This window comes from Algoriphagus ratkowskyi (genome assembly GCF_002150505.1).
Taxonomy (GTDB): domain Bacteria; phylum Bacteroidota; class Bacteroidia; order Cytophagales; family Cyclobacteriaceae; genus Algoriphagus; species Algoriphagus ratkowskyi.
In genome coordinates this window covers 57,672-102,635 of sequence record NZ_MSSV01000018.1, presented here as the reverse complement: position 1 = coordinate 102,635, position 44,964 = coordinate 57,672, and the positions used below count along the sequence as shown (strand labels likewise).

Below are 44,964 nucleotides of genomic sequence, written 5' to 3'. Positions count from 1 at the left end.
TCAATTCAGGACAAGTCAAGTGATACAAATCCCCCTTGCCCCCTTTGAAAAGGGGGAGTCGCGTCAGTTGAACTTCAACCATTTTCGCAAAGTGTTTACAGGAAATCATATGAGTACTAAATCTGACGACTGAGACTGAACTCTGATCAATTAGACTGACCCCGATCGCTATCGGGACCGATCACTAAAACCTAATTCGCTTCCTCGATCTTTACTTTCACTTTTTTCACCCGCTCGTTCTTCAATTTTGGCATCAGCTTTTGCACCAGATTACTTTTCACGGCTACATAGGAAGCAAAATCCATGATAGTAATCAATCCGATTTCTGCGCTTGTTAATTCGCCTTTTTTGGTCAGCATCCCTACAATATCTCCCTTACTCACTTTATCTTTTTTGCCTGCACTCACATAGAGGCAAGTCCATTCCTGAGGAACTGGTGGAACTAGCTTTTCGCCTACCTTAATTTCCTCGATAAATTCTTCCACATAATCTGGTCTTGACTCATCGTTTGCCAAAATCATATAAGACTGCCCTTCGGCATGCATCCTGGCTGTCCTACCATTTCTATGAATAAAAGCATCTTCCTTTGGAGGCAATTGGTAATGAACAATATGCTTGATCTCTGGAATATCCAAACCGCGTGAAGCTAGATCTGTAGCGATCAACAAATTGGTGACCTTGCTTCGGAATCTGATCAGGTTTTTCTCCCGATCTATTTGCTCCAAACCTCCATGAAGCACAGAGTGGAAATAATTATAGTCATTGAGTAAAATGCTCAGTCGATCGACAGCATCCCGGTGATTACAGAAAACGATACAGGATTCGTCCTGAAACCCTGCCACCAAACGCATCAGCATTTCTCCTTTTTCCTTACTAGAACTATGGACCACTTTAAGTTCCAACTTGGACTCGACCACATCTTTCAGAAAATTAACCGTGCGATGATCTATAAATGGTAGAAAATCAGGCAATCTTTTCAATACAGTCGCCGAGGTAAGCAAGTGTCTTTGCTGACCATCTAGCGCTCCAAAAATCACTTTCAACTGCTCATGAAATCCCATTTGAAGAGACTTGTCAAATTCATCCAATACGACCGTGTGGATAGTTTTTGGGTCAAAAGAACCTCTACCTATATGGTCAGCCAATCTTCCTGGCGTACCGATGATCACGGCTGGTGCTTCACCCAAACTATTTGATTCCAATTTGGAAGAGTGACCTCCGTAAACTGTACTCACTCTGAAGGGAGTTTTCATGCCTTTGAAAACCTGCTCTATCTGTATAGCCAATTCTCTGGAAGGCACAATAATCAGCGCCTGCACTTCACGTACATTTTCCTTGAGGGAATTTAAAAGTGGAATCAGAAAGGCTACAGTTTTACCTGAGCCCGTTGGTGATAAAAGTACGAGATGGGGATTTTTGGCTGCTCTGGAGATGAATTCGGTCTGCATTTCGTTGAGGCTATCAATCGAAAGGCTTTTAAGATACTGGGCGGTGGATTCTGTTTGTTTTTCTGACACCCGCAAAAGTACCAATTTACTGCGAGCTAAGTAGCCAAAATCATTGCTTAGCCCTAAACTTCCTTGCCTTTCACCACCAAAAACCAATCTCCTTCCAGCGCCAAATACCCATAGTCGTAGCAATAATGATAGATATTACCCTTTTTGGTTTCGTAGAGATGCGTGAAATACTTCAACTGAAACCCATCACGAAGCAAACGCTCTCGGGTGGTTTTCGCCATTTCCTCACCCGGGGGAATGATTTCTTCCAGGATATTCCTGTTCTTTTTCAGGCTGTGATTGACCCTTCGGATGTAATTGGTCGATAGTGCATTTTGCTGATTGTTAAAACTATTGCGGCATTGATCATCGCAGAATTTCTTGTCGATTCTGCCTTGAATCACATTCCCACAATTCAAACAGTGTTTTTTCTCTAGTGCCATATGCTAAAAAGTTTGATCTAATTTAACCGATTAGTTTGAAAAATAATCAATCAAACTAACCGGTTACAATTTTTCAATCTTCTCATCTCTGAAACTCCAGCGTATTCAGATTGAAGGTACCCCAGATCGAAATAGACTCATCCGTCACATACACGAAGTAGATATCCCCAAAGTAATCTGTGGCCGGAATAGTCATGGAAACATTAAACCATCCTTCTTGTGGACCTGATTTAGGTCTGGAATCCTTCGTTAGGATACCTGACTCTGCCAGCAACTTACCATCAGGAGATCCTGCTCTTACCTGAAGTTTACCCACAGTATTTCCAGGCATGATAGAAAGCGTGATATTCTTGATCTGATTGAGGTCAATATCTCTAAATAAAAGCCAGGATTCCGATGCAGTGAATTGCACATAGTACTCATCTACCGGATTTGCTCGCGCTACATTCTCAATGCCATCTGCACTGTAGGCAGAAACTGTGGTATTCCTCAATTTCAGCTGACTCGTGGTCTTGATCGCAGAAATGCCATTGGCTCCTTTATCTTCATAAGAAGCTTGAACCATATAAAAACCTTCTGGGTTTTCCGTGTTTTCAATCTGGTAATTCCCTGAAGCTGCTAATCCTGATACAGCATTTGGGTTGGCGATGCTCAGCACAAAATCAACCATCTGCCCTACTCTTTTCTCATCTAAGTGTGTATGTCCGGGCATGATTTGCTCACCCCAAACGCCCGAGCCACCATTCCTGACTTTATCGATCAGGTAGGATTTCGCATTCTTGTCCTTCTTGTATTTTTCAGAAACCGAAGTATAATCAGGCCCCACAGATTCATTGCTGATTCCATGACAAGCCTTACAACCCGCTTCATTGATGTAAGTCTCCCCTATGCTCAGCACCTCTTCCTGATGTCCCATCTCTATCAGATCGTACCCACCTTCCAGATAGTCTATTGTCACATTGACCTGAGCTGGATCGATCTCTCCATCTTCTTTATCGCTTGCAGTCACAGCATAGTTGTTCGCTTCCTTACCGAAATAGAAACTTCGATTTCCTTCCCATGCTATAGAAACGGACGGCGCTTCATTACCCACTTTTACTTCCAAAAATGACGTTGCTGCCTCACCTTGCAGGTCAGTGGCTGTCAATTTCACTTTATATACACCCGGTTTGTCAAAGGAATGCGATGGATTTTCTTCGGTAGAAGTCGCTCCATTTTCTCCAAATTCCCATAGAAAACTAACCTGATCATCTGTATCTAGATCTTGTGTTCCTGCTGAAGAGAAATTCACCGTCAAGGGTGCAGCACCCACTGTTTTGTCAGCTGAGAGTTTCACTTCAGGTTTTCTATTTCCTTCGGAAAAAACGATTCTATACAAACCAGAATCATCGTTATTAGCACGCCAAAATGTGCCATATTCCAATACATACAGCGAACCATCTTTCCCAAACTGCATATCCATCGGCTTCTCAAAATGAGTTTCCGGCATAAAGCGCTCCATTGTATCGTACTCAAAATTCTCCGTCAGACTAACCGTAAAAATCCAGTTTCGCATCCAGTCGTAGATAAACAACTTCTCATTGTAATAGCCTGGAAATCTAACTTCGGAAGCATCGTAGTCCTCTCTATAATAAACCTGCCCCGCCATGGAGTTTCTCCCGCCCTGACCGAGCATAGGAAACTCTTCCGACTCAGCATAAGGGTAGTAGATCAAAGCAGGTTTGGCTGCCGGCAGATCCTCCATCCCGGTATTATTGGGAGAAGTGTTCTTTATAGCATTTGGATCAAACTGAAACAAGCTTTCTCCGGTAGCAAAATCATATTTCCAATAGGCATTATTATTCCCTACAAAATATGGCCAGCCATAGTATCCAGGTCCTGTCGCCACGTTGATTTCATCGTAGCCTCTTGGACCACGACCTTCTTTATCCTCCGAACCATCTGGCCCCACTTCACCCCAATACAAATTGCCGTTATGACTGTCTATTGAATACCTAAATGGGTTTCGATTTCCTTTTACATAGATTTCAGGACGGGTTTTCGGCGTGCCTACTGGAAATAAATTTCCTTCAGGAATAGAATATCCACCTTCTGGATTTGGTTTGATACGAAGAATCGATCCACGCAAATCATTGGTATTACCCGAACTTCTCTGCGCATCCACATTTTTAGGTTGATCCTGACGCTCATCGATTGGATTGAAATTACTCGATTCAAAAGGCGTAGAATCATCACCTATTCCCAAGTACAAATTTCCCTGAGCATCAAATTCCAATGCACCAGCAGAATGACAACATCCACGAAATAGATCCACATCCAGGATTTTCACTTCAGAGGCTAGGTCTAGCTTATTGTCAACAAAATCAAATCTTGAAATCCTATTTTTGATAGGCTCAGAAGCTGGAGCGTAATAGAGATACAACCAGTTATTTTTCGAAAAATCCGGATCCTTAGCCATTCCCATCAGGCCATCTTCCCGCTCAGGAAACACATCCACCTCTCCAACAACGATTGTCTTTCCTGATTCTTCCTGATAAAGTTTCAGCAGACCATGTCGCTCGATGATCAGAACATCTCCATTGTCCAAAACCTCGATCTCCATAGGCTCATTGAAATTCCCCGCAAGAGGGATTTTCGTGAATCTCGATTCATCAGGTTTTTCGGTAGCAAAGAGGTCTTCCTGCTTGTTCTCACAACTCCAAAAACTCAAACTACAAACTGCAAATACTAGCAGGTACTTTCTCATAGGGCTCACTAAATTTCATTCAAGCCCTGAAGGTAAAGAAATCTGAAAAACACTAGCCAAGAATATGATCAAAGGTCATGATTGTGGTTGTAGGCTGGATAGCTGAAGCTTATGGAAGAGAGAGAGAGAGAGAGAGAGAGAGTGAAGTTCACATCATGAGATTGATTCGTATCTCCTATCTCTATTCTCTCTATCTCTCGTCTCTTTATCTCTAGTCTCTTTATCTCTATTCTCTCTATCTCTAGTCTCTTTATCTCTCGTCTCTTATCTTTATTCGCTCTTCAAGGCCTTCACAGGATTCGCCCGTATGCTCTTATAAGTCTGAAAGAAAATCGTAGCCAAGGCCAATCCGAAGCAAGCCACAATTGCCATCACAATCACCCAAATTTCAATCCCTGTCTTATATGCAAAATCCTCCAACCAGCGCTGCATAAACACCGTCGCGAGCGGCACAGCGATCAGCATGGATATCAGAATCAATTTGAAATAGGAAGCTGAAAGCATCATAAATATCTCAGGCATGGTAGCCCCGAAGACCTTCCGGATTCCAATTTCCTTGTTTCTTAACTCCGTAGTGTAAGCCGTCAAACCAAATAAACCCAGACAGGCAATCAAAATCGAAATCCCTGTCAAGACCTGAAGCAGGTTTGCCATTTTCATCTCAGACTCATACACTCTACCGAAATCCTCATCCAAGAAGCTGTAATTCATCGGAACTCTAGGTTCAAATTTCTTCCAAGCCACATTCAGCTCATCCACTCCTGCTTCGATATTTCCACCTTGGATTTTCACCGAAATGTAATCCCGAAGGAAGTAATCGTTCATGTATTCAATCACCAGCGGTTTGATCTCATTTCGAAAGGATTCAAAATTAAAATCTTCAACCAAACCTATCACTTCCAGTGTAGCCTCGTCATTTTCACCGGCATTTTTGATGATCAACTGCCCAACTGCATCACCCGAAATCCCGAGCTGCTTAGCTGCAGTCTCATTCATGACCACTTTGTTTTGATCTGCACCTGATGTCTCTCCAAAGTTTCGCCCCTCCAGCAGTTTAAATTGATAGGTATCCAAATAGGAAGCGTCGCCTTCATACCAATTCATCCCTTGTTCGAGTTCACTGGTCGGAAGCTTAAAAGAGCGCATCTGAAATTGCCCAGACATGGGAATTCCGGTGGAAAAGCTCAGGGATTGTACATTGGTGCTGTATGCAAAATGACCTTTGAAGTCTTCACGCTGAGAGTTTTGAATTTCACCGTCATTATGGATTATCACTAACTGATCCCGTTCGAAACCCGGATCTGAATTTTGGATAAAGCTCATCTGCCGCTGAACAAGCAAGGTGCAGATGATCAAAGTAAGTGAAGTAGCAAACTGGAAGACTACCAATCCATTCCTGAAACTATGGCTGTTTTTCCCTACAGATAATTGCCTTGTAATGATCTGAAGTGGCTTGAAGGAGGAAAGGTAAAAAGCTGGGTAGAATCCCGAAAGTAGCGTAAGAATAATGATCAATGCTGGAAACATCCACAAAATCATGCTGTTTTGCAAGAGGTCAAACTGTAGATTTTTACCAGTTAGCTGATTGAAAAGCCCATTGGAAAGCGACACTACCAATAGAGAAAGTACCACGCTAATCAAAACAAGGATCAATGCCTCGACAAGAAACTGGTAAACTAACTGGGATTTTTGCGATCCCATCACTTTCCGCACGCCTACCTCCATGGAGCGAAGCCCAGCTTTGGCGGTAGCCAAATTCATAAAATTGATACAAGCCAAGAGCAGCACGAATTCCGCAACGAGTGAAAAAATATAGATGTAACTCTGGTAGCCGTTTGCCTCATGCTCCCGAAGCAAGTGTGAGTTCAGATGAATATCCTGCACAGGCATGACTTGCAGATTGTAATCCGAATTCTCATCCTCGCCATCCATCGTAGGGATAGCATAAGCCGCGACCATCTGATCCAACTTTTCAGTGACTACCTGCTGTTTTTCCTTAGGGAATTTCGCATAGGTATGAAGAATAGACCAAGACCAGTTTTCGGAGTCAAAAATCTCTGCATTCATCCCAGGCTCATAGACCAGCATATCAAAATGAAAATGCGATTGAGCTGGAATATCCTCTACCACTCCAGCGATCTGCTTAGGATCAGGGTTATTGCTCCCCATGAAAATGGTCTTGCCGATCATCTCATAAGGAGAGACATCACCAAAGTACTTATGCCCCAAGCTTTCCGTGATAACCACATTACGAGCATCTGCAAGAGCCTTATCCTTATTTCCCGCGAGCAAATTGAGATCAAAAACGGCAAAGAAATTTGGCTCGGCATAGAACACATGTTCCTCTCGGAAGACCTGATCTTTATTATTCCCAGAACCAGGTTGAATCGTGAAATCATTCCATTTCAGCACCCGCGTGACAGCTTCCACTTTAGGAATATCCGCTTGAATCCTCGGACCGAGTGAAGGTGGCGCAGTTGCATAACTCGCCGTGCTGTAATCTCCCCAGTGCGAAGTAATCCTAAAAACCGATTCGGAATCTGGATAGAAGCGATCGTAATTCACCTCATCCTGTATAAAAATCATAATCATCAAAAACCCGGAAATCCCCATCGTCAGCCCCAGCACATTGAGAACTGTGTAGAGTCTGTTTTTCTTCAAAACTCTCCAGCCGATTTTAAGGTAGTTTTTCCACATTTTTTTCTAGACTTATATGATTCTTACTAATTTCTGAACTTCTACATTCATCATTCGACGTTCTACATTCATTATTATTTGTAGTTCGCCACCTTCCTATTTTAAGGTTTGCTTCATTGAACGATCGAAGCAATCTGATCGTGATATTAAGAAACAGCATAAGTCAATCCTTCGACTGTTTCAATGACGCAATGATCACACAATTACGTCCTATACAATCCCACTTTTATGCCATCCAAAAACCCTCGGAACGGGTGTACCAGATAGGAAAAACACTTTTAATAAAAAATCTATCGAACAATTTTGTTCGCTTGCGGTCGATAATGATTGAGAATTAGAAAAATACGAAGATTGATTTTCTGGTTTTTGGTAACTTGTTTCGGTTTGGTCTGTGTCCCCCAGACCAAGTGAAGAACAAAAAACTAACCACCCAATCTTCGCATCACAACTGCATCAATTATTTCGAAAAGCTGCTTGGGGTGACGAGTTCGCCAACTCATATCATCTAGCTTACCTCCCATGACCAAGTATCGGTCTATACCAAACCTGCTCATTTCAGACAAGACATGATCACGCAAGTTTAGCATGACAATCCAGCCGTCTTCTAATTCATCTTGCCATTCGTCGTAGTAATCATCAGCTTCCAGATCGCCGTGGAAGTTGAGCACATTCTCACAAATCAGAATGTATTTGTTGATGCCCTCTTCTATCATCAATTCAATGATATTTCTCTTCAAAGTCATTATATCATTGTTCAGCAGGTCATTCCACTCACCCATCAATTCGATTACAGCAAAACCATGCTGATAGTCTGCATAGATTACTTTCAGAAAAAGCGTCTCCGATTCCATGCTATCCCACTGCGGGTGAATCAGAAAATTGTAGATGGAATCCGTAAAATGAACTTCACTGTTTTGATATTCAAAAAACGGAGATTGAGGATCTTCTGCAGCGATGTAAAGATTTCTCCAGTTAAAGTATGGCTCAAGCGTATGCATGGTTGTTAAACAGATCTGACTTAGGCAAAGTTGCAGTGGGTATATACCATTTGCACCCCATGATCTGTGTTTATAACCGTGGTCTGTAAGAACAGCTCGAGATGGAGCACTTCCAATCCCGTCATTGCGAAGGGCATCATGACACCAAATTCATCCCTATCCACCTCGCTCTGAAGCAATCTCATCAAGATTTCAAAAATCAGATTGCTTCTCTGCCTGTGGAGGATCTCAATTAAATCAGAAAGTATTCATCCAAAGCGTGAGTACTTAGATGATAGTCTTAAAGAAGGTCATGGGATTGTAACGGGGGATTTCTTAGGAAACGGCACCGTTCAAATCGTGGCTGGATGCCGAACGCCAAATGAAGCGGGAGATATAGGAATCAAACTATACGAGCTCATAAACGAGAACTACACCGAATTCAAAGCCCATTGGATCGATCAAAACGGCATGGCAACCGAATGTCAGACTGCTGCCGATCTCAATGGATAACCTGAAGGCATTAGGAATTAAAAAAACTGCTTTTCGTTTTCAGGGTAAATGATATCTTTAGGAATCAATTTTTATCAATTACCCGAAGATGCCTCTTTTTCAAAGTTCCGTTCTCAAAAAATACAGTTCTGCTCAAGATCAATCCTTGATCACCACTGCCTACGACGCTTATAAAACTTATTTCTATAACCCACTGATTCAGGAAAATATCCGAAACTCTAAAGAAGAGCAGTTTCAGGAAGGGTTTCTGAGGGAAATGTTTGTGAATATTCTGGGCTATACGATCAACCCCAATCCGGAATACAACCTGACCACGGAGCTAAAGAATATAAAGGATGCCAAGAAAACCGATGGGGCAATCTTAAAAGATGGAAAGGCCTTGGCGGTGATCGAACTGAAAGGAACGGATACCAAAGACCTAGACAAGATTAGGGATCAGGCATTTAATTATAAAAACAACCAGCCTGAATGTGTTTTTGTGATTACCAGCAACTTTGAAAAACTGCGATTCTACATCCACAATGCGGTCGATCATGAGGAATTCCACCTATTTACCCTAAGTCGTGAGCGCTTCGAACTTCTCTGGCTCCTATTGGAAAAGGAAAATCTGCTCAATAGAATTCCTGAGAAGATCAAAACCGAATCCCTACTTGTAGAGGAGCAGGTCACCAAGAAACTCTACTCAGATTACTCCTCCTTCAAGCAGGATCTTTGGCAGGATATGGTTATCAAAAATCCTGAGGTGGACGAATTGCTGCTCTATAAGAAAAGCCAGAAGCTGCTGGATCGCTTTCTCTTTATCTTCTTTGCGGAGGACAAAGGACTGCTCCCACCAAATAGCATCTCCGAGATTGCCAAGCAGTGGGAGAAGCTAGCCGAACTGGACGAGTACCGTCCGCTCTATGATCGCTTCAAAAAGTACTTCGGCTACATGAACAGCGGCAGGGCCATCCCTGGAAAAGCCGAAATCCATGCGTATAATGGAGGTTTATTTGCGCCAGACCCTTTGCTGGATGGCTTGCTGATAGACGATCAACTGCTCAAAAAACACACCATCAAGCTCTCTGAGTATGATTTCGATACCGAGGTAGATACCAATATCCTCGGGCATATCTTCGAGCATAGCTTAAATGATATAGAGAATGTCCGTGCCCATCTTGCGGGAGAGCAAGTGGACAAATCCAAAACCAAGCGCAAGAAAGACGGGGTGTTTTACACTCCCAAATACATCACCAAGTACATCGTGGACAATACCGTGGGCAAGCTCTGCGCGGAAAAGAAAGCCGAGGTCAAGCTGGTCGATGAGGAATTCGGAGAAGGGAAAAAGTCTAAGAAGAAACGTGCCGACCTGAAAGATAAACTCGACAGCTACCGCAACTGGCTACTCGAAATAACCATCTGTGATCCTGCCTGTGGATCGGGGGCATTCCTCAACCAAGCGCTGGAGTTTCTCATGGCCGAGCATCGTTACCTGGACGAACTCGAATCCCTGCTTTTCGGTACGCCTATGGTGCTACCCAATGTGGAAAACCACATTCTGGAGCGCAATATCTTCGGAGTAGATATCAACGAGGAATCCGTGGAGATCGCCCGACTTTCCCTATGGCTACGCACTGCCAAGAAAGGCAGAAAACTCAGCAGCCTAAGTTCTAATATCAAAGTAGGAAACAGCCTGATCGATGATCCCGAAGTAGCAGGTGACTTGGCATTCCACTGGGAAGCTGAATTCCCTCAGGTATTTACCAAAGGAGGTTTTGATGCGGTGATTGGGAATCCGCCTTATGTTAATATTAATACATTACCTGATATTCATGATTATTTGAAAATCAAATACTCGGAAATCCATACTGGTTATAATGATTTAATGTACTATTTTATATACAAAGGAATAGATATTATTAATGATTCAGGGACTTATGGTGTAATTACTTCCAATTATTTTTTAGGGAATGATTATGCAGATAAACTTCGTCTATTCTTGAATAAGCATTTAGAAATTATAGTGAATTTTGAAAAAGAGCTGGTTTTTGAAGATGCTAATGTTCATACTACATTAGTTTTTGCTAAGAAAATTACAAAGACTGAATTTATGCAGTTTTACACATATAATGATAATGAGTCATTGAAGTTGGTTGATCTAGTAAATGGATATACATTTTGTGAATTAGAGAGAGTAAACCAATCAAACAAGTGGGTAATTGCAAATAGTGTAAATCAGATAATAATTAATAAAATACATATAGACTCAAAGTTTCTAGGTGATATTTGCGAGATAGAAAAGGGATCCACTTCAGGCAAAAATAGTGTTTTCACAATAGATTATGAATATGCAGAAATGGCTCATTTTGAAAATGAACTTTTACGCAAAAATGTAAAAAATGGTGACATAAACAGGTATTCTTTTGTTGAACGAGGAAACTACCTAATATATACTGATAACAATACAGAGTTGGAAAACTTTCCAAATATCAATTTCTATTTGAATCAATTTAAAGATGAATTATCTTCTCGTAATGAGGCTGCTAAGGGAATTTATTCATGGTTTAGGCTTGAAAGACCAAGAGATAAAGCTCTCTTTGATTCTCATGAAAAATTAATAGTACCTTACAGAGCGGTAAATAATCGGTTTGCCTATGATAATCAACAATTTTTTAATGACGGAGGTGACATACGTATTTTGGTTCTAAAAGCAAATGTAGAATTCTCAATGAAATATTTGTTAGCGTTATTAAATTCTAAATTACTGGATTGGTTTTATGGGTTTATAGGAAAATCAAAAGGTGCTTCTCGTGAATATTTCAACAAACCTCTTTCAGAAATACCAATAAAGATTGTATCTGCAAATCAACAAGGAAATATAATTGAATTGGTAGATTCAATAATGGATGTTATTGATCAGAAACAAAAGGGTGAATCATCATTTATTAACCTAATTCAATCCAAATTCTCGATAGAAAAACCATCTACCAAACTACAGCACTGGCCGGACTTGGATTTCAAGGGATTCTTGGGAGAGCTGAAGAAAGCCAAGGTGAAGTTGAGTCTAGGCGAAGAAGCCGAATGGATGGCTTACTTCACCGAACAAAAACAAAAAGCCCTCGCTCTCCAATCCGAAATCAACCGCATCGATGCAGAAATCGATCAATTGGTGTATGAGTTATATGGATTGACAGAGGAGGAGATTAGGATTGTAGAAGGGGGTGAAGGATGAAAAAGCTAAAACAATATTTTTGGGATAATATTATCGCCGTATTAAGTTGGCTAGGAATTGGTCTAATTCTAATAGTTATTTTCTTACCCTGCATTTTACCAGCAGGAAAAGAATTTGAAGCTATTATAGGAGTATTAATTTTTTATTTTGGAATTTTGTATAATATTTTAACCTATAAAATCTCTGCTGATAAATTCTCAAAAGAATTGTTCAATGAGTTTAATAAAAGGTTTGATGATATGAATGAGAATTTAAATAGAATCGTGAAAGGGGAATACTTTTATTTCGCTCATAAGCTTTTTTCATTAGAGGATGTAATTATTGATTATATGAATCTTTGTGCTGAGGAATGCTATTGGTATAAAAAAGGTAGGGTTGATAATGTAGTGTGGGAGTCTTGGAAAAAAGGCATGATTCACTATTTAAAAGACCCTGCTTTTAAAGCTGTTGTAGATGATCAAAGAAAAGAGAAAGATTCGTATTATGGATTATACGAGGAGCTGGGTTTATGAAAAATAAAATTATAATTATTTTATCTATATTGATTGGGTTTGTTTTAGTTTATTTTCTGTTTACGGATAGGTTTAATTTATATATAATTGATAAAAGTGTAGAAAATTATGTTGAAGACAGGTTATTTATTAAGAGTTTAGATGTAAAAGACTTAGAGATTATTTCGGTTAGTAGTGCAAGGTGGAGAGAAAGTAAGCTCGATACTTTTGAGATGGGTAGAACATTGAAACTAATTGAATTGAATGAAGAAAAGTTGAAATTTTATCAAAAAGAATATTTTAAACTTTTTTACGAAAAAGGAAATCAAGAAAACATCACTATTTATAATAATAGGATTGATAATGCAAGGGTCGAAATTTTAAAGCTTGAAGAAGAACTGAATAGGATAAAGGCAATTGATCGATCGGTAATTAATAAACTTCAGTACGTTCAGTATTACCGGATCAAATTCAGCATAATTAATATTAATATCAATTTTCTAGATACCAATTATTTTTTAGTAGATGAAAATAAATTTTTAATTCTTGATACTGATTTTATAGATGATCTTGATAATATTATTCCTAGCGGTTATTGAAAAGGAAGACCACTCCGTGGTAGTGCGTATGAATCTAGAACCCCAAGGATTTCCAAACCTTATTTCACCAATCCAAGTAAAACTAATATGAAGAATTTAGTAATACTTTTTTTCGCGATGTTAAGTTCTGGATTGTATGCTCAGTCGATAATTATAAATCCAGATGGAACTCACTCTGTGGTTATTGATCATGGCGTTCACAAAGTAATTGTCAATCCTAATGGGACCCACTCCGTGGCCGTGAGTTCGGGCATCAGCAATATCATAGTAAATCCCGATGGTACTCACTCACAGATTATGGGTGAGGGTACCTCAAAAATCATAGTAAATCCTAACGAACCCCATTCCACAGTAACCACACAAGGTGATTCCCAGAGAGTGCTAATTCATCCAAATTCAGGATTCCAACCCTTTTTCTTCAAAAAGCAGGGGGACAAAATGATCATCCTTCCTAACGGATCAATTCTTCATTTCAAGAAAATGAAGAAAAAGAGGAAGCATAAAATTTAATGTGTAATCGGATTGGGTAAACAATATCGGTCATGCCTAGGGCATTTTGTGAATCATTTATTTACCATTTACCAGCCATTGAAATGGCTGGTTATAACATCGATCATGCCTACGGTATTATCCCTGAAATATTCCTCCCCACAGTCTTGCTGCTACAGCATTTTACCACATTTATTCCTTTTCAGTCCCAATAGGGACGGCCCATCTTATTGCCAGAGGTTTTAACCTCTGGAATTATCAATTACAATATGAAATGGCAAAGTCCCAGAGGGAGGACCGATAATAGTTCAACTCCATAAATAATTCAATACAAAATATTAAGCCTATGAATGGATTGATATTAGGCAATATCGGTCATGCCTAGGGCATTTTGTGAATAATTTATCTGCCGTTTACCAGCCATTGAAATGGCTGGCTATAATATGAACCATGCCTACGGCATTTTGAAAATTCCTCACTCTTCTTTACCAGCCATTAATGGTTCGACTTAGCTCACCAACCATGACTGGCTAAAACATCGATCATGCCTAAGGCATTATCCCTAAATTATTCCTCCCCGTATTCTTGCTGCTACAGCATTTTACTACATTTATTCCTTTTCAGTCCCAATAGGGACGGCCCATCTTATTGCCAGAGGTTTTAACCTCTGGAATTATCAATTACAATATGAAATGGCAAAGTCCCAGAGGGAGGACCGATAATAGTTCAACTCCATAAATAATTCAATACAAAATATTAAGCCTATGAATGGATTGATATTAGGCAATATCGGTCATGCCTATGGCATTTTGTGAATCATTTATTTACCATTTACCAGCCATTAAAATGGCTGGCTATAATATGAACCATGCCTACGGCATTTTGAAAATTCTTCACTCTTCTTTATCAGCCATTAATGGTTCGACTTAGCTCACCAACCATGGCTGGCTAAAACATCGATTATGCCTACGGCATTATCCCTGTATTATTCCTCCCCGCATTCTTGCTACTACAGCATTTTGCTACATGTATTCCTTTTCAGTCCCAATAGGGACGGCCCATCTTATTGCCAGAGGTTTTAACCTCTGGAATTATCAATTACAATATGAAATGGCAAAGTCCCAGAGGGACGATTTTCAGCTTAAAGTCATTCCAAGAGTGAGATGGAGAAAAGCTGGGAAAAAAGATCTCAAACTGATTATTATCCGTCCAGTAGCTTATAGACCGACGAAAAATTCCCGACTACTCTATAGAGAACCTGCATACCTAATCTGTACCGATCCAGATATGGACTTGGCTGTTCTGCTGCAGGCATATCTCTGGAGATGGGAGATAGAAGTCAATTTCAAAGATGAAAAAACCATTATGGGATGTGGTCAGGCTCAAGTAAGGACTAAAGAAGCCTGCACCAAAGCTCCAGCCTTTGTAGCTGCGACCTATTCATTGCTTATGCTGGCTTCTCAAATTGCCAAAAGTCAGGTCCTGCCAAGACCCAAATGGTACAAAATGAAAAAATCGGTTCGTGTGACTACAGGAGAAATCTTAAATTAGTTCAGGGTTATAAACTGGGCATACAACTCAAAAATCAATTTCTCCGACTTCGTGAATATCCAGAAAAAATTACAAAGCCTTATACAATCAGATAATCCTACGCTCGCTGCTTTGTTTCATGCTAGAAATTAGCCAACCTTCAGTGGGTGGAGTTGCAAACTCCACCCAGGCCAAAGCCAAACTACACTCGGTTGGGGAGGCTTGTTTTGTAAACGAGGTTTCGCATCGGGCAATCTTGCTTATAACTTTTTGTCCTTATACCACTTCAAAATTGAGCATCATTCCGTCGTCTTCGTGTTCCAGGTTATGGCAATGCACGACGAATTTTCCTTTTTGCTCAAATTTCATGATTACCTGGACTTTTTCCTTGGGCGCTAGGAGAACAGTGTCTTTCCACCCTTTTTCCTGCGGCAAAATTGTATTTCTACCACCTGTGCGCGCCACTACCTGAAACTGCACACCATGGACGTGCATAGGATGGGCTTCGTCGCCGGTAGAATTATCAAATTCCCAAATCTCGGTTGCCCCGAAACTCACCGATTGATCAATACGAGCGGCGTCAAACACCTTCCCGTTGATTTTGTGCATGCCTGCTTTACTGTGTCCCATGGACATGGTAAGTTTAAAAGGTCTCGTCTGACTTGCGCCTGAAAGCTTCGTAAATGGGATCAGAGAAGCAGGTAACATAAAATCTTCATTTTCACTGCGATTCACATCAAAGCTCATGATTTTGTAGGTCTGTTTCCCTTGGGCGTCACCCATGCCGGAAAATTCCTCATTCATGAGATATACCATTTTACCTACTGCTACATCAGAAAAATCAATTAAAATGTCAGCCCGTTCGCCCGAACCAAGCATCAGGGTCTTTACTCGTTCAGGCTGAGGCAGTATGCCGCCATCGGATCCGATCACATAAAAATCTGCGCCGTTGCTTAAGGCTAAGTTGTAAATTCTGGCGGTAGAACCGTTGAGGACCCTAAAACGATAAAATCGGGTACCGACCTCAAGGAATGGCTTGTGAGTTCCATTTACCAATATGGTATCGCCCATGAAACCCGTCATAACTTCAGTCATTGCTGGGTTATACTTAATTGTGCCATTTGCATTGAGGCGCTTGTCCTGGATGATCAGGGGGATCTCATGAACACCACTGGGCAGATTAAGCGCTTTTTCTTCGTCACTTTCTATGATAAACAAACCTGCCAGTCCTTCGGTGACTTGCTTGCCCGTAAGGCCATGCAGGTGTGGATGGTACCAATTGGTCCCGGCCTGTTGGTTTACCGCAAACTGAAAATTAAATGACTTATTGGGCATGACCATGTGGTCAGGGTGGCCGTCCATGGCGGCAGGGATTACGAGGCCGTGCCAATGGATATTGGTGTGTTCTGTCAGTTCGTTGGTGAAGTTGAGGTTTACGTTTTGGTTTTTTTGTACCCTGATCGTAGGGCCTAAAAGGCCGCCTCCGTATCCCAATACTGCTACTTCACCGGCAGCTGCCAAAGTATCCCTACCAACCTGTGCACTTAGCGACGAAGTTGCGTTGATGGTTACGGGGATTTTTAATGCTGTTTTAAATTCGCCATCCTTTATGGTCGGTGCTTCTCCATTCATGCCGTGGTCCATGCAGGAGGTGAGTAGGCTTGGTCCGGCGGCAAAGGCAACCGTTCCTAAGCCCATTCTTTTTAGAAATTCGTTTCTATTCATACCTTATACTAATACAGGATTAATTTATTTTTTCCACAGTACTCCCACCAGTCATCATCTTTGATCCGTAGTATGAATATGTAGGCAAGATGTCTTCTTTTTAGTTATCCTTTCCTATCAGCGACAATCAGGAAGATTAGCATACGCATTCTTAAGGGGCAAGTTGAGTTCGAATTGTAAATTCTGAAAGATAGTTGAGCAATATGCATTTGACCATCAGGTGAGCGATTTACACTAAGGTGGGGGAACAGGAATTCCACTCAAACCATCGCTGCGAAGTTTTATCCTATTTTCGTTTTCTCCATTTCCAAAATTTTGGTTTAAGTAATTTAGGATCTACAGATTCAATTCCTTTATTTCTCAAAATCATTTCAATCAGTTCGGAAGTCTGATCAAATTACATCGCCAGATCTTTGATTGAAACACCTCTTAAATATCGTTCCTGAATTTTATGTTTCATTTCAAGAAAGTAAAGCAATAGAGGAAGCATAAAATTAATGTGTAATCGGTTTGGGTAAACAAATATGAACCGTGCCTATTGCTTTTTAAAATTCCTTACTCTTCTTTATCAGCCATTGAAATAGCTGGCTAAAAAATCGATCATGCCTAGGGCATTATTAGCGAACTTGCCCCACCCTACAGGCTGGCTGCTCACTAGATTTGTCCACTGGACAAATCTTTAACGCTCGCCCCTCAGAGGAACGGCCGATATTAGTTCAACATTATAAATATTCATTGCCTAGTAGCATTTATTGGATTGCAAACCATACAATCAACACAGCCTCCCGCCCAGTAACAGCACACCTAAGCAAGTATATCAAGTCACACATCTGAGTGTGTTCTACCATACCAAGACCAATAGTAAATCAATCTATAAACAGGATAAAAACAATTAACGATTGCTCTTGCACTGTTTATAGTATAGTAAAACTCAAATTTTTAATAAATTTTTCTTGTACTATTTAACTCAACAATCTATATTAATCTGTAAATCAACTAGTAAGCATATGGCACGGGTCACTAACTCAATCCACGAAGGGCTATCAGGTAGTGTGGGAGATTTGGTTTTTTACAAAGTCGGAGGAGTAACTTATACACGCAGGAAGCCCGGCAAGCAAAGCAAAACGACCAAAGCAAAAACATCGGTGATCAAGCGCCGCTCCCAATCGGTGAGTACCCAAGCGCATAAATTCCTAAAAAACATCACGCATATCTTACGCTTTGGCTATCAAAACCACGAGAATGGTGCTAGCAGACCATACCATGCGGCGGTATCTTATACGATGAAAAACTCCTTCAAATTTGAGGGAACATCAAAAGTGCTGGATATCAGCTTAGTGAAAGTCAGTCGAGGAAGTCTTCTGGGACCTCAAGACCCTAAAGCAGAGCGGGTACCTGAAGGAATAAAATTCATTTGGACGGACAATTCCTTACAGGCAGCAGCAAAGCCCACAGACAATGTGTTTGTCTTCCTGCTTTCCGCCGAAGAAACTGATACTGGCTCAAAATGAGAGTTTCTTGGAAATACACGTGAAAAGGGAATCCATACCCTCTTGCTATTAAATAAGGACTCAAAATGGCATGCCTGAATTGCCTTCAGTCAGGAAAACCATTGGACTAAAAAGCGAGATTTATCGGATTCCATGTATTTAGGAATGGTGTAGAAAAAAACGAGGGTAAATTTTAAATCTACTGGCGTTATTACCATAATATACAACACAAACAATAACCGTGATGTAAGATTTTACACCCTATTGCTTTCACGAGTGAGAATAATACCTTTAAATTATTGACATTTTTTAGATTAATAACCATTTAAAAATGATAAATCTGTGAAAAAATTTCTACTCATTATTCTTTATGTAATTGCCATTATTCTGATCGTATGTTCTATACTTTCTCTATTTAGAAACGCGGAAATTCGATATTTAAAAATGCTTGATTTTCCAAGAATCCAACTATTCATTCTATCACTATTAACCCTGCTACTTTTTATTAGTTTAAATAAAAAGTGGCATTTACACAGTTATCTGTTAATTGTCGGACTGTCAATTGGAATAATTATTAACAGCACTTTTCTAATCAATTATACTACACTTGTTTCTGTAGAAGTGCCCACGGTGAAGGATTTGAAAGGGTCTGAAGACCAATTCAGCCTCTTATTGTCCAATGTAAAAATGTTCAATCGACAAGAACAGCCAATACTTGAATTGATTAACCTCAAAAAACCAGATTTGATCTTGGTCATGGAAGTAGATAAATGGTGGGATGAAAAACTGAAAGTTTTATCAAAAGAATATCCCTTTTCCCAACGTACCCCCAACCAAGTTGCGTACGGTATGGTTTTGTACAGCAAATTACCTTTAAAAGAGGTAGAAGTTGATTACTTAACTAATGAAAAAGTTCCCTCCTTTAAAAGTACTATTGTTCTTGCCAACGGCAAGAATATTACATTTCATTCTATCCATCCTGTTCCACCTACACACTTTAAGAATTTGCCAGATAATAAAGGTCAGGAAGAAAATGCCTTAAAAAAATTAGGAAAGAAAATTAAAGATCGAGAATTCCCGACCATTGTGGCCGGAGATTTAAATGATGTAATTTGGTCTTATACCGATGACCTCACAGAAACTGAGAATATTTTATTTGATGTAAGGGTTGGTAGGGGTTTCTATAACAGTTATAACGCTAATAGCTTACTTATGAGATGGCCTTTAGACCACATTTTAGTAACAAAAGAATTTCGATTGAAGAAATTGGAGCGCCTTCCAAAAATAGGGTCTGACCATTTTCCGATGTATGTCGAATTGGTGCTTTAAGGAGTCAGAGAAGATAAAAACCTAAATACAAAATAATAATCGCGAGAAATATTTTTGTAATGATTTACTCTCGAACAAATACTATAAGCACAGGCTAGGGCAATTTAGGAATTATTTAAACTGCTAGAATCTCCCACATATCTCAGTCTTATCTAAATAAGAAATTGTTTTTGCGCTATGCTTCCAACGCTTATCAGAAATACTCAAAGGAAAGTTATTTGATGAAATATTCTAGCGAAAGCTATCGCGTCTGTTAATTTCCTATTGTTTCAATTTTGCCGAATTACAGGTAATGCAAAAACTTTAAATTTTATCATACTCCTCTGTAGCGTATTTTTGTTTGGCTTCGTTTATTGGATACAAACTTTTTATAACACTAAACCCGAGCTATATGAAATCCTTCAACTCCTACCTCTCGCTCTTTTTCTTGTTGTCGGTTTTGGTATTTTCTTCCTGCCAGGACGAAGTCAATTCCTCCTACACTTATCGCACGATGATGCCAATTTACCTGGAGATGAGCGACGTAAGAGCAAGGATAATCAGCATTGAGCCAGCTCAGCCTTTGGACAATCCTGGCAAAATCTATATCTATGGTGACTATCTTTTTATCAACGAACCTACCAAAGGAATTCATATTTTAAATAATGAAAACCCAGCCAGCCCAAAGAACTTAAGCTTCATACCAATTCCAGGAAACGTGGATCTGGCAGTTAATGGAAACATACTTTACGCAGATAATTACGTGGACCTTCTCGCATTTGACATCAGCAACATTGACAAAATTCATCTAGTCAAACGAGTGGAAGATGTTTTTAAGCATCTGTATACGCATGCCACTGGAGAGATTATAACCTTCCGTGACACCGTAATCACAACCGAAAGTCCTACTTGGGGATTTGAGGATGGTGGTGGATGGCTTATGAATTCCAGCATAAGCTTCTCAGCAAATTACTCAGCCGCCGCTCAAAGCTATGGCACCGGTGGATCCATGGCTAGGTTCACCCTCTCAAATCAACATCTATATGCGGTAGACCAATCTACCATGCGTGTCTTTAATGTAGAGAATCCGAGTGATCCTACTTTTGTAAAACCAATTGACTTGGGCTGGGGAATCGAAACTATTTTCCCATTTGAGGACAAGCTATTTATTGGATCCAATACAGGAATGCACATCTATGATGCGAGTACACCGAACTCCCCTACTCGAATGTCAGTGTATTCACATTTACAAGCATGCGACCCAGTGGTGGTAAATTCTGACTATGCATTTGTAACGCTAAGGAATGGCTCTTCTTGCTGGAATGGAGCTAATCAGCTTCAGGTCATCGACATCAAAAATCTCTTTCAGCCAACGCTCAAAAAATCATATCCTATGTTGAATCCACATGGTTTGGGCTTAGCCGGAGACTTCATTTATATCACCGAAGGTATTCATGGACTGAAAAGTTTCAACGTCTCTGATGTGATGAATATTGATCAAAACCAACTTGAATTTTTGACCAGTGAAAAGTCAGTTGACCTAATCCCTGGCCCAAAATCTCTGATTGTAATCGGCCCTGATGGGGTGTGCCAATTCGATTATAGCAACCCCGCCAAACTGAAAAAACTTAGCTGTATTCAAGTTAAAAACCCAGTGAAATTTTATTGATAGGATGATAGCTCAAAAAACTAAACTCCTGCTACTCGGCTTTTTGCTCTGCTCTTCCATAGCTATGGCTCAGGAGAAAAAGTATTTCGGTCAAGCCGAAGTCGGATTTCTATATGGACGAGGCGAGGAGGACTGGGACGGAAATCATGTAAAGAGATTTGATGTGACTTTCATGACTTTCAATGGAGTGCACATTACCAAAAATCATGTCCTCGGATTTTCCACCGGACTGGATCAATATGAAGATATTTCCATCATCCCAATAGCGCTGGGATGGAGAGCTTTTCTTGGAAAAGATGACAAGCCAAAACTTTTTGGAGCATTGGACCTTGGAGGTGGATCCGCTGTGTTAGAGGAAAATTACAGCGACGAATGGAGTAGGAGCTGGTATGAAGGTGGGCTTTTAATCAGTCCATCGGCGGGGTTTAGCTTTCCCGCCAAAAAAGGAAAAACTGCCCTTTCTCTCAGTATTGCATACAAAAGACAGGCTGTCACTTATTTTCAAGGAACATTATCGCAACCTGGTTCTCAGTCAATAACCTCAGATTTGCTCCCCCCAGGATTTAATTCGATGAACGAAAAAAACTACCTATACCGTAGCTTTGTCTGCAGAGTAGGCTTGATGTTTTAGATTTCACCTCCCACAAATCTCTTTGTAAGGACAATACTCGCACTTCTTCACATCTTCCGTTTGATCAAAAGGTATTTCAGGGTTATAGATTTCACCGATCAATTCAGAAAGCCCTCCTTCAAAAAACTCTGCAAACTCTCGATAATCTTGGATTTCTTCCTTCTCCATCATTAGGAAAGGATTGAAGTTAGGGTCATAGATCTCCTTGATATTGAAAATCCCTGGCTTTAAAGCTTTACTCATTGAAGGGTTTTCTGCTTGGAAAAGCTTAGCATAAAGCATGGTTTGCATAGCTGCCTTATTCCGTTTTTTATCATCTCTATCAAAAAACGACTCGATAGTTGTCACTTTCTTATTGTCTTTTCCAGTTTTATAATCTATCAATCGGATCACACCATCTTTTTCGTCCACGCGGTCTATGAATCCTCCCAGCGCTATATTCTGCAAACCTTCCTGGGTATTCACTGGAATTCCTGCTAAATATTTTCGCTCTAAATTCAGCACCTTGAAATCACCATTTGCCTGATCGTATTTCAAAATCGCTTTGATGTACTTGATCATGATTGCCCGCGCTATCTGCAATTGACCGCTGAGTGTAAGTTTTTCTATAGATTCAGCTTGATAAAAATCCACGATTGCACTATCTACAGCCGTTGGAATACTAACTTTCAACCGCTCAATTGTATGTGTATCGATTAATCGAGATGGCTTTCCCTCGTCGGGCTTATAAAGTAGTTCAATTGCTTTATGCAACATGGATCCAAATGTAGAAGCATCTATTTCAGTTACTACTTCCTCCTTTTCCTTCAATCCTGCCACATAGCGAAAGTAAAATCTAAGCCTGCAATCCAAATACGAATTCAACGCAGAAGCTGAAAAAGAAATCTGCCTATCTGGGTCAGAATTCGTGAAAATGTAACGTTTCAGACTAGTCAAAATCTCTGGAGTTTTCTGAATTGTAATGGCCTTGCCGGGAGTCAAGTCAACAGGAACCAAGACTGCCGCAGGTGGCTCTACTCCTATCTCAACTTGCATCTGTTGTATAAATCGGCTCATTTCTCCTGCTTTTCCCTGATCAGAAGCGGTGGTGTAAATCAAGTGAACTTCCTCGGCTTGATGTAGCAATCGGTAGAAAGTATAAGCATAAATCGCATCGTTTTGCTCCTGCACTGGAAGGCTGAAGGCTCTTCTAAGGTTGAATGGAATCATAGAATTGATCCCACCTCCAGGAGGAAAACTCCCCTCGTTCACATCGCAAATAATTACTCTGCGAAAGTCCAAATTTCTGGATTCTAGTACACCCATGATTTGCAGCCCTTCAAGCGGTTCTCCTTCAAAAGGCAACTTGATCTCTCTGAAAAGCTGTCGAAAAAGCTTGAGGTAGAAATCTGCCCGTACATTTCCTGGAGCATTCTTTTCAAACACATCCCGAATTCTAGTCAATTGCTTGAAAGCCTGAAAAAGATAACTTCGCTGAACAGCATCATTTTCCAGACTTTGAGCTAGAAATTGCATCAATTCACCCAAATACGCGAATAACTCAGCTGATTCTACTTTTCTAAAAATCAACCTGAACAGCTCACCGCCTTTCGCCAACTCTTCTGCATTTACCTCTACGAGGTTTTTACCCTTTATGTCTTTAAGTATATCCTTCACAAATGCTTCATCAACTTCCTTCAAATAGGAAAATGAAAGCAAGTCTGTGATAGGTTTATGATAAAAAAATACGCCTTCCTCTTTGACTCTCAAGTACCGTTGCAAATCCAAAACCGCATCCAAAAATGAAAATATAGGCGCATTTCGGATGGGATAACCCATGGTTACATTCAACTTTTGAATCGACTCTGGGAGCGAATGCAAAACAGGAAAAAGCAATTGCTCGTCGGGAAGAATGATCACCGTCTCCTCCAGTCGTTCATTGCTAGGAATAGACGCTGCTATCTTCGATACGAGGTTCGCCTGATTGATTTTAAGCGGAATCGAATACGTTTTGATAAGTGCGGCTTTATCTCGAATTCTATTTGGAATGGCTTCAGAGAACGTTGGCCCAAGCACTGGATCTTTTCTGTAATCTCTGAAAAACAATCCTGCTTCCTGCCGCTTGTCATCTAGGTAATAGGCATCGAGATCCCAATAGATTTTAGCCCCAAATTCTTTAACATAATGCTTGATGAGCATTTCTTCAGCCAAGGTAAAAGCATTGAATCCAAGAAAATAGACCCGTTTTTTAGGTTTCTGAATCTCGTTTAATTTCTCTGCAACAGCTCTATAAATTCTACCAGAATAGCTCATTCCGGTAGTTGTTAGATTGGCTTGGAATTGAATGTAAAGCTGTTCCAAAATTTGCCAGAATTTCAAAAACTTGGCTCGTTCTACATCCGATTGTTTTTTAAAGGATTTCCAAAATCTAGAAATCAAATCCACTTGTTCATCTGATAGAAAGCTCAGATCTGTCTCATATTCCTTTATGTCTGCAAGATTGCTATATACCCATTTGGCATCTGCCAGAAACTGATCCAGATCATTGAAGTCCTTCAAGATCAATTCTCCCCAGAAATAAAATCTATCAAAATCTTCTGGTTCAGGCTGTAATGTTTTATAAACCTGATACAATTCAAATATCAAACTCAGATCATCTGTTGGTCTTTCACCAGCATGATTGTAGAACACCTCCTCTATCGTTTTGATCTCAGGCATCCAAGATGGAGAATCGATTAATGTCCCTAAATGTTGAGTAAAAAATAGCCCTGCACGCCTATTAGGCAGAACTATGATCATATCTTTGAGCGACTGACCAGAGTTCAATAGGTCTAGCGCTGTATTTTTTAAAAAGCTATTCATTGATTTCAAAAATTTCTGTGGGTTCTAGATAACAAAGGAAACCTTGCGTAGGAAGTTGGGTCAGATTTTTCACTAAAGCCATATATTCTCTCACTTGGGCTTGATGCTTGGAAGCTTTTTCTCCTGTCTTAAAATCAATCACCATAGCCAAATTCTCTCCTACCAAAATTCGGTCAGGACGCTTTTGCTTTCCTCCTGGAAGCAATATCCCCTGCTCGGACAAGGCTTGATAATCTGCTGCATACCAAGTTTTAAACTGTGGCAATTCAAATAACTCGATAAGCTGAGTAGTTATTACTTGCTGCGTTTCTTGATCAATTCTGCCATCGAATACAAAGGATTGTAGGATTTCCAAAGCCATTTCAAGTGAGCGGGCTTGCTCCAGAATTTCGTGAATTAAGACACCCAACATTCGCTGTTCCCGAGCATGAATACCTGTTTCTGAGAAATCCCAAGCATATTCTCTGGTTTGCAACTTCTCCCTCCAGTCGGTAGATTCCCAGCTCAATTCGATCGGTGCAGTAGTCAAGACCTCCTTTTTCACCGCTGATTCGGGCCACTCTCCCCAGTCAAACACCATTTTTTCCGCATCCCACTTATCTGTAGATGAATGCGTAGGCAAAGCAAACCCCTGAGCAAATAAGCTGTAAAGTATATTGCCTGATTGCTTCAGATTGATTATTCCTTTTGAAGTTTGGGTAAAATCAGCAAAACCATACAAAACTTCTTCCGCCCGAGTGAAAGCCACATAAAGCATATTCAAGGTATCCAAATAAGCCAATCTCACCTCATCTCCATAGATCCCTACAAACTCAGAATCAGCTAATGCAGATTGATGGGTCAAAGGCAGGACAGTTTTGAGTGCTTCGGAAATGGCATATTCGCTCCAAATAACCGGTGCTTGTTGTCCGCCTGCCACGATCTTCCAATCTAAATACGGCATAATCACTGCCTTGTATTGCAAGCCTTTAGCCTTGTGAATGGTCAATATCCGCATAGCATTATGATTTTCAGGAATCTTCACCGTTCGCTTAAATTGATTTAATTCCCACCAATCCAGGAATCCCTGCAAATCAGCCCGGTTCTTTTTCACAAAGTCAAAAGCAGCCTCTTTCACCCCAGACACATACGCCAAATCCACTTTGCGCTCATATACATCCAGAAACTTGATTATCTCCTCCACTTGCTCCATCAACGGTAATTGAAGCCAAGGATTGAGATGGTCAATTAGGTATTTCTGCTTGTCTCTAAGCTCGGTTGGAAGTGAGTTTTTCTCAAAAAGCTCATGGCTGTATTCCACCTCATGGATCAAAGCATAATAGAACCAAAATGTCTTAAGCGGAACAAGATCTGCTGGATTCCCCAAGTATTGTAGCAAAGCAATCACCGCTTTCACTGCGGCCGATTTACCAAGAAAAAGGGAATCTTCAGAAAGTACATCAAAGCGATAGCCACTATCTGGATTTTCCTGCGCATAGCTCATCATTCGATCAGCTATGTCCGCACCCTGTTGATTCTTCCTCACCAGAAAAGCTATATCTCTCGGCTCATATCCTTTATCCTGAAGCTCCATTATGAGTGGAATCAGTTTGTCCAAAACCGAATTACTTTCTTCCTCTTCCTCATCTTCCTCACTTGTTTCAAAAGAATTTCTAGCTGGCTTCTGGGTAAACTCTAAATGAATTTTCCCTTGAAATTCTAGTGCCAATTTCTTCTCAGGCACTTCTTGATTTACTCCAGCAAAAGCATCAGAAAGCAGATTGAAAGAGTCCACTTTAAATTCAGAATTTATTCCCTCCTGCATTAATTCTGGAAGGGCTTCGAAAAGAGAATTGTTGAAAGAAACTACCTTAGGTAAGCTTCTGTAGTTAACAGATAAGTTTTTGATATCCTGATAGTTTTCATTTATCTGCTCTTGTACTTCATTAAGTAGTAATTCAAGCCTTCCTCCCCGCCATCGATAGATAGATTGCTTCACGTCTCCGACCAGCAAATTGGTGTTCATCGTGCCAAGTGAGTTCAGCAAAAGAGGTTTGAAACTTGACCACTGAAACTCGGAAGTATCCTGAAATTCATCGATCAAAAAGTTGCGGTATTGATTCCCGATTTTCTCATAAATAAATGGAGCTTCATTACCAGCGACTATTCCTTTGAGGAAGTCATTTACATCTGAGATCATCAAAATACTTTCCTCGTCCTTGAGTTCTCGGAGCTCGTGGAGTAAATTCCTGAATACGCCAAAAGCATTGAGATTACGGCTTAAAGCCATCAATGTATTCCATTGAGTGAGTAAAGCTGGAAGCTTAAAAATCAATTCAATCAGTCCTGATTCAGCTGCAGATCTGATCTCATCCTTTCTCTTACTAGTTCCTGAATACCACTTATCAGCATCAGGAAGCTCACGCTTCATCACATCAGTTAATGCTGGAATTGGAGATTTCTCATCTCCCAACTGATCAAATCGCTTCGCAAAAGAGCTACCACTACCCTTGAAGTCCGTCCATTCTAATCCATAACCTACCCTAATCTCATTAGCTTTGGTCTTGATCTCCAGAGCCGCAGCAATCAGCTCATCTTTTTTACCTTTAATTACTTTTCTGAAATCGCCTAAAAATCCCTCCTGAGCGATAGTTGATTCGAAAAGAGCCTGATGAGCTTTGAATTTTTCCTGAAAAATCTCTCTTCCAAGTCCGCTCAAGGCAGATCGAATGTCCCAGCTCTTTCCTTCCTCTATTCGCTCTTCTGCATACTCAGTAAGCCATTTTTTCAAGTTATCATCCGTGGCGACCTGCTCAACTACTCGATCTACCAACCTATTCAGGACGGCAGTTTGATCAAGTTCCAGCTCAAATTTTGCCTGCAAATCCATCTCCTTGGCAAAGGATCGAATCACCCGTTGAAAGAAAGAGTCAATCGTACTCACCGCAAAATAGCCGTAACCATGCAGGATATCGAGCAGGGTTTCCCTAGCCGCATTTTGTAATCCTTCGGCGGAAAGATTCAATGCCTTTATCAGCTCTTGATCCAGAAATTCGGCAGGTCTGATCTCTTGACTCAATCTCGTGAGATCCTTCAAAATCCGTTCTTTCATTTCCTGCGTTGCCTTATTTGTGAAGGTGACGGCAAGAATTTGTTTGAAGGCATGCGGACTTTGTAGCGCCAGCTTGAGATATTCCAAGGTCAGCGTATAGGTCTTGCCGGAGCCAGCTGAAGATTTGTAAATGATAAAGGGTTTCTTTTCCATGGGTAAAAAGTGAATGAACTAAGATAAGGAGGCATCTTAGTTTCGAAGCAAAATGATTTTAGTATTGACAAAAATTGTCGGAATAATATAGGTAAACTTACTTACAATAAGAGAATCAGACTGGCTAAAATGACATAAATGATAAATTCATTCCATTTAATTCAATCAACTGATTTACAGATATGTTAAGTTGTTTTGTTTAACGATGGAAATTTCAGGGATTCTCTTGCAAAATCACATTTCTAATCCACCTAAAAAATGTCTGCTCCTACTTATCAAATTCCAGCAAATACACGCATTGGCCATGTTCACTTGAAAGTAAGCAACCTTCAAAAGTCCTTAGACTTCTATCAAGGTTTGTTGGGATTTGAGCTGGTCTCGATGTACGGGAAAGATGCAGCCTTTATTTCCGCAGGAGGATATCATCACCACATTGGATTAAACACCTGGCAAAGCAAAGGAGGCAAACCAGCGCCAAAGAATACTGCTGGGCTTTTTCATACTGCAATCCTCCTGCCCACTCGACGTGATTTGGCAGTACTTCTTAAGCAATTGATGGAGGCAAACTACCCGCTCACTGGCGCGGCTGACCATGGAGTCTCTGAGGCAATATACTTAGATGACCCAGATGAAAATGGGGTAGAACTATATTGGGATAGACCAAAAGATGAATGGCCTGTGAATCCAGATGGCAGTATACATATGTACACCAGACAACTGAACATCAATGAATTATTGGAAGAGATTTAATCTAATGCTTTAATACTTTTCAATCCGAGTTTGTATCCAATCGACGATCAGCCTGATCACCTCTTCTCGATCCAAATCATTGATTAATTCATGAAATGCTCCGGGGAAAATCCGAATTGTTTTATCAGTAGTAGAAGCTTTTTCAAATAACATTTCTGAACCTTTTGGATTGGTCAAGCCATCATCTGTGCCATGCAAAAGTAAAAATGGTCGAGTAAACTCTGCAGCTTTATCTTCTATATAACGCATCATTTGAAGCAATTCATAGGCTGTTCGCGCAGGAATGGCTTCGGTGTATATTAAAGGATCTTTTCTATATTTTTCTACTTCTTCAGGGATGCGAGATATTTTTTGAGCATCTAATTGTAAGGCTTTCAATTTTGGAAAATATTTACTCATGATACTGGAGATAGCAATTAAGAATAAGGATGTTCCTTCAGCTGCTTTTATGGCAGGGGAACTCATAACTACACCAGCTGTCTCTGGCTGATATTGTAGTGTGTAAGCGGCGACCAATCCCCCTCCCATGCTGTGTCCATACAGAAAAGCCGGAACCCCCGGCACATAACTCTTCACCTTTCCAAAAAGCGCATCAATGTCTTTGAGGTAATCTTGATATGATTCAAAGTAAGCGTCCGGTTTGCCTTCTGCTGACTTCCCGTGCCCTCTCCCGTCAAATGTAAAAACCGAAACACCAATCTCATTTAACTTCTCAACCAAATGCTCATATCGCCCACTATGCTCTCCCAAGCCGTGAACTAAGAGCATGCTTGCTTTTGGAGCATCAACCATCCATGCTTGGAGATATAGTTTTTGACCGTCGTGGGCGGTATAGGAGGTCTCAAGATGTTTCATTTGGTCAAATTAGTAAAAAGAAATAAAAGCCGTTTAACTTAACATCCGAATAAGTCAAATCCACCAGAAATACCAATGATGAAACTCTCAAAAATTCTAACACTCCTTTTAGCATTCAACTTTATTGCCTTCGCAAGCTCCTCGCAAGTTATACTTGAGCAACATAAGCTCTCAGAAGAGCGGCTAGGCAGATACGATGGGTTTCTACAAAAAGAAGTAGATGAAGGTCGAATAGCCGGAGCTGTTTCTTTGATTTATAAAAATGGAGAAAAAGCGCACGAAAAAACGATTGGTTATTCAGACCTGGAAAATAAAACAGCTATGAAATTGGATCAAATTTTCTATATCCAATCCATGACAAAGCCAATAATTACTACCGCTTTTATGATGCTGTACGAAGAAGGTCATTTCCAACTCAACGACCCACTTTCTAAGTACATCCCAGAATTCAAAGACATCATGGTAGCCAAGGATCCCAAACTAGGTACTGCTGGCGGTCTTGAGCCTGTCAAATCTCCAATAAGACTGCATCAATTGATGAGTCACACAGCAGGTTTTTCTCATGGATTAGGCCAATCCAAAGTAGACGAAGAGGTGATGCAAGGAATTTATTATACCCAACACAAGACTATTGAAGACAGAGTTAATGCTTACGCCAAACTCCCTTTGTTTGGACAGCCTGGTGAGCAATGGTATTATTCTGCTGCTCCTGATATTTTGGCGAGATTAGTTGAATTATTTTCAGGCCAGACTGCTGAAGCATTTCTTAAGGAACGACTTCTTAGTCCCTTGGGAATGAAAGATACAGGCTATAACCTAAATGAAGAACAACAAGCTCGAATGGCGACTTTACATTCATATGACAAAGAGGGTAAACTCAACAAAGCTCCGAGACAAACACCTACATCAGGAAATACAATTTTTGCTGGAGCGAATGCTTTATTTTCAACCGCTCAGGATTACTCCCTGTTTGCAAGAATGCTTCTCAATGGAGGGGAGTTGAACGGAAAGCAATACCTCAGTCCAAAGACGGTTGAGATTATGACCATAGATCAAATCGATGGATTATATAAAGCACCTGGACAGGGGTTCGGTTTTGGTTTTGCAGTCATGACAAATCTTGCTGACGCAAATACATTGGGATCAGAAGGAACATTTTACTGGAGTGGAGCTTATTGCACCTATTTCTTTATCGATCCATCAGAAGATATGGTCGCGGTTCTCATGACTCAAACCGCACCATTTAGCGGATATTACGAGCAAAAAATGAGACAAATGATTTATCAGGCGATTGAGTAAAAAAAGTATTAAGACGTTAGTAGTTAGACGTTAGACTGAAGAAAATAGATCATGGATTTCTGAGCTAAAGCATTTGATTTCATACATCTGAACCATAAACATCAATCCTTTATGTTTATGGACCTAATCGCCTTTCCCTAAACTCTTATTCTCTCAATTCTAGAATCTAACTACTTACGTCTTGCTACTAACGTCTTGCTACTAACCTCTCCTTACGGAATCCAATTATTCTTACCGAAATTCGGCTTTCTCTTCTCCAGAAAGGCATTTCTACCTTCGATCGCTTCATCCGTTCCATATGCTAATCGAGTTGCTTCACCAGCAAAAACCTGCTGTCCCACCATACCGTCATCTGTTAGATTCATTGCAAATTTCAGCATCTTGATAGAGGTAGGCGACTTTGCCAAGATCTCCTGCGCCCATTCATAGGCAGTAGATTCCAATTCAGCGTGAGGAATCACGGCATTCACCATTCCCATTTCGTAGGCTTCCTTAGCTGAATAATTTCTTCCCAAAAAGAAGATCTCACGCGCTTTCTTTTGCCCAACCATTTTCGCCAAATACGCAGAACCATAGCCTCCATCGAAGCTAGTCACATCCGCATCTGTCTGCTTGAAGATCGCATGCTCTTCACTCGCCAAGGTCAAATCGCATACTACATGCAAGCTATGTCCACCTCCAACTGCCCAACCCGGCACTACGGCAATCACCACTTTTGGCATAAAACGGATCAAGCGCTGCACTTCCAATATGTTTAATCTGTGGTAGCCATCTTCTCCGACATAACCTTGCTTGCCCCGCGCTTTCTGATCTCCTCCAGAGCAAAATGCCCAACCTCCGTCTTTTGCCGAAGGCCCTTCCCCACTCAAGAGAACTACACCTATGGAAGTATCTTCCTGAGCATCGTAGAAAGCATCGTATAGTTCAGCTGTAGTCTTTGGTCTAAAAGCATTCCTTACTTCAGGGCGATTAAAAGCAATTCTTGCCACGCCATCGCACTTTTTGTAGGTAATATCTTCGTATTCTTTTGCTGTGATCCAGTTCATTTCTTTCGATTTGGGTAAAAATCTAATTCTTTTGCAAGTTAACAGGCTTCCCCGAATTTTGAAGTCAGGATTACTACCTTCGGAAAAAGTACCCATACCTCTCATACGCATGTTTCAACTTACATTTGGCACACATAAATTTCAGCAAAAAGAGGACTTCGAGCTGATAATCAATGATTTTCCAGACTTTGCAAATGCGGCAATACGATTTTGCCACGAGTGGCTATCAGGAGAAAACAACTTCACGCAACAAACTTCCGGCTCAACGGGCACCCCAAAAAATATCGAAATCTCAAGAGCTCAGATGATCGCTAGCTCAAAAGCGACGCAGGCATTTTTTCAAACAGATGAAAACACAAACCTCCTCTGCTGTTTGGATCCTAGCTATATCGCTGGTAAAATGATGCTGGTTCGTGCAATGGTCTGGAATTGTTCAATTCACTTAACTGAACCTAAGTCAAACCCACTTTTAAAGCTTTCTACCTCTCCTGATTTTATAGCGATGGTCCCTTTACAAGTTGAGGCTTGCCTTCAGGAAAAGGTATCCTTAGATAAGCTAAAAGCAATAAAGCATCTTATAATTGGTGGAGCAGCGATAAGTTCTCACCTGAAATCTTTGCTTATTGCAAATGACATTCAAGCGTATCAGACTTACGGGATGACCGAAACGGTATCCCATATCGCATTGGCCAAAATAGACTCAGGACTATTGACATACAAAGTACTACCAGGCGTTGAATTTGGCGTGGACGAGCGGAATGCTCTTTGGGTAAAATCAGCGTCGAGTAAGAATAAACTCGTTCAGACAAATGATTTGGTAGAATTGCTTGATAAAAACTCCTTTCTATGGCTGGGAAGAGTCGATTTTGTAATCAATTCCGGAGGTCTGAAACTTCACCCGGAGCTCCTGGAATCTAAGGCTGAAAGCGCAATTCAGAGGATTTTTCCCCACTCAGCATTTTTCTTTTTTGGAAAAAAGGACAAGAAATTAGGGCATAAACTATGTTTGGCCATAGAAGCAGCAGATTCACAAGAAAAAGAAGGCAAGCTTTTTGAATTCCTCAGACTAAACTTAGCAAAATATGAAGTCCCAAAAAACATTTTCTTGATCTCCGAGTTCATAAGAACCGACTCAGGAAAAGTAAACAGATTAAAAACCATAGAAAAGTTATAAAATCAAGCCCGCCGGAGCCTCCCGGGCATGACTCAAGAGTTTTATAAAGTGAATTTAACCTGCCTACCGGCAAGAAGGCTTAGCACTACAACTAACCTATAAATAAATGAGATTGGCAATCCTAATGCTCTTATTCTTTATCAACGTCTCCCAGGCAGAATCCAATTTTGGGACTATAGAGTTGGTGATTTCTGAAGCATCTTCAGATGATGGAGTGATCCAAATTCTTATTTTTGATCAGGACAAAGGTTGGCCAGAATCAATTGAAAGTTCTTGGAAAATACTAACTCTTCCAGTAGAAAATGGAATTGCAAAAAAGATGATTACTTCTGTTCCTGCTGGCAACTATGCTATCACGGTGTTCCATGATCATGACGAGGACGGGAAAATAAGAAAAAACAAGGTTGGCTATCCTTTGGATGGCTTTGGCCTTTCTAACAATCCCAGCTTACTTTTTGGAGAACCTTCTTTTTCAAAGTGTAGTAAAAAAGTTATTTCAGGAAAATCCACTCGTTTTGATATTGAATTGCGCTAAGAACATTTGAGGTAAAAGACCTACTTTTGCAGCAAAGTTATCGAGTATGCCCCAAGCGATACAAATAGGTTTAATACTAAACCTTGAAAGATTTACCCAAATCAATCCTAGACTATCGGGACGAGACAGGCTATCTGATCATAGAAATTCAATTTTGAACTGATGAAAAAGAGTAATGACCATACGAGTGGAATTGTAATTGAATTCGACTCAGGAATCATCCCACCACCCTATAGTCATGTATATAGACTTTCTCTGGACTGGAGCAATTCTGAACTGATTGCAGAATTGGAATTGCATTATACCGATCGAGAGGATTTGATGGAGGATGAGATTTTAGATGAAGGATTTACTTCAAATGATGATTTCAGTTTTAAAGGAAAGCTCGATTACATCTGGAAGAAGGTAATCTCCATCGAGTATGAAAAAACTAAATGGAGTGGAAGAAATATTGAAGAAGGTGGCATCGTACTATCAGCTTTAGAACAAGGAAAAGCTGGACCATCAAAAGCTCCGGTAGATCAAGAGAACTGGCAAATGCTTGCTCAGGATGTGATTCAGGCTATTTATGAGACTTCAAAAAAAGAAGCACCTCTTACAGTCAACTATCGACAGGTTACCCATGAAGAAAGTATAGACTGTGCTATCACGATGAATTTCTCGAATCGGGAAGCGGTTTTCCAACTTAAACACGAGTCAAGAACCATCAACTGGGAATATGCTGTACAGTTGTTGAAATTGGTTTTTTCACCTGACTATAATTATGATTTAGCTAAAGAAACTGCTGGTACCACGCGCGGTGAATACATCGAATGTGGCGATGGCTATTGGCATGAGCTAGGTAAAGGAGTGATCAACGTAGACACTACTTTTGATGCTGTTCAAAAAATAAAAGATGGCTTTGAAAATTTGATTGAAGAATAAAAATTACTCTTCTTATTGCAATTAAGAACCTGATTCGCTTAACTTTAACTGGTTAGAATCGGGTTTTTTTATGAAAAGAGATAAGATTTTTATAAGCTATCGACAGAGTGATACGCAAAGTGAAGCGAGTAGACTCAAAGAAAATCTCGAAGAAGTTTTTGGGCAGGATGCTGTATTTTTTGACATTGAAACCATTGAACCAGGGTTAAATTTTGCAAAAGCAATTGAAAATACTATCCAACAGAGTCAAGTTGTAATAGTCTTAATTGGACTTACTTGGGCAGAAGTGAAGGGAGAAAGTGGGGAACTAAGAATTTTTGAAGAAGATGACTGGGTCAGAAGAGAAGTTGCTATAGCGCTTGCTCAACATGGATCTGGCACAACGCTAATACCTGTACTGACCAAGGACGCCAAACCGCTCACAAAATCTAAACTTCCCGAGAATATCCAAGGACTAGCAGATTTTCAGTGGGCGACATTATCTATTAAAAACTGGAGATCAGATGTCAAAGAATTAATAGAAGTTTTGAAAAGACAGTTGAATCCCATCAAACCTATCAACCCGCCAGCTCCTTTACCTGAAATTCCCGAGTTTAAGAATATTTTTGATTCAGCACCATTTAAATCGTCCGCTCCATTTACAGTCACTTATGGTTTATGGTTAAAAAAGTACAAATGGTATTTTATTGGAATTATAATTCTTTGGGTGTTAATCGAAATATCATACTTATAGCTAAAAACTAAATCGAGATATTTCCTGAAACCTGTTTCCGCAGGTATTAGAATGAATAGAATAAATACTAGTATAAGTGTCTAGGCAATAATTTTTAGTTAAAATATAAGCCTGTTTTTATGCAAAAGAACAAGATTTTTATTAGTTACAGACAGAGCGACACGCAGAGCGAAGCAAGCCGCCTAAAGGAGAACTTAGAAGATATATTCGGAGCAGATCGTGTGTTTTTTGATATTGAAACGTTGGAACCGGGATTGAATTTTGCCAAAGCAATAGAAAAAACCCTCTTTCAAAGTGCCGTAGTTTTGGTTCTAATTGGAGAAACTTGGATAGACGTCAAAGATGAAGAGGGTAATCTCAGACTTTTCAAAGAAGATGATTGGGTAAGAAAAGAAGTTGCAATGGCGCTAGCAATGGAAGGAACTCGGGTGATCCCGATATTGGTGAAAGACGCTAAAAAACTTTCAGCTGCACAATTACCAGAAAATATTAAATCACTTGCAGACTTCCATTGGGCAGAATTGACTATTCCTAGGTGGAAAAGCGATGTGGAAAAATTGGCACATACTCTTGAAAAAATAATACCTCCATTAAAGAAAGAAACTGAAAAAAGGAAATCTAAACCGCTACCACCTGCCCAGAAAAGCTGGTGGGCTAGAAATTACCTCTGGGTATTGGGAGTTTTCGTAGTCCTCATGATTATAATAATTAGTAGTGATGATTTCCAAAAAGGCTATCAAGAAGGAAAAAATGGCACAAGGGAAAGTTATGATGATCCAATTGACAACAGTGATGGGCAATCTGGTCCTAACCTCAATCTATCTGAGCCCAACACCCTTCGCGATGAAAACCCGACAGGAACAGATATTATTGAAAATCTTCCGTTAGAAAATAACCCAGCTCCTATTCAGCCTTCACAAACTGGTTTTGATTACTCAGGAAAATGGTGGTTGTGGGAAAATGGAGTAAGAATGGGCTATATTCTAATTAAGCAAAACGGGAATTTCTTCAACTTCGACTATTACTATTTTGATCAGAAAGTCGGTGAAGGCACCGGAGAATACGATGGTGAGTACCTCTATTCTACCCTATTTACCATCTTTGAAGCAGGCAGTAATTATGGTTTCTCATTTGGCTCAAATGACGGAGGTAAGAATTGGTATGGGCAGACATACAATGACAACTTGCCAGCAAATGCTGAACTTAAAAGAAATTAAGCCTTAAGCGTCCTCAGATCGGCTCGGATATCTGAGATCATTTCTCCCAAATCCTCCAAAGTCAACGGCTTTTTCTTATCTCCTGGATTTGGGAAATCGGTGCTGATAAATGCTTTGGCTTCCCAAACTTCCACTACATCTTCACCTTTTACCTCATAAGGCTTATACTGCTCATTGTCCGAAGCCAAAAAAAGTTTACCGTTATCACTGAGGTAATTAAATACACGCTTGTAAACCACGCCCTCTGTCTCGGTCACGAGCACGTAGGTTTTTCCGCTCTTAATATCAGCTAACTGATCTAAGTATGCTCCGATCACTATAGTGCCTGGAGTAAGTGGAAGCATAGAATCCCCAGCCAGTTCAAAGGCTCTATAAGTAGCTTGCTTAGTAAGTGTGGGAATATGGAACTGAGGAAGGCTTTCCATGTACTCCGTATCTGCAAATCCATTCAGATAACCTGCGGAAGCTTTTTGCCCTACCAATGTGATATTCTCTTTTTCGTTCTCATCACAGGCAATCGTAAGAATGTTTATACCTCTTTTCTGAATAGCCTTTCTACCACTTCTTTCAATATCATGGTTTAACAACTCTTCTATTCCTACGTCCAGCGCGTCACTCAGCTTCCCTAAGGTCAACAGCTTTGGTTCAGATCTACCATCTTCATAGGCAGAGATCATTGTGCGCTGCACATCCAACTGATCTGCGAGATCATTTTGGGTGATTCCTTTTTGCTTGCGCAAAAAACGTAAGTTAGAAGCTAGGTGTTTCATGCGGAGTAAAGGTAAAAGTTGTGGTCTTCTGGTGCGATAGGAATAGGATAAAATGGATTCATATTCATTGCCGTATTTCTTCTTCTCTCCATCCGCTGTTTGATTTCATCGATGATCTCTCCGACCGGCTTTGGTCCGCTCACCAACAAATAACCGTATTGAGGCTTTGCCTCATCTTCAACATAAAATTTGACTTGGCAATTACCTGAAGCCAAGGTTTTTGTGGTGATGCTGATCTTATTCTGATTTTTCATATCTGATTCTTTTAACAGCAGCTAAGATATAAATGTTGTTTTTACAAACATATAAATGTTCGAAAAATAAACATTATTATCTGACGCTTATTGTCAAAAAGTGATTATCTGTACCTTAAAAACACCTGGAAGTAGAAATATCCTGAAATGCATATCCCGCATTTACTATTCAGTAAACCATTTGACCGCTTAGCCATTTATCTCTCTCTATCATGACTAGAACTTCCTTCCTTTGTGGAAAGGTTTACCGACACCTCACCACCATTTCCTCTATAAAAGAGAAATATATACTTTCAAAAGAACCCTACTATTTGCCTACGATGAAACACTGCCTTTACTTATTGTTTTTCTTGCTCTCACTAACACAGGTCTCTGGACAAACTTTTTCAATCAAGGGAAGAGTAAAAGAAGCTGGAAAAGAGATCACGATTCCTATGGCTACTATTTTACTTCAAAATCTTCCTGACTCCTCACAAGTCGATGGTATGATCTCTGATTTGGATGGAGAATTTGAAATCACCAATATAATATCTGGAGAGTACTTATTGAAAGTTCAATATCTCGGGTACGAGAACCTATATAAGTCGATCAATATCACCGGAGATTTAGATTTAGGCGTGTTAGGCTTAAGGGAGTCAGCTAGAGATTTGGACGAAGTGACTATCAGTGCCAGAAGAGCTCAGGGTGAACAGCGGGGTGACACTACTTTATATAATGCAGATGCTTTCAAAACAATGAAAGATGCAAGTGCACAGACCCTAATCCAAAAGCTTCCCGGTGTAATCTCTCAAGACGGGACATTACAAGCTCAGGGAGAGGCAATCACCCAGATTTTAGTGGATGGAAAACCTTTCTTTGGAGGAGATGTCAATACCGCCTTACAAAATCTACCTGCTGAGGTAATACAAAGTATTGAAATCTTCGATCAAAAAAGTGACAAGGCATTGCTGAGTGGGTTTGATGATGGTGAGCGTATGAAAACCATCAACATTATCACAAAACCTGACAAGAGAAAAGGCCAGTTCGGAAAAGCGACTGTAGGTTACGGAACTGATGATCGTTATTTAGCTGGCGCAAGTATAAACGCATTTAATGAGGACCGAAGAATAACATTCACAGGACTTAGTAATAACATAAACGTCTTGGACTATTCCAGTGATGCTAACACACAAAGTAATAACCGCCCACAAAACGGAATTGTCGCTACCAATATTCTAGGAATAAATTACTCTGATAATTGGGGAGAAAAAATAAAAATCAGTGGTAGCTATCAATACAATCACCGCAAAAACACAAATCAATCTAGCCTAATCCGAGAGTATGTGACTGGATCAGATTCTGATCAAATCTACACGGAAGATAGTAGAGAGACTAGAACCTCTCAGGATCATCGTTTTGATATGAGACTAGAATACAACATCAACGAAAATAACCGAATTTTATACCGTCCCAGAGTCTCTGCCAGCTTCGAAACTGAAAACTCCGGATTCTTCGGCCAAAGCACAAATGATGCAGGTCCGCTAAACCAAACGGAAAATATTCGGACTGCAGACAATAAAGATTATGACATGTTTCACAGACTTTTTTACAGTCATAAATTCAGCAAGCAAGGAAGAAGTCTAACACTAAGTGCGAATACAGGAAGTCATGGCGACAATGATAATGCCTATCGAACTGCAACAAACATTTATTACCAACCAATTGAAGTATCGGAATTAATCAATCAGAATATAACTAAAGACAGATCAGGATCAGATTGGGAAACTGGCATTTCTTATACCGAACCTCTTGGTAAAAATGGCCAAATGGAGTTGGAATACGAGATAGGAAATAGATTTAACGATTCAGATCAACTGACTTTTGATATCCTAAATGACGAAATCACCAATCCAGACCTAGCGTTGGATACCGCTCTGAGTAATTCCTTCGAAAGTAAATACCTAAGACATGAAGTGGAGCTTGGCTACCAATATCAGCTAGAGAAATTGAAGTTTCAGGCAGAATTGGAATATCAAAATGCCACGCTTAAAAATGAGCAGTTTTTCCCTGCTGTAGGTACAATTGACCGTACATTTAAAAGCTTCATGCCTACAGTAAGATTAGATTATGAATTTTCCGACAATACTAATTTCGAGTTCGATTACGACACCGATGTAGATGCGCCTTCTGTGGGCGAACTTCAGAATGCTATAGATAACTCAAATCCACTGCAATTAAAAACAGGCAATCCTAATCTAGAGCAATCCTATTCTAATAGACTCAGACTAAGATTTAGAAGTAATAATCCAGAAAACGATCGCTCTTGGTTTGTTTTTGCGCAATACAATCTCATAAAAGATGCCGTTTCTAACAGCACATTCACTGCTGAAGAAGCAACAGAACTACCTGGAGGAATCATTTTGGAAAAAGGCTCCCAGCTTTTCAGACCTGTCAATTTGGATGGCTATCAAGATTTCAGATCTTGGGTGAGTTATGGCATCCCTCTGGATTTCTTGAAATCAAACTTTAATTTAAACGGTGGATTCAGCAGCACCAAAAGGCCAGGTCAGGTAAACAATCAATTAAGCTTTAATAATTCACAAAGAATAAGCACTGGAATCTCCTTGACTAGTAACATCTCCGACCAGATTGACTTCAATATTTCTACACGGGTATCTTTCAATGATGTAGAAAACACGCTGAATGCCAGCTTAAACAACAAGTACTTTAATCAACGCTCTAGACTAAATCTGAGCTGGATTATTTGGGAAGGTTTTATTTACAGATTTGATATAAACCATCAATTGAACTCAGGCCTTTCTGAAGGATATGACGCGAATGTCGTGTTGATGAATATGAGCCTTGGTAAAAAAGTATTTAAAAATCAGAGAGGTGAAATTTCACTGAGCGTCTACGACCTGCTAGGGCAAAACAGAAGTGTGTATAGAAATATCTCTGATGCCTATGTAGAAGATGGTCAAAACAATGTAATGCAACGCTACTTTATGCTTTCATTCTCCTTCGATATCCGACATTTCAACAAAGGAACGAATATGGATGATTACAAGGAAATCTATAATGATTAACATGATTACCCACAATGATGTCAATAATCTCTTTTTCTTAGCTTCTGTGGCTGAAAGACGGATGAACGGATAATCAAAGTGTCGAAAATATAGGTTGATTACTATATCTAAGTCGGTTTTTGCATAATACGTATGCCATTGCGGATATCAATAATGATTAAAACAAAAAACGGCTGATGGATACTCCACCAGCCGTTATTTTTTAAGCTATATAGTTAATTAAGCCAAAAGTGTTTCACATTCTTCTATGCATTGACGACATGCTGAAGCACATTTTTGGCAGCTTTCATGCTCATGTTTTTCACATTCATTTGCACAGTCGTAGCAGGATTCCATGCATTGCTGCATAGTGATCGCTTTATCCAATGAACTAAGATCCGATGCTGCTATACAATCTCTGCAAGCGTCGATACATCTTTCACAGAATTTGATGCAGTCTTGCATCTCAGGTCTGTTATTACAGGATTCAATACACGCAATACATTCTTCAATACAAAGTTCGCATGCCACGATACAGTCATTTTTGATCATTGTTATGGAGCTCATAAGTGTAATATTTTATTTATAAAATTTCTATAAAATTTATCTTTCTGTTAATGAAAGAAGGCTGATAGTAATCAAAACTTTTGATTCTATAGAATCAGCCACTTTTACATATGAATTATCAAATAACTTGCCACGCGTCAAATAAGTATTTTAAGCTTATAAGGTGATCTAAACATTTATATCGTGGTTAATCACCAAGACATCGTGGTGGTATTTCCTCAATGTGAGAATCTAAAAAGTTAGTCACTTACGAAAAATCGAATTACGAAACTTTCTTTCTCGAATTTCAATTTGCTAACTAACTATAAGCAATCATCTGTTTTGAAAAATAACATACCCTATTCCCTTCTTGATCTTGCGATCATCCGTGAGCACTATGATGCCAATGATGCTTACGAGAGAAGCCTTCAAGTTGCCCGACATGCTGAAAAACTAGGCTACACTAGAATGTGGCTTGCCGAACATCATAATATGGCAAACGTCGGCAGCTCTTCCCCTCAAATTTTAATTGGCTATTTGGCAAGTGGAACTTCCACTTTACGTATAGGATCTGGAGGAATTATGCTTCCAAATCATAGCCCATTAATCATTGCTGAGCAATTTGGAACACTTGCCACTCTTTATCCAAATCGAATTGATCTAGGACTTGGACGAGCTCCAGGCACAGATCAAACTACAGCTACGGCACTTAGACGTGGCAGACAAGAGTCAGTTCAAGAATTCCCAAGTGATCTGGATGATCTTCAGCGTTATTTCTCCGAAAAGAACTTAGATTCCAAAGTTCGTGCATTTCCGGCGGAAGGTCTTGATGTACCCATTTACTTACTAGGATCAAGTATGAGTAGTGCTGTTCTTGCTTCTCAAAAAGGCTTGCCTTACGCTTTTGCCAGCCATTTTGCACCAGGCTATCTAATTAATGCTTCACAGTATTATCGTGAAAATTTCCAGCCTTCAGAGCAACAAGCTACCCCATACTTTATTTCTTGCGTAAATGTGATCGCAGCGGATACGGACGAAGAAGCGCATTTCCTTGCTACCTCATTTTACCAATCTGCGCTGGGGATCATTCGAGGAAAATCCTATCCCATGAAAAAACCTGTAAAAAGCATGGATGGCATTTGGTCAGATCCAGAAGCTGCTGCAATTCAGAATATGATGGCCTGTACTTTTATCGGAACTAAAGAAACGCTTAAACCTCAATTTGAGAGCTTCTTCAAGCAGGTAGAAGTAGATGAGTTGATGGTCTCTACGAATATCTATGATACAGAGAAGCGATTAAAATCTTTAGAGATCACTGCTGAGGTTTTAGGATAACCTAGTTGGAAGACCGGAGACAGGAGACTGGAGACTGGAGACCGATGTGACCTCAATACTTAGGTTTACCAAATTTTATGATGCATTTATCACATAACTGTAAGAATAGCAGATAAGCATATTGATCATTTTGATTATTTTGAAGCCTAAACTCCCTGTCGTGCTAGATAATTTTAAGCTCTATCTAAGTGAAAAAAGTGACCTTACGGAAGCTACTATTGATAAAATCCTGAAAGAGGTACGAGTAGAAAGCATCCAAAAGGGTGAATTTCTACTCTCTGCCGGGGATGTCTGTAAGCATGCATTTTTCACCGAGAAAGGGCTTCTTCGGGCATTCACTGTGGATGAATCGGGTAAGGAGCACATTATTCAATTCGCTCCTGAGGACTGGCTAATTTCCGACAGAAGTAATATTTACTTCAATGCCCCTTCGGACCTCTTTATAGAAGCTATAGAAAATAGCACGGTGATTTTCATCAGTACTGAATTTATGGGAATGGTCTCAGAGATGAGCTCCAAATTCCAGAAAGAAAATGAACTTGCACTTCATAGCCATATTCGTCAGCTTCAGAAGCGAATCAACCAACTGCTAGGTGCGACAGCGGAAGAACGCTACCTAACTTTCATCCAGAAATACCCTGACATACTCTTGCGAGTTCCACTTTGGATGATTGCATCTTATCTGGGTATCACACCAGAATCACTAAGTAGAGTGAGGAAAGATCTTGCGAAAAAGAATTTCAAGTCCTAAAGCGAACTTACCATACATCAAGGTACAGGTGCCGATGCATTTCGATATTTGTTCTATCATTTAATGATTATCCGCAATGATGCCAGTCACCAAAATTTCTATGCTTACCCGGACGGAAGACCGAAGACGCCAGCCCGACAACTGGCGGGGGTGGTATAAATGCTAATGTTGACCAAATCTTGTAATGGTTTAGTCTCTTTACTGGTAGAAAAGCGGCTATAAATATCTCATTTAAACAAACAATATCATGGCAACCAAAAATATAGAGATCATCGTCAATCCACCAGCACCACATTATGTAGGTGATGGATTCAGAGTTCACAATTTCATTCCAAGTGGATATCATCTAGATATGCAGCGCATGTCTCCATTCATTATGTTGGATTACAATTCCAAATTTCACTTCCCTCCTTCCAATGAGCCAAAGGGGGTTGGAGTACATCCACACCGAGGTTTTGAGACGGTGACTATTGCCTACAAAGGAAAAGTAGCGCATCACGATAGCACCGGAAACTCTGGAATCATCGGTGAAGGTGATGTGCAGTGGATGACAGCTGCTTCTGGAATTTTGCACAAAGAATACCACGAGGAAGAGTTCAGCCGCACAGGAGGAGAGTTTCAGATGGTGCAGCTTTGGGTGAATCTACCTGCAAAAGACAAAATGAGTACTCCAAAATATCAGGGTATCACTAATGATCAGATTCAGAAATACACTTTAGAAAATAATGCCGGAGAAATCGAAATCATTGCTGGTGAATACCAAGGATTAAAAGGTTCTGCAAGTACTTTTAATCCTGTGAATTTGATGAATGCCAAATTGAAAAAAGAAGGTGTGGCTAGCTTCACTTTCCCAGCAAATTTCAATACTGCTTTATTGGTCATCGAAGGAGCTATAGAAGTAAATGGAAAAGAGAAAATTGGAACTGACAAGTTTGCCTTATTCGAAACTGAAGGTGAAACTTTTGAGATCAAAGCGAGTGAAGATTCAGTAGTCTTGGTATTGAGTGGCGAACCGATCAATGAGCCAATTGCTTCCCATGGTCCTTTTGTGATGAATACGAAGGAAGAATTGATGGAAGCTTTTAATGATTTCAATGTTGGGAAATTCGGCTACCTCGAAGATTAATTTTGATTTATAGTTAAAGCAGAATCCCCTTGAACACAATGATCAAGGGGATTCTGCTTTTTAAGAAAGTCCGTGACTATATTCAATTCAATTTTTTTTACCGCAGATGGACGCATTAAAAGTTGCAGATTTTTACAGATGCTGTAATTAATATATTTGTCCGTTGAAATAAAATATCAGCGTCCATTTCCGTGTTTTATCACCAGGACCTCTATCGACTTACTCGTCTGACAAACTATCCACCGGATTACCCATAGCAGCCTTCACCGCTCGAAAACCTACCGTAGCAGCAGTAATCAAAAGTGAAACTAGCATAACTATGACATACAAGCCTAAGGGAACCTTGGTTTGATAGGAGAAATTCTGTAACCACTGATCGGTCATGTAGTATCCCAGTGGCACAGCTATCGCAAAAGCTACAAACACAAGCAGGATAAATTCCTTGGATAGCATGAAAGTAATTTGGGTAATGGAGGCTCCAAGCACTTTTCTGATCCCTATTTCC

35 protein-coding genes (1 of these 35 cut by a window edge) are annotated in these 44,964 nt (G+C 40.1%); 21 read left to right on the top strand and 14 right to left on the bottom strand.

From position 1 onward, the window contains the following. Nucleotides 1–191 precede the first annotated feature (191 nt). The 5 genes from BVH02_RS17065 to BVH02_RS17045 form a co-directional block, all read right to left on the bottom strand. Complete coding sequence (locus BVH02_RS17065) at nt 192–1,448, bottom strand: DEAD/DEAH box helicase (RefSeq protein ID WP_394363994.1); 1,257 nt, start codon at nt 1,446–1,448, stop codon at nt 192–194. 122 nt (nt 1,449–1,570) lie between these two features. Beyond that, nucleotides 1,571–1,939, bottom strand: a complete 369-nt coding sequence (locus BVH02_RS17060; protein ID WP_086502677.1) for a DUF2116 family Zn-ribbon domain-containing protein — start codon at nt 1,937–1,939, stop codon at nt 1,571–1,573. 82 nt (nt 1,940–2,021) lie between these two features. Continuing rightward, complete coding sequence (locus BVH02_RS17055) at nt 2,022–4,685, bottom strand: PQQ-dependent sugar dehydrogenase (RefSeq protein ID WP_086502676.1); 2,664 nt, start codon at nt 4,683–4,685, stop codon at nt 2,022–2,024. A gap of 270 nt (nt 4,686–4,955) precedes the next feature. Beyond that, a complete protein-coding gene (locus tag BVH02_RS17050) occupies nt 4,956–7,382 on the bottom strand; it encodes an ABC transporter permease (RefSeq protein ID WP_086502675.1) in 2,427 nt (808 codons plus the stop codon). A 422-nt stretch (nt 7,383–7,804) separates the two neighbouring features. Beyond that, nucleotides 7,805–8,380, bottom strand: a complete 576-nt coding sequence (locus tag BVH02_RS17045; RefSeq protein WP_086502674.1) for a hypothetical protein — start codon at nt 8,378–8,380, stop codon at nt 7,805–7,807. A 204-nt stretch (nt 8,381–8,584) separates the two neighbouring features. Here BVH02_RS17045 and BVH02_RS17040 point away from each other — a divergent pair, with 204 nt between their 5' ends. From BVH02_RS17040 to BVH02_RS17015, 6 genes are all read left to right on the top strand, one after another. After that, nucleotides 8,585–8,872, top strand: coding sequence for a hypothetical protein (locus BVH02_RS17040; RefSeq protein ID WP_191278353.1), 288 nt, complete (start codon nt 8,585–8,587; stop codon nt 8,870–8,872). A gap of 88 nt (nt 8,873–8,960) precedes the next feature. Continuing rightward, nucleotides 8,961–12,083 (top strand): Eco57I restriction-modification methylase domain-containing protein, encoded by a 3,123-nt coding sequence (locus BVH02_RS17035; RefSeq protein WP_086502673.1) that lies wholly within the window; start codon nt 8,961–8,963, stop codon nt 12,081–12,083. Continuing rightward, on the top strand, nt 12,080–12,595 hold the full coding sequence (locus BVH02_RS17030; RefSeq protein ID WP_086502672.1) for a hypothetical protein: 516 nt from the start codon (nt 12,080–12,082) through the stop codon (nt 12,593–12,595). The genes BVH02_RS17035 and BVH02_RS17030 overlap by 4 nt, the downstream gene beginning before the upstream one ends. After that, nucleotides 12,592–13,173 (top strand): hypothetical protein, encoded by a 582-nt coding sequence (locus BVH02_RS17025; protein WP_086502671.1) that lies wholly within the window; start codon nt 12,592–12,594, stop codon nt 13,171–13,173. The genes BVH02_RS17030 and BVH02_RS17025 overlap by 4 nt, the downstream gene beginning before the upstream one ends. An 87-nt stretch (nt 13,174–13,260) precedes the next feature. Then, complete coding sequence (locus tag BVH02_RS17020) at nt 13,261–13,683, top strand: hypothetical protein (protein ID WP_086502670.1); 423 nt, start codon at nt 13,261–13,263, stop codon at nt 13,681–13,683. Nucleotides 13,684–14,772: 1,089 nt separating this feature from the next. Next, entirely contained in the window at nt 14,773–15,213 is a 441-nt protein-coding gene (locus BVH02_RS17015; RefSeq protein ID WP_111357172.1) for a hypothetical protein, read from the top strand. Nucleotides 15,214–15,468: 255 nt separating this feature from the next. Here BVH02_RS17015 and BVH02_RS17010 read toward each other — a convergent pair whose 3' ends face one another. After that, entirely contained in the window at nt 15,469–16,917 is a 1,449-nt protein-coding gene (locus tag BVH02_RS17010; protein WP_086502668.1) for a multicopper oxidase family protein, read from the bottom strand. 1,007 nt (nt 16,918–17,924) lie between these two features. Between BVH02_RS17010 and BVH02_RS17005 the strand changes: the two genes are divergently transcribed. From BVH02_RS17005 to BVH02_RS16990, 4 genes are all read left to right on the top strand, one after another. After that, nucleotides 17,925–18,428 (top strand): DUF6266 family protein, encoded by a 504-nt coding sequence (locus tag BVH02_RS17005; protein WP_086502667.1) that lies wholly within the window; start codon nt 17,925–17,927, stop codon nt 18,426–18,428. Between the two features lie 423 nt (nt 18,429–18,851). After that, on the top strand, nt 18,852–19,736 hold the full coding sequence (locus BVH02_RS17000) for an endonuclease/exonuclease/phosphatase family protein (protein ID WP_205635751.1): 885 nt from the start codon (nt 18,852–18,854) through the stop codon (nt 19,734–19,736). A gap of 391 nt (nt 19,737–20,127) precedes the next feature. After that, nucleotides 20,128–21,384, top strand: coding sequence for an LVIVD repeat-containing protein (locus tag BVH02_RS16995; protein WP_086502665.1), 1,257 nt, complete (start codon nt 20,128–20,130; stop codon nt 21,382–21,384). A 4-nt stretch (nt 21,385–21,388) separates the two neighbouring features. Further along, nucleotides 21,389–22,015: a hypothetical protein gene (locus BVH02_RS16990; protein WP_086502664.1), complete on the top strand. Its 627-nt coding sequence runs from the start codon at nt 21,389–21,391 to the stop codon at nt 22,013–22,015. 3 nt (nt 22,016–22,018) lie between these two features. On the opposite strand, the gene BVH02_RS16985 is transcribed toward BVH02_RS16990, so the two are convergent. Beyond that, nucleotides 22,019–24,856 carry a PD-(D/E)XK nuclease family protein gene (locus tag BVH02_RS16985; protein ID WP_086502663.1) on the bottom strand — a complete coding sequence of 946 codons (2,838 nt, stop codon included), beginning with the start codon at nt 24,854–24,856 and terminating at the stop codon, nt 22,019–22,021. After that, nucleotides 24,849–28,100 (bottom strand): UvrD-helicase domain-containing protein, encoded by a 3,252-nt coding sequence (locus BVH02_RS16980; protein ID WP_086502662.1) that lies wholly within the window; start codon nt 28,098–28,100, stop codon nt 24,849–24,851. The genes BVH02_RS16985 and BVH02_RS16980 overlap by 8 nt, the downstream gene beginning before the upstream one ends. A gap of 258 nt (nt 28,101–28,358) precedes the next feature. Between BVH02_RS16980 and BVH02_RS16975 the strand changes: the two genes are divergently transcribed. After that, nucleotides 28,359–28,850, top strand: coding sequence for a VOC family protein (locus tag BVH02_RS16975; protein WP_086502661.1), 492 nt, complete (start codon nt 28,359–28,361; stop codon nt 28,848–28,850). 9 nt (nt 28,851–28,859) lie between these two features. On the opposite strand, the gene BVH02_RS16970 is transcribed toward BVH02_RS16975, so the two are convergent. After that, nucleotides 28,860–29,705: an alpha/beta hydrolase gene (locus tag BVH02_RS16970; protein ID WP_086502660.1), complete on the bottom strand. Its 846-nt coding sequence runs from the start codon at nt 29,703–29,705 to the stop codon at nt 28,860–28,862. A gap of 75 nt (nt 29,706–29,780) precedes the next feature. Between BVH02_RS16970 and BVH02_RS16965 the strand changes: the two genes are divergently transcribed. Next, entirely contained in the window at nt 29,781–31,004 is a 1,224-nt protein-coding gene (locus tag BVH02_RS16965) for a serine hydrolase domain-containing protein (RefSeq protein ID WP_086502659.1), read from the top strand. Nucleotides 31,005–31,216: 212 nt separating this feature from the next. Here the strand turns inward: BVH02_RS16965 and BVH02_RS16960 are convergent, their stop codons facing one another. Then, on the bottom strand, nt 31,217–32,050 hold the full coding sequence (locus BVH02_RS16960; protein ID WP_086502685.1) for a 1,4-dihydroxy-2-naphthoyl-CoA synthase: 834 nt from the start codon (nt 32,048–32,050) through the stop codon (nt 31,217–31,219). Nucleotides 32,051–32,159: 109 nt separating this feature from the next. On the opposite strand from BVH02_RS16960, the gene BVH02_RS16955 reads away from it, so the two are divergent. From BVH02_RS16955 to BVH02_RS16935, 5 genes are all read left to right on the top strand, one after another. Beyond that, a complete protein-coding gene (locus tag BVH02_RS16955; RefSeq protein ID WP_086502658.1) occupies nt 32,160–33,224 on the top strand; it encodes an AMP-binding protein in 1,065 nt (354 codons plus the stop codon). A 106-nt stretch (nt 33,225–33,330) separates the two neighbouring features. Beyond that, nucleotides 33,331–33,759: a DUF2141 domain-containing protein gene (locus tag BVH02_RS16950; RefSeq protein WP_086502657.1), complete on the top strand. Its 429-nt coding sequence runs from the start codon at nt 33,331–33,333 to the stop codon at nt 33,757–33,759. A gap of 162 nt (nt 33,760–33,921) precedes the next feature. Next, the gene (locus BVH02_RS16945) at nt 33,922–34,683 is read left to right on the top strand and encodes a hypothetical protein (protein ID WP_086502656.1); all 762 of its coding nucleotides are present in this window, start codon (nt 33,922–33,924) and stop codon (nt 34,681–34,683) included. Nucleotides 34,684–34,753: 70 nt separating this feature from the next. Then, on the top strand, nt 34,754–35,416 hold the full coding sequence (locus BVH02_RS16940) for a toll/interleukin-1 receptor domain-containing protein (RefSeq protein WP_086502655.1): 663 nt from the start codon (nt 34,754–34,756) through the stop codon (nt 35,414–35,416). 119 nt (nt 35,417–35,535) lie between these two features. Then, on the top strand, nt 35,536–36,633 hold the full coding sequence (locus tag BVH02_RS16935; protein WP_086502654.1) for a toll/interleukin-1 receptor domain-containing protein: 1,098 nt from the start codon (nt 35,536–35,538) through the stop codon (nt 36,631–36,633). On the opposite strand, the gene BVH02_RS16930 is transcribed toward BVH02_RS16935, so the two are convergent. Continuing rightward, nucleotides 36,630–37,403 carry an XRE family transcriptional regulator gene (locus BVH02_RS16930; RefSeq protein WP_086502653.1) on the bottom strand — a complete coding sequence of 258 codons (774 nt, stop codon included), beginning with the start codon at nt 37,401–37,403 and terminating at the stop codon, nt 36,630–36,632. The two genes, BVH02_RS16935 and BVH02_RS16930, sit on opposite strands and share 4 nt — an antisense overlap. After that, complete coding sequence (locus BVH02_RS16925; protein WP_086502652.1) at nt 37,400–37,657, bottom strand: hypothetical protein; 258 nt, start codon at nt 37,655–37,657, stop codon at nt 37,400–37,402. The genes BVH02_RS16930 and BVH02_RS16925 overlap by 4 nt, the downstream gene beginning before the upstream one ends. 212 nt (nt 37,658–37,869) lie before the next feature. Here BVH02_RS16925 and BVH02_RS16920 point away from each other — a divergent pair, with 212 nt between their 5' ends. After that, complete coding sequence (locus tag BVH02_RS16920) at nt 37,870–40,722, top strand: outer membrane beta-barrel protein (RefSeq protein WP_223271897.1); 2,853 nt, start codon at nt 37,870–37,872, stop codon at nt 40,720–40,722. A gap of 219 nt (nt 40,723–40,941) precedes the next feature. Here BVH02_RS16920 and BVH02_RS21300 read toward each other — a convergent pair whose 3' ends face one another. Continuing rightward, nucleotides 40,942–41,268 (bottom strand): hypothetical protein, encoded by a 327-nt coding sequence (locus BVH02_RS21300; RefSeq protein ID WP_143244232.1) that lies wholly within the window; start codon nt 41,266–41,268, stop codon nt 40,942–40,944. A gap of 321 nt (nt 41,269–41,589) precedes the next feature. On the opposite strand from BVH02_RS21300, the gene BVH02_RS16915 reads away from it, so the two are divergent. The 3 genes from BVH02_RS16915 to BVH02_RS16905 all read left to right on the top strand — a co-directional run bounded on the left by BVH02_RS16915 (nt 41,590) and on the right by BVH02_RS16905 (nt 44,459). Then, nucleotides 41,590–42,582 (top strand): LLM class flavin-dependent oxidoreductase, encoded by a 993-nt coding sequence (locus BVH02_RS16915; protein ID WP_223271898.1) that lies wholly within the window; start codon nt 41,590–41,592, stop codon nt 42,580–42,582. A 160-nt stretch (nt 42,583–42,742) separates the two neighbouring features. Next, on the top strand, nt 42,743–43,333 hold the full coding sequence (locus BVH02_RS16910; RefSeq protein ID WP_086502682.1) for a Crp/Fnr family transcriptional regulator: 591 nt from the start codon (nt 42,743–42,745) through the stop codon (nt 43,331–43,333). A 247-nt stretch (nt 43,334–43,580) separates the two neighbouring features. After that, nucleotides 43,581–44,459: a pirin family protein gene (locus tag BVH02_RS16905; RefSeq protein WP_086502651.1), complete on the top strand. Its 879-nt coding sequence runs from the start codon at nt 43,581–43,583 to the stop codon at nt 44,457–44,459. Between the two features lie 219 nt (nt 44,460–44,678). Here the strand turns inward: BVH02_RS16905 and BVH02_RS16900 are convergent, their stop codons facing one another. After that, nucleotides 44,679–44,964, bottom strand: the 3' end of a protein-coding gene (locus BVH02_RS16900; RefSeq protein ID WP_086502650.1) for an ABC transporter permease. It continues 2,132 nt past the right edge of the window; 286 of the gene's 2,418 nt are visible here — the last part of the coding sequence; its start codon lies off the right edge, out of view; it ends in the stop codon at nt 44,679–44,681.

What these genes read in the sequence shown, in the direction of transcription:
- BVH02_RS17065 (WP_394363994.1), bottom strand. Translation starts at nt 1,448, where the DNA reads ATGCAGACCGAATTCATCTCCAGAGCAGCCAAAAATCCCCATCTCGTA.
- BVH02_RS17060 (WP_086502677.1), bottom strand. Translation starts at nt 1,939, where the DNA reads ATGGCACTAGAGAAAAAACACTGTTTGAATTGTGGGAATGTGATTCAA.
- BVH02_RS17055 (WP_086502676.1), bottom strand. Translation starts at nt 4,685, where the DNA reads ATGAGAAAGTACCTGCTAGTATTTGCAGTTTGTAGTTTGAGTTTTTGG.
- BVH02_RS17050 (WP_086502675.1), bottom strand. Translation starts at nt 7,382, where the DNA reads ATGTGGAAAAACTACCTTAAAATCGGCTGGAGAGTTTTGAAGAAAAAC.
- BVH02_RS17045 (WP_086502674.1), bottom strand. Translation starts at nt 8,380, where the DNA reads ATGCATACGCTTGAGCCATACTTTAACTGGAGAAATCTTTACATCGCT.
- BVH02_RS17035 (WP_086502673.1), top strand. Translation starts at nt 8,961, where the DNA reads ATGCCTCTTTTTCAAAGTTCCGTTCTCAAAAAATACAGTTCTGCTCAA.
- BVH02_RS17030 (WP_086502672.1), top strand. Translation starts at nt 12,080, where the DNA reads ATGAAAAAGCTAAAACAATATTTTTGGGATAATATTATCGCCGTATTA.
- BVH02_RS17025 (WP_086502671.1), top strand. Translation starts at nt 12,592, where the DNA reads ATGAAAAATAAAATTATAATTATTTTATCTATATTGATTGGGTTTGTT.
- BVH02_RS17020 (WP_086502670.1), top strand. Translation starts at nt 13,261, where the DNA reads ATGAAGAATTTAGTAATACTTTTTTTCGCGATGTTAAGTTCTGGATTG.
- BVH02_RS17015 (WP_111357172.1), top strand. Translation starts at nt 14,773, where the DNA reads ATGGCAAAGTCCCAGAGGGACGATTTTCAGCTTAAAGTCATTCCAAGA.
- BVH02_RS17010 (WP_086502668.1), bottom strand. Translation starts at nt 16,917, where the DNA reads ATGAATAGAAACGAATTTCTAAAAAGAATGGGCTTAGGAACGGTTGCC.
- BVH02_RS17005 (WP_086502667.1), top strand. Translation starts at nt 17,925, where the DNA reads ATGGCACGGGTCACTAACTCAATCCACGAAGGGCTATCAGGTAGTGTG.
- BVH02_RS17000 (WP_205635751.1), top strand. Translation starts at nt 18,852, where the DNA reads ATGCTTGATTTTCCAAGAATCCAACTATTCATTCTATCACTATTAACC.
- BVH02_RS16995 (WP_086502665.1), top strand. Translation starts at nt 20,128, where the DNA reads ATGAAATCCTTCAACTCCTACCTCTCGCTCTTTTTCTTGTTGTCGGTT.
- BVH02_RS16990 (WP_086502664.1), top strand. Translation starts at nt 21,389, where the DNA reads ATGATAGCTCAAAAAACTAAACTCCTGCTACTCGGCTTTTTGCTCTGC.
- BVH02_RS16985 (WP_086502663.1), bottom strand. Translation starts at nt 24,856, where the DNA reads ATGAATAGCTTTTTAAAAAATACAGCGCTAGACCTATTGAACTCTGGT.
- BVH02_RS16980 (WP_086502662.1), bottom strand. Translation starts at nt 28,100, where the DNA reads ATGGAAAAGAAACCCTTTATCATTTACAAATCTTCAGCTGGCTCCGGC.
- BVH02_RS16975 (WP_086502661.1), top strand. Translation starts at nt 28,359, where the DNA reads ATGTCTGCTCCTACTTATCAAATTCCAGCAAATACACGCATTGGCCAT.
- BVH02_RS16970 (WP_086502660.1), bottom strand. Translation starts at nt 29,705, where the DNA reads ATGAAACATCTTGAGACCTCCTATACCGCCCACGACGGTCAAAAACTA.
- BVH02_RS16965 (WP_086502659.1), top strand. Translation starts at nt 29,781, where the DNA reads ATGATGAAACTCTCAAAAATTCTAACACTCCTTTTAGCATTCAACTTT.
- BVH02_RS16960 (WP_086502685.1), bottom strand. Translation starts at nt 32,050, where the DNA reads ATGAACTGGATCACAGCAAAAGAATACGAAGATATTACCTACAAAAAG.
- BVH02_RS16955 (WP_086502658.1), top strand. Translation starts at nt 32,160, where the DNA reads ATGTTTCAACTTACATTTGGCACACATAAATTTCAGCAAAAAGAGGAC.
- BVH02_RS16950 (WP_086502657.1), top strand. Translation starts at nt 33,331, where the DNA reads ATGAGATTGGCAATCCTAATGCTCTTATTCTTTATCAACGTCTCCCAG.
- BVH02_RS16945 (WP_086502656.1), top strand. Translation starts at nt 33,922, where the DNA reads ATGAAAAAGAGTAATGACCATACGAGTGGAATTGTAATTGAATTCGAC.
- BVH02_RS16940 (WP_086502655.1), top strand. Translation starts at nt 34,754, where the DNA reads ATGAAAAGAGATAAGATTTTTATAAGCTATCGACAGAGTGATACGCAA.
- BVH02_RS16935 (WP_086502654.1), top strand. Translation starts at nt 35,536, where the DNA reads ATGCAAAAGAACAAGATTTTTATTAGTTACAGACAGAGCGACACGCAG.
- BVH02_RS16930 (WP_086502653.1), bottom strand. Translation starts at nt 37,403, where the DNA reads ATGAAACACCTAGCTTCTAACTTACGTTTTTTGCGCAAGCAAAAAGGA.
- BVH02_RS16925 (WP_086502652.1), bottom strand. Translation starts at nt 37,657, where the DNA reads ATGAAAAATCAGAATAAGATCAGCATCACCACAAAAACCTTGGCTTCA.
- BVH02_RS16920 (WP_223271897.1), top strand. Translation starts at nt 37,870, where the DNA reads ATGACTAGAACTTCCTTCCTTTGTGGAAAGGTTTACCGACACCTCACC.
- BVH02_RS21300 (WP_143244232.1), bottom strand. Translation starts at nt 41,268, where the DNA reads ATGAGCTCCATAACAATGATCAAAAATGACTGTATCGTGGCATGCGAA.
- BVH02_RS16905 (WP_086502651.1), top strand. Translation starts at nt 43,581, where the DNA reads ATGGCAACCAAAAATATAGAGATCATCGTCAATCCACCAGCACCACAT.